This window comes from Streptomyces sp. NPDC059740 (assembly GCF_042733155.1).
In the GTDB taxonomy this organism is placed as follows: domain Bacteria; phylum Actinomycetota; class Actinomycetes; order Streptomycetales; family Streptomycetaceae; genus Streptomyces.
Genome location: NZ_JBHWGP010000032.1, coordinates 3,083 through 58,824 on the forward strand (window position 1 = coordinate 3,083; position 55,742 = coordinate 58,824).

Below are 55,742 nucleotides of genomic sequence, written 5' to 3' on the forward strand. Positions count from 1 at the left end.
TGGGGTGGGGGGGGGGGCCGGCCAGTGGTTGTTCGCCCCGGGGGCGGGGGGGGGGGGGGGGGGGGGGGGGGCCGGGGTGGAAGGGCATTCTCGCTCCCACCCCACCGTTCAGCGGCCGAGGAGAGGTGGCAGTTCCATGACGACGGGGAACGGGCGGTCCGTCTCCAGCTTGCCCGTGTGGCGGGGCCGCTCAGGCGCGGAGACGTACTCCCCGGTGTCGTGGTGCCGCCAGAACTCGTGGACCACCGGGAGGTCGTCCTCACCCCGCTCCACACGCCAGTAGTAGGGCACCCCGGCGGCGGCGAACAGCGCCGGCTTGCGGTGACGGTCGTCCTGCATCGAACCCGGCGAGACAACCTCGACCACCAAGGCGACCGCGCTTGCCGGAACGCAGTCGAGCTCCAGCACATCCAGTCCGCGTTCGTCGTAGACGATGACGTCAGGCTTGGCGACATTGTGCGAGTCGACGAGTACGCACTGTTCAGAGACCACCGAGTACGGAGACGCCCCTCCGCTCTCGGCGAGCGAACGCAGGACTCCGTCTCGCACCTTGTTGTGCCACAGCACCGCCATGCCCTTGACCACGACCACTCCGTCCACCAGTTCCCAATCGGTGGGCAGCTCCAGGCCGCGGACCTGGTCGACGGTCCACCCCGCCCCGGGGGGCGGGAACATCCACGTGTCGGCGGTCGGCTTCGCCGGGCGGTCGGTCGTCATGACTGCTCCCATGGGGCGATGGTGCACGCGGGGGCCGGTGCGGGCCCTCGTTTCGACGGTACCGCCACCCTTACGAGCGCAGGCGGAGATCCGGACTTGACCTCGCCGTTCCGGCGGGCGGCCCGGTCACCGCCGCCGGTGCACCAGCCGTCCGCCCAGCGCGGTGGCCAGGCAGGTGCCGTCCGCCGCGAGGACCGCGAAGTCGGCGCGGGCGCCCGCGGTCAGCGGGGCGGTGGGCGGGGCGGGCAGCTCGGGCAGCCCGGAGCGGTGCACCGCGGTGCGGACGGCGGGGCGGGCGAAGGGGCCGGTGAGGCTGGTGGTGCCGGTCACGAGGAGGCGTTGCAGGCCGCGGCGGGCACTGGCGCCCCAGCGCGTCTCGTCCAGGGCGAGGGCCGCGAGCGCGTCCCCGGTCAGCGGCGTGGTGTCGGGGACGCCGAGGTCGGCCAGCTCGCGCGGGTCGGGGTGGTAGGCGGCCTCCAGCAGGGCGGCGGCAGCCGGTTCGTGGCGGCCCGGGCTCAGGACGCCGTCCCACTCCCGGACCCGGGCCCGGTCGCCGTGGGCCGCGCGCAGCTCCTCGGCCGGTCCGAGGGCTGCGATGCGGGCACCGTCCACGAGGAGCGCCCAGCCGGGCCGGAGGCCGGGATCGGCCGGGTCCGCCGGACCGGACGTGCGGTCGGGGCGGACGGCGGTGGGGAGGTGGAGGGTCAGCATGGCGGGGCTCCGCGGGCCGGGGGGCGGCGGTGCGGGCCGGGGGGCGGCCCGCACCTTCAGCCTCAGTTGGCCTCGACGAGCTTCAGCTCGGTGCGCTCCGCGCCGTCCAGGGCGGTGGAGGACAGGTGGGAGACCACGCGGTCGTCGACCGGGTCCTCGGCCGGGTCGTCGTGGACCACGAGGTGCTCGTAGGTGGTGGCCCGCTGGGCGGGGACGCGGCCGGCCTTGCGGATGAGGTCGATCAGCTCCATGCGGTTGGAGCGGTGGCGGGCGCCCGCGGAGGAGACGACGTTCTCCTCCAGCATCACCGAGCCGAGGTCGTCGGCGCCGTAGTGCAGGGAGAGCTGGCCGACCTCCTTGCCGGTGGTCAGCCAGGAGCCCTGGATGTGGGCCACGTTGTCGAGGAAGATCCGCGCGATGGCGATCATGCGCAGGTACTCGAAGAGGGTGGCCTGCGTCTGCCCCTTCAGGTGGTTGTTGTGGGGCTGGTAGGTGTACGGGATGAAGGCGCGGAAGCCGCCGGTGCGGTCCTGCACGTCACGGATCATGCGCAGGTGCTCGATGCGCTCGGCGTTGGTCTCACCCGTGCCCATCAGCATGGTGGAGGTGGACTCCACGCCCAGCTTGTGGGCGGTCTCCATGATCTCCAGCCACCGCTCGCCGGACTCCTTGAGCGGGGCGATGACCTTGCGCGGGCGCTCCGGGAGCAGTTCCGCGCCGGCGCCGGCGAAGGAGTCCAGGCCCGCCGCGTGGATGCGGGTGATGGCCTCCTCGACGCTCACGCCGGAGATGCGGGCCATGTGCTCGACCTCGGAGGCGCCCAGGGAGTGGATGACCAGCTCGGGGAAGGCCTGCTTGATGGCCGAGAAGTGCTTCTCGTAGTACTCGACGCCGTAGTCCGGGTGATGGCCGCCCTGGAACATGATCTGGGTGCCGCCGAGCTCCACGGTCTCCGCGCAGCGGCGCAGGATGTCGTCGAGGTCGCGGGTCCAGCCCTTCTCGGTGTCCTTGGGGGCCGCGTAGAAGGCGCAGAACTTGCAGGCCGTCACGCAGACGTTGGTGTAGTTGATGTTGCGCTCGATGATGTACGTCGCGATGTGCTCGGTGCCGGCGTAGCGGCGGCGGCGTACGGCGTCCGCGGCGGCGCCCAGTGCGTGCAGCGGGGCCGAGCGGTACAGGACGACGGCTTCCTCGGGGGTGATCCGCCCACCCTGCGCGGCGCGGTCGAGTACGGACTGCATCTGCTGGCGGTCGGCGTTCTCGGTCACCGGGCGGTCCCTTCTGGTGCGGTTCTCGGACGGGCCTCACCGGCGTACCGGGCTGGGCCTGACCGGATGTGAGGACCGATCCAGCCTACGCCAGGGCCCTGCGGTGCCGGTCGGCGGTCGGGCGCAGGGCCCCGCCCCCTGACCGTCGGCCGCCGGGGAATACCGCCTGCGGGAAGCGCCGGGTGAAACGAACATGCAGCCGAAAGGAAGAAACGGCGGCAGAAAGGGGACGGGACGGCGCGGGGAAGGCTCGTGCGCGGGGAACGCGCGGGGAAGGGGCGGAATCGGTGCCGGAATCCAGCAGCGGAAGGCCGCCGCAAGAATGCCGCATTCTTCGCTTCCGCGCACCGGGCGCTTTCCCGTGGGGAGTACCCGGTTCCCTGAGGAGTGGCTCCGGTTCTCCGGGGAGTGGCTCCGGTTCTCCGCGGAGAGCGTCCGGTGGCCGGAAGACGGTTTCCGGCCGTTCCGGCCGTTCCGGCCCTTCCTTCCCGCCGGGTGCCGGGACGGGGACGCGCGGCAGCGGCCGGACCGGTGCGGGCGGGCGTGACGAGACCGCGCCCGCACCGGCCCGGCGGTGGGACGCGGTCTCGCGGCGGCGGGGTCAGGCCTCCAGCAGCTTCACTTCGACGTCCTGCGGGATGCCCGTGGTCCCACCGGTGCGGCGGGCGAACTCGGTCACCCCGCGCAGCTGGTCGGGGCCGAAGCGGAAGTCCAGCGTCGTGAAGTACTTCTGCAGCACCTCGTCGTCGAAGTTCTCCCAGCGCGCCGCCTGCTCGGCGACCTTGCCGACCTCCTCCAGCGAGAGGTCGCGGCTGGCCAGGAACGCCTCGTGCACCTTGGCCACGATCCGCGGTTCCCGCTCCAGGTAGTCCCGGCGCGCGGCCCAGACGGCGAAGACGAAGGGCAGGCCCGTCCAGTCCTTCCACATCTGTCCGAGGTCGTGCACCTGGAGGCCCAGGCGCGGGCCGTCGTGCAGGTTGGCGCGGAGCGCGGCGTCCCCGATGAGGACGGCGGCGTCGGCCTCCTGCATCATCTGGCCGAGGTCGGGCGGGCAGGTGAAGTACTCGGGGGTGACGCCCACCTGCTCGGCGAGGAGGAGCTGGGCGAGGCGGACGGAGGTCCGCGAGGTGGAGCCGAGGGCGACGCGGGCGCCGTCGAGCTGCTCCAGGGGCTTCTGCGAGACGATCACGCAGGACATGACGGGGCCGTCGCAGCCGACCGCGATGTCCGGGAAGGCCACGAGGTCGTCGGCGGCCTTCAGGAACTCCACGAGCGTGATCGGCCCGATGTCGAGGTCCCCCTGCACCAGGCGCTCGCTGAGCTTCTCCGGGGTGTCCTTGGTCAGCTCCAGGTCCAGCAGGGTGCCGGTCCGGGCGAGGCCCCAGTAGAGGGGCATGCAGTTCAGAAACTGGATGTGGCCCACCCGGGGCCTGCTCCGACGGTGGCCGGCGGCTTCTGCGGGTGCGTCTCCAACGGTTGCTTTGTCCACGACGCGAGGCTAGACCCGGCGCGGCGGGCCGGGCGGGCGGGGGCGCCCACGCCGGGCCGGGCGGTGCGGCCGGGGGCGAGGAGGGCCGCACGGGCCGGGGGCTCGGCCCGGACCGGCTCAGGTGCCGCGGCAGGGCCGTCACGGGGCTCCCGCCAGGCATACCGGTCGGTACGGGAACGGGCGCGGCGACGGCCTTCGCGGGGGCGCCGACAGAATCCGGGGCCTGGAAACGACACGCGAAATAAACGTGATCTTTGGCTCTTCCACCCTGGAGCCGGCCCGTGCTACGCTCGGCGCAAGTTGCAGTTTGGTTTCCCTTGCAGTACAGAGCCTGCGGAGCATGTGACGCCGCAGGCTTTTGTAGTTTTCAGACTTCTTGCAGGTTCTGGAGCAGGGCAACCCTTTGGCCCAAGGAGGGCTTATGGCTACCGGAACCGTCAAGTGGTTCAACGCCGAGAAGGGCTTCGGCTTCATCGCCCAGGACGGCGGCGGCCCCGATGTCTTCGTTCACTACTCCGCGATCAACGCGTCTGGTTTCCGCTCCCTGGAGGAGAACCAGACCGTGACCTTCGACGTCACGCAGGGTCCCAAGGGCCCGCAGGCCGAGAACGTCACCCCCTCCTAATCAAGGGGATCCGACCGATCGCGGCCGGATAACAGCAGTACCCCAAGGAGCCCCCGCCTCGTGCGGGGGCTCCTGCCTTTTCCCTTCCTCCCCGAAAGCCCCCGCCCCGGAGGCGTCCGCCGTGCGAGCGGCCCCCGAGAGCCTTCTTCCGGGGAGTTCCCGTCCGCGGAGCTCCCTCCCGGCAGGCGGGCGGTCAGGCCGGTTCGGGGCCGGCGGGGCGGGGCGCGGCGTACATCGCGTCGATCTCGGCGGCGAAGTCCCGCAGCACCACGGCCCGCCGCAGCTTCATCGACGGCGTGAGGTGCCCGGACTCCTCGGTGAACTCGCTCGCCAGCACCTGGAAGCGCCGGATGGACTCGGGCCGGGAGACCAGCTGGTTGGCGTCGTCCACCGCCTTCTGTACCTCGGCGAGCAGTTCGGGATCGGTGACGAGCGCTTCCGTCGGCACGTCCTGCTTGTGCCGCATGCGGCGCCAGTGGGCGAGGCCGTCGGGGTCCAGCGTCAGCAGGGCGGTGATGTGGGAGCGGTTGTCGCCGATCACCATGCACTGCCCGACCAGCGGGTGGGACCGCAGCCGGTCCTCCAGCGGGGCGGGGGCGACGTTCTTGCCGCCGGAGGTGACGATCAGCTCCTTCTTACGGCCGGTGATGGTGAGGTAGCCGTCCTCGTCCAGGGCGCCGATGTCCCCGGTCGGGAACCACTCGCCGGTGAGCTCGCCCGCCTTCTGCTCGGCGGCGTTCCAGTAGCCGGTGAAGACCTGTCCGCCGCGCAGCAGCACCTCGCCGTCCTCCGCGATGCGCACGGCGCTGCCCGGCAGGGGCCAGCCCACCGTGCCGATGCGGGGTTTGAGGGGCGGGGTGACGGTGGCGGCTGCGGTGGTCTCGGTCAGGCCGTACCCCTCGAAGACGCCGATGCCGGCGCCCTCGTAGAAGGCGGCGAGGCGGTGGCCGAGCGGCGAGCCGCCGCAGATGACGTAGCGGACCCGGCCGCCGAGCGCGGCGCGGATGCGGCGGTAGACCAGCGGGTCGTAGAGGGCGCGGGCGGCGCGCAGCCCGAGCCCGGGGCCGGAGCCGCCACCGTGCTCGCGGGCCTCGACCGCCTCCCCGTAGCGGCGGGCGATGCGGGCCGCCCGGTCGAAGGAGGCGGCCCGGCCCATCTTCTCGGCGGTGGCCCGGCCGGTGTTGTAGACCTTCTCCAGGACGTAGGGGATGGCCAGCAGGAAGGTCGGCCGGAACCCGGCCAGGTCGGCGAGGAGGTCCTCGGTCTGGATGCTGGGCGCGTGGCCGAGCCGGACCCGGGCCCGCAGGCAGCCCACGGCGACCATGCGGCCGAAGACGTGCGCGAGCGGCAGGAAGAGGAGGGTGGCGGCGGGGTCCTTGCTGACCGACCGGAAGACGGGGTGGAGCAGTTCCACCGCGTTGTCGACCTCGGCGAAGAAGTTGCCGTGGGTGAGCACGCAGCCCTTGGGGCGCCCGGTCGTCCCGGAGGTGTAGATGAGGGTGGCGGCGTCGCCGGGGCCGAGGGCGGCGCGGCGGGCGTCGAGTTCGGCGTCCGCGACCTCCACGCCGGCCGTCGAGATCCGGGCGAGCGCCCCGTTGTCGAGCTGCCACAGCTCGGCGAGGTCGGGGAGGTCGCCACGGATGCCGCTCACCAGCCTGGCCTGCGCCACGCTCTCCACGGCGCAGGCGCGGACCCCGGCGTCCTGGAGTATCCACCGGGCCTGGTGCGCGGAGGAGGTGGGGTAGACCGGGACGGTGACCAGGCCGGCGGCCCAGGCGGCGAAGTCCAGCAGCGTCCACTCGTAGGTGGTGCGGGACATGATGGCGAGCCGGTCGCCGGGGCGCAGGCCGTGGGCGACCAGGCCGCGGGCGAGTTCCCGCACCTGTGCGGCGAAGGCGGCTGCGCTCACGTCGCGCCAGGTGCCGTCCGGCTGCTTGCGGGCGAGGACGACCTCGGTGGGGGCCTCCCGGGCGTTGGTGAACGGGATGTCGCCGAGCGTCCCGGTGCTGACCGGGGCCACCAGCGGCGGGACGCTCGCCTCGCGCACCACGCCGTCGACGCGGGTGAGTTCCGGGGGGACCAGGCGGGGCCCGCCGGTTTCCGGGGCCGGCTCCGGGGCGCCGGACGGGGTGGCTGCTGGGGACTGTGCGCTGTGCTGGCTTGTCACGAGGCGGCTCCTCTTCTTCCGCGGGCCGCGCGGCCACCGCACGGGGCCGTTCACGCGGGCTCCGGGTCGTTCGGCGGTCAGTCCTCCGGCGCGCGTTCGAGGATCGCGGTCACCCCCTGGCCGCCGGCCGCGCAGATCGAGACCAGGCCCCGCACGGGGGTGCCGTCGGCGGCCGGGCGCTCGGCCAGGAGGGCGGCGAGGGTCGCGACGATGCGGGCGCCGGTGGCGGCGAAGGGGTGTCCGGTGGCGAGGGAGGAGCCCGCCACGTTGAGCCGGCCGGGGTCGACGGGCGGCAGGCCCTGCTTCTCCCAGGCGGCGAGGGTGGCCAGGACCTGCGAGGCGAACGCCTCGTGGATCTCGACCAGGGCGAAGTCGGCCAGGTCCAGGCCGGTGCGCTCCAGCATCCGCGGCACGGCGTGGGCGGGGGCCATCAGCAGGCCGTCCGCGCCGTCGACGAAGTCCACCGCGGCGCTCTGGTAGGCCGTGAGGTAGGCCAGCGGGCACAGTCCCCGGGCCCTGGCCCACTCCTCGTCGGCGAGCAGGACGGTGGCGGCGCCGTCGGTGAGCGGGGTGGAGTTGCCGGCCGTCATCGTCGCCCCGCCGAGGTCGGTGCCGAACACCGGGCGCAGCGCGGCGAGTTTCTCCGGGGTGGAGTCGGGGCGCAGGTTCTGGTCGCGGGTCAGGCCGCGGTAGGGGGTCACCAGGGTGTCCAGGAGGCCGCGGTCGTAGGCGGCGGCCAGCCTGCGGTGGCTGGTGGCGGCCAGTTCGTCCTGGGCCTCGCGGCTGATGCCCCACTCCTTGGCGGTGCGGGCGGCGTGCTCGCCCATGGACAGGCCGGTGCGCGGTTCGGCGTTGCGGGGGATGTCGGGGACGAGATGGCCGGGGCGGATCCGGGCGAGTTCCCGGAGGCGGGCCAGCGGCGTGCGGGCACGGCGGGCGGCGAGCAGGATGCGGCGCAGCCGGTCGTTGACGCCGAGCGGGGCGTCGCTGGCGGTGTCGGCGCCGCCCGCGACGGCGCTGTCGATCTGCCCGAGCGCGATCTTGTTGGCGGCGGCGATGACGGCCTGGAGGCCGGTGCCGCAGGCCTGCTGGACGTCGTAGGCGGGGGTGCGCGGGTCCAGGCGGGAGGCCATCAGGGTCTCGCGGGCGAGGTTGAAGTCCCGGCTGTGCTTGAGCACGGCGCCGGCGACGAACTCGCCCAGCCGCTCCCCCGCCAGCCCGTACCGTTCCACCAGCCCGTCCAGCGCCGCCCCCAGCATGTCCTGGTTGGAGGCGGTGGCGTAGGGGCCGTCCGACCGTGCGAAGGGGATCCGGCTGCCACCGACGACCGCGACGCGGCGGGGTGCGGCGGGCGTTGCCAGAGTGGGGGCGCTCATCCTCGACCAACTCCTGACCCGACAGTAACCTTACTGGGAAGTAAAGCTACGCCAGATGGCCACGGTCTTCCATAGGCCGGACACGCGCCGTTCGCAGGCCCGGACGCGCGCCGTCCGGTGCCGGTCGCCGTCGCCAGCCGGCCCGCCACCGTCCGCCGCCGTCCCGGGACCGGCCGCCCCCGGCCGCCCCCGACCCACCGGAGCCGCCACCGTGCCCGACCGCTACCTGCGCCTGTCCCGTTCCGCCCCCGGCCGCTTCGTCACCCGCCGCCTGGGCCTGCCGCAGCCCGTCCCGCTGGAGCGGTGGGCACCCGGGCGGACCGCCCTGGCCGGTCCCGTGCTGCACCTGGCGGCCGGTACGCCCGCCCTGGACCGCGGCCCCGTCCTGGAGCGCGCCGGGCTCACCGTGCACACCGCGCGCCGCGAGGAGACCCGCTACGCGGCGGTGGTCCTCGACGCGACGGGCGTCACCGACGTCGCGGGGCTCGCCGGCGTCCACGCCGCCCTGCACCCCGTGATGCGCTCCCTCACCGACCACGCCCGCCTGGTCGTCCTCGGCTCGGCACCCGACCCCGCCGACCACCACCAGGCCGCGGCGCAGCAGGCCCTGGAGGGGTTCGTCCGGTCGCTGGGCAAGGAGGCCGGCAAGGCCAGGACCGCGAACCTGCTGCGTCTGCCGGCCGCCGGCGCCGCGCAGCCGGGCGGGGCGGGGACGGACGTGGCCGAGTCGACGCTGCGGTTCCTGCTCTCCCCACGGTCGGCGTTCGTCAGCGGGCAGGTCGTCACCCTCGGCAGCCCGCCGGCGCCGGTCGCCCCCGAGGACTGGGACCGGCCGCTGACGGGCCGGACCGCCCTGGTCACCGGAGCCGCTCGCGGAATAGGCGCGGCCCTCGCGGAGACCCTGTCCCGGGACGGTGCCGAGGTGGTCTGCCTGGACGTGCCGGGCGCCGCGGCCGACCTCGAAGGTGTCGCCTCCCGCGTCGGCGGCCGGGCCCTCACCCTCGACATCACCGCGCCCGAGGCCGGCGAACGCCTCGTGGAGGAGGTCTCCGGCGGCCTCGACGTCCTCGTCCACAACGCGGGCATCACCCGGGACCGGCGGCTGGCCAACATGGCCGCCGACCGCTGGCAGTCGGTCCTGGACGTCAACCTGGCCGCGGTACTGCGCACCACCGACGCGCTGCTGGCCGCCGGGGTGCTGCGGCCGGACACCGGACGTGTCGTGGCGACCGCGTCCATCGCCGGGATAGCGGGGAACAACGGCCAGACCAACTACGCGGCGAGCAAGGCGGGCGTCATCGGCCTCGTCCGCTCGCTGGCGCCGCGCGCCGCGGCCGAGCACCGGGTGACGGTCAACGCGGTGGCGCCCGGCTTCATCGAGACGAAGATGACCGCGGCCGTGCCCCTGTTCGTGCGGGAGGCCGGCCGCCGGATGAGCTCGCTCGGCCAGGGCGGGCTGCCGGTGGACGTGGCGGAGACCGTGGCGTGGCTCGCCCACCCCGCATCCGGCGGCGTCAACGGCCAGGTCGTCCGCGTCTGCGGGCAGAGCCTGCTGGGAGCGTGAGCCCCGTGACGACCGCCCCCGCCACCCGGCACCTGCGCCGCACCCCGCGCCTGGCGCCGCTGCTGCTGCGCGGCGCCCTCACCGGGCTCGGCAAACGGCCCGGCCCCGAGGCCCCGCTGCCGCAGCGCCGCCTCACCGTGCCGGGGGTCCGACCGGAACCGGCGAAGGTGGCCGCGTACGCCCGGGTCTGCGGCTTCTCCGCCGGCGGGCCCGGGGACGCGGAGGGGCCGCCGGTGCTGCCCCTGACCTACCCGCACATCCTGGGCTTTCCGCTCGCCGCCCGCCTGATGGGCGACCGGGCCTTCCCGCTGCCGATGCTCGGGCTGGTCCACACCGGCATCGAGATCGACCAGCGCGAGGCCCTGCCGGTGGGCGGCGCCTTCGAGCTGACCGTGTACGCCGAGGAGTTGCGGGCGCACCGGCGCGGCACCGAGGTGGTGATGGTGACCGAGGCGCGACGCGGGGAGCGGCTGCTCTGGACCGACCGCAGCACCTACCTGGCACGCCACCGCACGCCCGCCCCCGGGGAGCACCCCGCCCCCGCCTTCGAGCGGGAGGCTCCGGCGCCCGGCGGGGAACTGCCCGAGCGGGCCCGGTGGCGGCTGCCCGCGAACCTGGGCCGCGCCCATGCCCGCGTCTCCGGCGACTACAACCCCATCCACCTGCACCCCCTCACCGCCCGCCCGCTCGGCTTCCCCCGGGCCATCGCCCACGGCATGTGGACGGTGGCCCGGTGCGCCGCGGCGGCGGTGCCCGCGGACTCCGGTGCGGTGCGGCTCTCGGCGGCGTTCCGGGCGCCGGTGCTGCTCCCGGGGACGGTGGTCTACGCGGCGGACGGCGGGAGGTTCACGGTGACGGGCCCGCCCCGGGACGCGGCCGAGCCGCCTCGGGTGCACCTCACGGGGTCGGTCCGGCTGCCCTGAACCGTCGGCGGGAGCGCGGCGGTCCGCCGGGGCCGCCGCGCCCGCGTCAGTTCTCCCCCGGCGTCCACCGGTCGCCGACCATCAGGCGGCCCAGGCCCGTCCAGGCGAAGTTCATGAGTGTCGCGGCGGTCTCCCGGGCCGAGGGCGGGGCGGTGGCCGGGCCCGCGGTGGCGGTGTTGGCCCACTCCGCGAGGGACTCGGCGGCGCCGACCAGGGCGTGGGCCAGGCCCGCCACCTCGCGTTCGGCCAGCTCCGTGTCGCAGCCGGCCTCGCGGGCCGCCGCTGCGATCAGCCCGGTGACGAAGTCGGTGAGGCCGGCCCGCATCGCGGCGACCTCCCGGACGAAGGGCTCCCCCTGGGTGCGGGCCTGCTGGTGCAGCACCGCCCAGCTGTCGGGGTGCTCGGCGGTGTAGGTGAAGAAGCCCTTCAGGCCACTCCACAGCTGGCGGTCGGCCGCCCCGCCGGGCTCCACCGCCGCCCGCACGGCCGCCACCAGCGCGGCCGACTCCCGCCGGATCACCGCGCTGAACAGCTCCTCCTTGGAGTTCAGGTAGAGGTAGACCAGCGGTTTGGAGACCCCGGCGACCTCCGCGATCTCGTCCATGGAGGCGGCCCGGTAACCGCGGCGGGCGAACGTGGCGACCGCCGCGTCGAGCATCTGCTGCTCCCGGACCGCCCGCGGGACCCGCTTGCTCTTCACCGCTGCCACGCCATGCCTCCTCGACCCCCACCCCGCAACCGCTTACTGCTGGGTAAGTCTACGGATCCGCCACCTCGTTCCCGGCGGCCGGAGGCGTACGCCGCTCCCGGGCCCGGACGCGGACGACCGGCCGCCCCGAAGCCTGCGGGCTTCCGGACGGCCGGTCGGAGCCGGGCCGGTGTGCGGGTGTCGCGGGCTCAGCCGGCGACGGCCACCGGGGCGTCCTGGCGCTGCGGGGCGCGGCCCTCGTCGAGCGCCTCGGAGTCCAGGCTGATGCTGGTGGCGTTGTCGAACATCTCGCGGTCCAGCAGCTTCTCGCGGGCGGCGACCAGGATCGGGATGACCGACTGGCCGGCGACGTTGGTGGCGGTGCGCATCATGTCCAGGATCGGGTCGATGGCCATGAGCAGGCCCACACCCTCCAGCGGCAGGCCCAGCGTCGACAGGGTCAGCGTGAGCATGACGGTGGCGCCCGTCAGGCCCGCGGTGGCGGCGGAGCCGATGACGGAGACGAAGACGATCAGGACGTAGTCGCCGAAGTTCAGCGGCACGTTGAAGATCTGGGCGATGAAGATCGCGGCGATCGCCGGGTAGATCGAGGCGCAACCGTCCATCTTCGTGGTCGAGCCGAAGGGCACCGCGAAGGAGGCGTAGTCGCGGGGCACGCCGAGGCGCTCGGTGACCTTCTGGGTGACCGGCATGGTGCCGACCGAGGACCGCGAGACGAAGGCGAGCTGGATGGCGGGCCAGGCGCCGCGGAAGAACTGGATCGGGCTGACCTTGGCGACGGTGGCCAGCAGGATCGGGTAGACGCCGAACAGCACCAGGAGGCAGCCGACGTAGATGTCGACGGTGAAGGTCGCGTACTTGCCGATCAGGTTCCAGCCGTAGGTGGCGATGGCGTTGCCGATGAGGCCGACGGTGCCGATCGGGGCGAGGCGGATGACCCACCACAGCGCCTTCTGCAGCAGCTCCAGGACGGACCGACTGACGTTCAGCACCGGCTCGGCCTTCTCCCCCAGGGCGAGGGCCGCGGCGCCGGCGACGGCGCCGAGGAAGACGATCTGGAGGACCTGGAGCTGGCTGAACGGCGTCACGATGTCGGTGGGGATGATGCCGGTGAGGAAGTCCAGCCAGGAGCCGGCATGGTCGGGTGCCTTGCCGTCCTGCGCCGTCAGGCCCGTGCCCGCGCCCGGGTGGGTGACCGAGCCGATGACCAGGCCGATGGCGACGGCGATCAGCGAGGTCGCCATGAACCACAGCAGGGTGCGGGTCGCCAGCCGGGCGGCGTTGTTGACCTGCCGGAGGTTGGTGATCGACACCAGGATGGCGAAGAAGACCAGCGGCGCGACGGCCAGCTTCAGCAGCTGGACGAAGATCGAGCCGACCTTGTCGAGGGTGGTCCCGAGCCAGGCCACGTCACCGCTCTTGGCGATCCAGCCGAAGAGCACGCCCAGCACCAGGCCGAGCAGGATCTGGGCCCAGAAGGGGACCTTGGGTATCCGGGAGCGCTTGGCTTCTCTTGCGGTGTCGGGGGTCTCGGCCTGGGGGGCGGAGGAAGGGGACGAGGACAAGGGGAACTCCGGGGCAGAGGTGATGCGGTGGGGAGGGACTGCGGGGCAGTCGGCGTGACCTGGGCGGTCAGGCGGGGGAGGCCTCGGGCACCAGGGGTCCGCCGCGGGGCGGAGCTCCGGCCGCTGCCGAGATGTCTTCCGCCTCAGCGGCGACGACAGGCTGCGGAGAGGCAGCGGCAGAGATCGACGTGCAGGCGCGCGACGAGCATCACCCCCAAGGGGGACGCGGGCACGGCTGACATCTTCATGATGGTCAGACTAACAGAGTCTTTGAGAGGCCCAAAGGAAACCTTGGATGCGCTCTCCGGCCGGCGGTTTCCGCGCATGCGAGAACACCGGGCCGGGACGGACCGGACCGGTGTCAGGACGGGCACAGAGGGGCGGCGAGGGGCGGCAGCCGGACGCCGCAGAACCGGGGCGGAGCGCCGCGGAGAGCCGAGCCCGGCAGGCCCGCGGGGAGCCCCGGCCCCAGGCCTGCGGGGCGGGGGTCGCGGGCGGCTCCGGCCGGGAGGGCTCAGGCGTGGCGGCCACGCCCACCGCGAGGCGGGCGCGCCCTCAGGCGACGCTGTCCTCCTGGCTGCGGTTCTCCGCGAGGCGCATCTTCTGGCGGTCGACCTGCGCGGAGATCTGCGCCGACATCACGTCCCGCTGGCGGCGCAGCAGCACGAAGCTGAGCGGGGCGGAGAGGACGATCGCCAGGAGCAGCAACCAGATGGTGTTGGAGTTGCCCACGCCGAGCGGGATGATCTTGAAGTAGGCGAGCACCCACACGACGCCGAAGCAGACGAGGAAGAGCCCGAAGCGGTAGAGGGAGTAGCGGAGGGCGGCGAACCGGGGGCTGCTCACGGCAGGACCTTCTTCACAACGGCGTCCGAATGGGGCACCCACCAGTGAAACACAACGCTGCCCGCGATCCACCGGCCCCCTCACCGCGCCTCTCTCCCCGCGAGGACACCGCAGGTCACCGCTGCGTGCGCGGGCCCGGCGGGGTGCCGGGGCCGGGAGGTCCGGGCAGCGCCCCGGAGCGGGACGCGGGGGCCGTACGGCGCGGGATGCGGGGCCGCGTGGTCGGCGGGCCTCAGCCGGTCGGGCCGAGCTCCAGCCACAGGGTGATGTCGTCCTCGTAGGTGTCCTCGCCGGTGCGGATGGCGCCCGGGACCCGCCCGACCTCCTTGTAGCCGCAGGCGGCGTAGAAGTTCTCCACGCCCCGCCCGCCCCGGCAGGTCAGCCGGATGCCGGTGAGGCCGGGCAGGCCGCGTGCCGCCTCGGCCGCAGCGGCCATCAGGTCCCGCCCGTAGCCCTTGCCCTGGTGCCGGGGGTGGACCATCACCGTGTAGAGCCAGCACCAGTGGGTCATGAGGCGGTGCGTGTTGAGGGTGAGGTAGGCGGTGGCCGCGACCGTGCCGTCGGCCTCCCGGCCCACCAGCAGGCGGGTGCGCCCCTCGGCCATCGCCGTCAGGTGGCGCAGCTGCTCGGCCCGGATCGCCGCACGGTCGGCGGGCGGCACGAATCCGACGGCCCCGTCGGCGTCGGTCACGTCGGCCCACAGGTCGACGAGGTTCTCCCGCAGCTGCGGGGTGACCGGCGGGTCGAGTTCGAAGCTCAGTGACATGCAGCCGACGGTAACGCGGTACGGGCGCCGATCGCCTTCGGGTTCCGGTCGGCGGACGGCAGGGGCGCTCGGCTGCTCAGCGGGCCAGCGCCTCGGCCGCCACGGTGAGGTCGCGGACCAGCCCGTCGAAGGCGGCGTCCCGGTCGTCGGCGCGCAGCACCGCGGAGGGGTGGACGGTGGCGAGGACCGGCACCGCGCGGGAGTGGACCTGCCGTTCCGTCAGTGCGCCGCGTTCCTCCCCGACCCGGAAGGACGAGCCGAACAGCGCCCGCCCGGCGGTGGCGCCGAGCACCACGAGGACCTCCGGGGCGACCAGGGCCGTCTCGCGGGCGAGCCACGGGCCGCAGGCCGTCATCTCCCGCAGGGTGGGGGCCTTGTGGATGCGGCGCTTGCCCCGCCCGGCGACGTGCTCGAACTTGAAGTGCTTGACGGCGTTGGTGCGGTAGGTCTCGCCGGGGTCGATCCCCGCCACGGCCAGCGCCCGGTCCAGCACGTGACCGGCCGGTCCGACGAAGGGCCTGCCCTGCCGGTCCTCCTGGTCGCCCGGCTGCTCCCCGACGAGCATGACCCGCGCCGTCGCCGTCCCCTCCCCGAACACCGTCTGCGTGGCGTCCCGGTGCAGCGGGCAGCCCCGGCAGTCGGCCGCCGCGCGGCGCAGGGCGGGGAGCCCGCCGCGCTCGGGCAGGAACGGTTCAGCGGTGTAGTCGTCCTCGGGCGTGTGCCCCGCCTTGCTCGCCATACCGCAGCGGGTACCCGGTGCCGGCCGGACGAGACGACCCGTCACCCGGGCACCGGCCGCCGGACGGGTGGGCCGCACACGGCCAGGGGGAGGGCGCCCGCACGGACGTCCTCCCCCTGGCTCCGCCGGCCGGACCCGGTCCGGCCGCCTCTCCTCAGACCCGCATGGGCTGCGGCGACTCGCGGCGCTCGGTGTCGGGGCCCGGGTACTCGTTGATGATCTCGTACCGGGTGTTGCGCTCGACCGGCCGGAAGCCCGCGTCGCGGATGAGCTCCAGCAGGTCGTCGCGGGTCAGCTTGTTGGGCGTGCCGTAGTTGTCCGCGTCGTGCGTGATCTTGTACTCGACGACCGAGCCGTCCATGTCGTCGGCGCCGTGCTGGAGGGCGAGCTGGGTGGTCTGCAGACCGTGCATGACCCAGAAGCACTTCACGTGCGGCACGTTGTCGAACAGCAGCCGGGAGACGGCGAAGGTCTTCAGCGCCTCGGCGCCGGAGGCCATGGTGGTCCGCGCCTGGAGGCGGTTGCGGATCTTGCCGTCCTTCATGTCCACGAAGTCGTGCTGGTAGCGCAGCGGGATGAAGACCTGGAAGCCGCCGGTCTCGTCCTGGAGCTCCCGCAGCCGCAGCACGTGGTCGACGCGGTGGCGGGGCTCCTCGATGTGCCCGTACAGCATCGTCGAGGGGGTCTTGAGACCCTTCTGGTGCGCCAGGCGGTGGATGCGCGACCAGTCCTCCCAGTGGGTGTCGTGGTCGACGATGTGCTGGCGGATCTCCCAGTCGAAGATCTCCGCGCCGCCGCCGGTCAGCGACTCCAGGCCGGCGTCGATCAGCTCGTCGAGGATCTCGGAGGCGGGCAGACCGGAGATCTTCTCGAAGTGGTGGATCTCGGTGGCGGTGAACGCCTTGAGGGCCACCGTGTCCGGCAGGGCTTCCTTGAGCGCCTTCAGCGAGCGGGGGTAGTACCGCCACGGCAGCGTCGGGTGGAGGCCGTTGACGATGTGCAGCTCGGTGAGCTTGTCGCCCTCCATCGCCTTGGCGAGCTTGACGGCCTCCTCGATGCGCATGGTGTACGCGTCCTTCTCCCCCGGCTTGCGCTGGAAGGAGCAGTACGCGCACGAGGCCGTGCACACGTTGGTCATGTTGAGGTGGCGGTTGACGTTGAAGTGGACGACGTCACCGTTCTTACGGGTGCGCACCTCGTGGGCGAGGCCACCGAGCCAGGCCAGGTCGTCCGACGCGTAGAGGGCGATGCCGTCCTCGCGGGACAGCCGCTCCCCGGCGTGGACCTTCTCCTCCAGCTCGCGTTTGAGCCCCGCGTCCATCGGGCGCCTCCCAGTCGTCTTCCTGCGTCAATCGGACCGCACCACCGTACTCCCCCACATTCCGCGGCCGACGCGCGAGGCGGCGCGGGCACGGCGGTGCGGGCGGGCCGCCGGCCCCGGGCCGGGGCCGGGCCGGGGCCGGCGCGCTCACTCCTCGTCGGGCAGGTCCCCGACGCGGTTCTCCCACTTGGTGGAGAGCACGACCGTGGTGCGGGTGCTGGAGACGCCCTTGGTGCCGGAGAGGCGCCGGATGGTGCGCTCCAGGCCGTCGACGTCGGGGACGCGGACCTTGAGCATGTAGGAGTCCTCGCCCGCGATGAACCAGCAGTCCTCGATCTCGGCGAGGTCCCGCAGCCGCTCGGCGACGTCGTGATGGTCGGTGGCGCCGGTCAGCGAGATGCCGACCAGTGCGGTGACGCCCAGCCCGAGGGAGCGGGCGTCGACCGTGGCCCGGTAGCCGGTGATGACCCCGGCGGCCTCCAGGCGGTTGATGCGGTCGGTCACCGAGGGACCGGAGAGGCCGACGAGCCGCCCCAGTTCGGCGTACGAGGCCCGCCCGTTCTCCCGAAGCGCCTGAATCAACTGCCGATCCACCGCATCCATCGCTGCCGACCTTCCAATCCGTCTTCGTTTTCCGGTTCTGGGTGTAGAATCTAAGGCATACAGGGTCCGATGCCCTGTCATTCTTTCGTAACGATCAACGAAGATCTTTCACAGGAGACGTCACCGTGTACTCGATCGAGATGGCCTACGCCCGCATGCGTGAGCTGCAGGACCAGGCCAATCGTTCCCGTGCCGTCCGGCCGGCGCCCGCGCAGCGGAGCCGCCGTCCCCTCTTCCGCGCCCTGACCCGCAAGCACTGACCCGAGCGCCCGCCCTGCGGGACGCAGCGCACCGCCCCGCTCCGGCCGGACGGTGCGGGACGGCGTCGTCCGTCATCCACCCCCCTCTCGGTCCGCCCCCCACCGGCCGCCGACTTCCCCGGCACCCGCCTGCGGGGGGCGTTCCCGTTGCGCGCGGGCCCCGCCCAGCTCCCCCTCCCACCGCCGGTACAGCGTGTGCCTCACGCCTGCCGCGTCCAGCACCCGACCGGCGACGAAGTCCACCAGGTCCTGGATGTGCCGCGCCCCCGCGTAGAACGCCGGAGAGGCCGGCAGCACCACCGCCCCCGCCTCGTCCAGTTCCACCAGGTGGCGCAGCACCGGCCCGGACAGCGGCGTCTCCCGGACGGTGACGACCAGCGGCCGGCGCTCCTTCAGCGTCACGCTCGCCGCGCGCTGCAGCAGGTCCTTGGAGAGTCCCAGCGCCATCCCGGCCACGCTCGCCGTGCTCGCCGGGACGACCAGCATCCCCTTGGCCGGGTACGAGCCGGAGGACGGCCCGGCCGCCAGGTCACCGGCCGCCCAGTGGCGCACCCCGGCCAGGTCGGCCCCGGCCACCTCGAAGGTCCCGGGCTCGCCGTCCGCACCGAGGTTGAGCCACTGCCGCAGGTCCGCCCGCCAGTGCGCGTCGCGGAACGGCGCCCCCGTCTCGTCCAGCAGGGTCAGCCTCGCCGAGCGCGAGACGACGAGGTCCACCGCCTCCCCGGCCGCCAGCAGCCCGCGCAGGACAGCGGCGGCGAAGGGGGTGCCGGACGCGCCGGAGACCCCCACGACCCAGGGCCGGCGGGGTCCTTCGGGTTGCGATTCGGAGGCGGGAGGCGGTGCGGGGGTCACAGGCCGAGACTATCCGGCACAGCGGACAGGGACTGAGGTCAGGGCTCGGGGACCACCTGCCTCGCTTTCAGGAGTCCCTAAGGGGACCTAACTCTCGCGGCGCCCGGGGTCGTCCACGGGGAGTCGTGACGTGTCCAGCGTGATCCTGCCCAGTGAGGTCTCCAACACGACGGGCTCGCCGTACTTGAGAACGTCCCGCCCCCGGTAGCCGTCGGGGCCGGGATTCCACATGGTCGTGCACTGCACCCGGTAGGGGTCGAAGATGAGGTAGTGGGCGATACCCCGTGCCGCGTACTTGCGGTCCTTGGTCTCGTAGTCGTTGCGCACACTTCCCGGCGAGACGACCTCGGCCACCAGCTCGATCAGCTCGGGCGGGTAGGAACTGCGGTTCTCGTCGACGGCCTCCTGCGGAATCACCGCCAGATCAGGACAGAACTCGTTACCGTCGTCGAAGGGGAAGGCCACGTCACTGGTGAACCCCCAGCCTTCCGGCACCTGGTCTTCCAGCGCGTTCCACAGCAGTCGGATAGTGGCGGCGTGGTGGGGACGGACCGGACTCATCATGATGCTGCCCTCGACGATCTCCAGCCGGTAGCCGGGGAACATCCCCTCCAACCGGCTCAGCTGCGAGTGCAGGCGGTCGAGCTCCGAAACGGTCACGGCAGCCTCCCTTGTCCTGCCTCGATGGTAGGCCGCAACCTACCTAGACCGTCAGCCCCCGCACCGCGAGATCCAGTACCGCACACACGAACAGGGCGATCCCGATGAACCCGTTGACGGAGAAGAACGCCCGGTTCAGCCGGGACAGGTCGTGCGGCCGGACGATGGTGTGCTCGTAGACGAAGGCACCGGCGACGATCACCAGGCCGACCCAGAAGAACACGCCCGCGTCGGTGGCCAGGGCGTACCAGACCAGCAGGGCCGTGGTCACCACGTGGCACCAGCGGGCTCCCCACAGCGCGGCCGGGATGCCGAAGCGGGCGGGGACGGACTTCACGCCGTGCGCCCGGTCGGCGCGCACGTCCTGGCAGCCGAAGATCAGGTCGAAGCCGCCGATCCAGATGCCGACCGCGAGGCCGAGGATCACCGCGTCCCAGTTCCAGCTGCCGCTGATCGCGATCCAGGCACCGATCGGGCCGATGGCCTGCGCCAGGCCCAGGATGGCGTGCGGGAAGTCGGTGAACCGCTTGCCGTAGGGGTAGACCACCATCGGCACCACGGCGATCGGCGCGAGGATCAGGCAGAGCGTGTTCAGCAGCGCCGCCGCGCCCAGGAAGAAGACGACGGCGACCAGCGCCCCCACCCACGCGGTGCGCACCGAGACCGCGCCGGTCACCAGCTCCCGCCCTGCGGTGCGCGGGTTCCGGGCGTCGATCTCGCGGTCGATGATGCGGTTGGCCGCCATCGCGAAGGTGCGCAGCCCCACCATGGCGACGGTCACCAGGACCAGCCGCCCCCAGTGCACGTTGCGGTCCCACTGGAACATCGCCGTCAGCGACGCGATGTAGGCGAAGGGCAGGGCGAACACGGAGTGCTCGATCATCACCAGGCGCAGGAACGCCCGGACCCTGCCGGTGGACTGCGCGGGGCCGGGCCCACCGATGATCTCCTCGGCCGTCGACATCACAGCCCGTACCCCGATACGCCCCCGCGAACGCGGGGAGACCCCGACTCCGCGCAGCCCTCGACCAACACCACAGAAACCGACATCACAGACCGTATTCCTTCCACCGCTTGTTCACCCGTTCGTGCGTCGCCGGATCGGAACGCACCATGTGCGGCCACCCACCGTCTCGCGTGTAGCCCTCCTCGGGCCACTTGGCGGTGGCGTCGATACCCGCCTTGCCGCCCCAGAACTGCTGGTACGAGGCGTGGTCGAGGTGGTCGACCGGGCCCTCCACGACGGTCAGGTCCCGGGCGTAGTCGGTGTTGCCAAAGGCCCGCCAGGCCACCTCGTGCAGGTCGTGGACGTCACAGTCGGCGTCCACCACCACGATGAGTTTGGTGAGCGACATCATGTGCGCACCCCAGATCGCGTGCATCACCTTCTGGGCGTGCTTGGGGTAGCGCTTGTCGATCGAGACGATGGCGCAGTTGTGGAAACCGCCGGCCTCGGGCAGGTGGTAGTCCACGATGTCCGGCACGATGATCTTCAGCAGCGGCAGGAAGAACCGCTCGGTGGCGCGGCCCAGCGGCCCGTCCTCCGTCGGCGGCCGGCCGACCACGATCGACTGCAGCAGCGGCTTGCGGCGCATCGTCACGCAGTCGATGGTCAGCGCCGGGAAGTCCTCCTGCGGGGTGTAGAAGCCGGTGTGGTCGCCGAAGGGCCCCTCCGGCAGCGTCTTCCCCGGCTCCAGCCAGCCCTCCAGTACCACCTCGGCGCCTGCGGGGACCTGGAGCGGGACCGTCTCGCAGTCGACCATCTCGACCCGGCGGCCCTGCACGAACCCGGCGAAGAGGTACTCGTCGATGTCGCCGGGCAGCGGGGCGGTGGAGGCGTACGTGACCGCGGGCGGGCAGCCGAAGGCGATCGCGACCGGCAGGCGCTCCCCGCGACGGGCGGCGACCTGGTAGTGGTTGCGGCTGTCCTTGTGGATCTGCCAGTGCATGCCGATGGTGCGGCGGTCGTGGCGCTGGAGGCGGTACAGGCCCAGGTTGCGCACGCCGGTCTCGGGGTGCCGGGTGTGGGTCAGGCCGAGGTTGAAGAAGGAGCCGCCGTCCTCGGGCCAGGTGAAGAGCGCGGGCAGCCGGTCGAGGTCGACGTCCTCGCCCTTGAGCACGACCTCGCGCACCGGCCCGTCCTTGACCTTCTTCGGCGGGACGTGCGTCATGCCCGCGAGCTTCCCGAAGGCCTCACGCGCCCCGACGAAGCCCTGCGGCAGCTCCGGCCTGAGCAGCCCGCCGATGCGCTCGCCGATGGCGTCGAAGGACGGCAGCCCCAGTGCCTTGAGCAGGCGCCGGTCGGTGCCGTAGACGTTCATCGCCAGCGGCATCGAGGAGCCCTTGACGTTCTCGAAGAGCAGGGCGGGGCCGCCGGCCTTCTGCACCCGGTCGACGATCTCCCCGACTTCGAGGTAGGGGTCCACCTCGACCTTGACGCGCCGGAGGTCGCCTTCGCGGTCGAGCGCCCGGAGGAACGAGCGAAGATCGTCGTAAGCCATACGTCCCAGTATCCGGTACGCACTACGCTGGGCCCGTCACCGGGGGCCCACCCGCACCCGGCACCATCCACCGACCGCCGCCCGCCGCTGGTGAGGCCCGGCCGGCCGCACCGTGACGACGTCGGGGGTCGCTCGCCATGCTCCGGTACCTGCCCTTCCTCCTCGTCCTCGCGCTGTGGATCTACGCCTTCGTCGACTGCCTCCAGACGCCCGAGGAGGAGGTGCGGGGCCTGCCGAAGACGGTGTGGGCACTGGTGATCCTGCTCTTCGGTGAGGTGCTGGTCGGCCCGGTCGCCTGGCTGATCGCGGGCCGGCCGCGCGGGCGTTCCCCGCTCGGTGCCGCCCGCGACAGCCGGCGCTCCCGGCAGGACCGGGTGGCGCCGGACGACGATCCCGAGTTCCTCCGGTCCCTGGACACCGGGGCGGCCCGGCGGGCGGAGCAGGCCCGGCAGGACGAGCAGCGGCTGAGCGACTGGGAGGCCGACCTGCGGCGCCGGGAGGAGGAACTGCGGCGGCGGGAGTCGGACGGCCGCGGCTCGGGAGCCGAGGAGACCCCGGGGGCCTGAACGCGCCGCGCCTGAACACGCAGGACCCACAGGAGTGCCGCCCTGAGAACGTGCCGCTCTGAGGACATGCGGCCCCGAGAACGTGCCGCCCTGAGGACGTGCGGGCCTGACGGCTCGCGGTCGTGAGCGCGCGGACCTGACGGCCCGTGGCACGGACCCCGGCACATCAGCTCGCCGCCTCGCCACCGCCACGCGTCAACCCACCACATCTGCCGTCACACGAAGGTGTCGGCCTGTCGGGATGCGGACCTCACGCCCCGTCACCTCGGGTATTCATGACTGCGTCCAGGGGCGCGGCCGGCCGCCACGCCTACCGCTCCCCCACCGTTCACGACCAGTTGGCGCACGCTTCACGCGCTCCCTCCTGCCTGCCCACCCGGGCTCCGGAGAGAGTCGTCGATGCCCACCCCACCCCCCTCCTCGCGACCCCAAGGGAGAAGGCATCCCATGCCCGACATCAGCCGTCGCCGGCTCCTCGGCTCCGCCGCAGGCGCCACCGCGGGCGCCGCCGCGCTCTCGCTCCTCCCGCCCAGCGTGCAGCGCGCGGTCGCCGCCGGTCCGCCGCGCGGCGGGTCGCTGCGGGACGTCGAACACGTCGTCATGCTGATGCAGGAGAACCGTTCCTTCGACCACTACTTCGGGACCCTGCGCGGAGTCCGGGGCTTCGACGACCCGGGTGCCGCGAAGCTCTCCACCGGCAAGTCGGTCTTCTACCAGCCCGACACGGAGAACCCGGACGGCTACACCCTCCCCTTCCACCTGGACACCAAGAACTCCAGCGCCCAGGCGATCCCCTCCACCAGCCACGCCTGGTCCGTCCAGCACCAGGCCTGGAACAACGGCCGCATGGACCAGTGGCTGCCCGCCCACCGCAAGGCCGACGGCAAGAACGGCCCGTACGTCATGGGCTACTACGACCGCCGCGACATCCCCTTCCAGTACGCCCTCGCCGACGCCTTCACCATCTGCGACAACTACTTCTGCTCGGTCATGGGACCGACCTGGCCCAACCGGCTCTACTGGATGACGGGCACCATCGACCCCGGCGGCACGCTGGGCGGCCCGGTCCTCAACAACACGGCGCCCTCGCCCTACCGCTGGAAGACCTACGCCGAGCGGCTGGAGGAGGCCGGCATCAGCTGGAAGGTCTACCAGCAGGAGGACGACTACGGCTGCAACATGCTGGAGAACTTCCAGGCCTTCAAGGACGCAGCTCCCGGCAGCCCCCTGTACGAGAAGGGCGTCCGGCCGCAGCCCGAGGGCACCTTCGAGGACGACGCACGGCACGACCGGCTCCCCGCGGTCTCCTGGATCATCCCGACCGCCACGGAGTCGGAGCACCCCGACTACCTGCCGGCCGCCGGCGCCGACTTCGTCGCCCGCAAGATCGAGGCCATCGCGTCCAACCCCAAGGTCTGGGCGAAGACCGCCTTCATCCTCAACTACGACGAGAACGACGGCCTCTTCGACCACGTCGTGCAGCCGACGGCACCGGCCGGCACGAAGGACGAGTACGTGCAGGGTCTGCCCATCGGCGCCGGCTTCCGGGTGCCCTGCCTGATCGTCTCGCCGTGGACGGTGGGCGGCTGGGTGGCCCGGGACCGCTTCGACCACACCTCCGTCCTGCGGTTCCTGGAGGAGTTCACCGGGGTCCGGGAGCCCAACATCTCCGCCTGGCGCCGCTCCACCTTCGGCGACCTCACCTCCGCCTTCGGCTTCCGGGGTGCGGCCCACCCGGCGCCCAGGCTGCCCGAGGACACCGAGGAGCAGCTGGCCACAGCCCAGTGGGAGGTCGCCAACCTGCCGGCCCCGACCCTGCCGGGCGACGCCCAGAAGGTGCCGCACCAGGAGTCGGGCCGGCGCGGCCGTCGCGGTCACAGCTGACCGGCCGGTCGCAGCTGACCGGTCGGCGGGCCGGCTGCGCAGGTGAGGCGGGATGTTCCGGGGCGGAGGGGGAGCCTCCTCCTCCGCCCCGTCTCCCCGCCCGGGGCCGGACGGGTCGGGCTGTGGCGGCTTCCGGCCAGTGAACAGAGGTGGTTGCGCCATTCACGTAACCGCCATTGTTCCTCCACCTTCTCTCCCGGGACAGTCGTGGGCGCTCCGCGCCCATCACACGACTTGAGGGGAAGGCACCGCCATGCCCGACATCACCCGTCGTCGGCTTCTGGGTACCGCTGCCGGTGTCACCGCCGGCGCCACCACGCTCTCGCTCCTGCCGCCCAGCGTGCAGCGCGCGGTCGCCGCCGGTCCGCCGCGCGGCGGGTCGCTGCGGGACATCGAGCACGTGGTCCTGCTGATGCAGGAGAACCGTTCCTTCGACCACTACTTCGGCACTCTGCGCGGGGTCCGGGGCTTCGACGACCCCGACGCGCTCAGACTCCCGAACGGCAGACCCGTCTTCTACCAGCCCGACGCGGAGAACCCGGACGGCTACACCCTCCCCTTCCACCTGGACACCAGGCGGTCCAGCGCCCAGGCGATCCCCTCCACCAGCCACGCCTGGTCCGTCCAGCACCAGGCCTGGAACAACGGCCGCATGGACCAGTGGCTCCCGGCGCACCGCAAGGCCGACGGGGCGAACGGCCCCTACGTCATGGGCTACTACACCCGCCATGACATCCCGTTCCAGTTCGCCCTCGCCGACGCCTTCACCATCTGCGACGACTACTTCTGCTCGCTGATGGGCCCGACCTGGCCCAACCGGCTCTACTGGATGACGGGGACGGTGGACCCGGGCGGGACGATGGGCGGGCCGATCACGAACAACACCGCCCCGACGCCGTACCGCTGGAGGACCTACGCCGAGCGGCTGGAGGAGGCCGGCATCAGCTGGAAGGTCTACCAGCAGGAGGACGACTACGGCTGCAACCTCCTGGAGCCCTTCCAGACCTTCCGGGACGCAGCTCCCGGCAGCCCCCTGTACGAGAAGGGCGTCCGGCCGCAGCCCGAGGGCACCTTCGAGGACGACGCACGGCACGACCGGCTCCCCGCGGTTTCCTGGATCATCCCGACCGCGGCCGAGTCGGAGCACCCCGACTACCTGCCGGCCGCCGGCGCCGACTTCGTCGCCCGCAAGATCGAGGCCATCGCGTCCAACCCCAGGGTCTGGGCGAAGACCGCCTTCATCCTCAACTACGACGAGAACGACGGCCTCTTCGACCACGTCGTACCGCCCACCCCGCCTGCGGGAACGCCGGACGAGTTCATCGGCGGACTGCCGATCGGGGCGGGGTTCCGGGTGCCGTGTCTGGTGATCTCGCCGTGGACGGTGGGCGGCTGGGTGGCGCGCGAGCGCTTCGACCACACCTCCGTCCTGCAGTTCCTGGAGAAGTGGACGGGGGTGGCGGAGCCCAACATCTCCGCCTGGCGCCGGGAGACCTTCGGCGACCTCACCTCCGCCTTCGGTTTCCACTCACCCGCGCACCACGCGCCGCGCCTGCCGCGGGACACGGCGTTGCGGCTGGCGGCGGCGCAGTGGCAGGTCTCGCACCTGCCGGCACCCGACCTGCCGGGGAGCGACCAGTCGATGCCGCACCAGGAGCACGGCCACCGCGGCAGCCGCTGACGCCGCCCCGCCCGTCCGGCCGCGGCCTGCTCCTCCGCCGCGGGACGTCCCGCCCGGGTCTGCACACACCGCGGGCCGGCCCCCCGCTGGAGGGGGCCGGCCCGCGGCCGGTGGTGCGTCCTGCGTCAGGAGGCGTAGGAGTGCAGCCCCGGCATGAGGTAGTTCACGCCGTAGTAGTTCCAGATGTAGCAGGCGAAGGCGATGAGCCCCAGCCACGCGGCGCGGCGGCCCTTCCAGCCGGCGGTGGCCCGGGCGTGGAGGTAGCAGGCGTAACCGACCCAGGTGATGAACGCCCAGGTCTCCTTGGGGTCCCAGCCCCAGTAGCGGCCCCAGGCGGCCTCGGCCCAGATCGCGCCCGCGATGATCGTGAAGGTCCACAGCGGGAAGACGGTGGCGTTGACGCGGTAGGCGAACTTGTCCAGCGAGGCCGCTGCGGGCAGCCGGGAGAGGACGTCGTTGCCGAGCACCCGGGCCTTCAGCCAGAACGTGCTGTCCTCGGCCTTCGCGGGGTTGCTCTGCGCCGTGGTCAGGCGGCGCACCAGGGCCTCGACGCGCCCGTCGGCCAGCCGGTTCTCGTAGTGGTCGCGCAGGATGTACAGCAGGCTGGCGACGGCGCCCATGTACAGCACGGCGCCGGAGATGATGGCGCAGCTGACGTGGATCCACAGCCAGTAGGAGTGCAGGGCCGGCACGAGCTGGTCGCTGGCCTGGTAGAGCACTGTGACGGCGAGGCCGAGGTCGAGCAGGACGGTGACCACCAGCGGCAGGCCGATCCACCGGACCCGCTTGCCCGTCAGGAGGAGCACCAGGTAGGCGGCGACGGCGACGGCACCGATGGTGCAGGAGAACTCGTAGAGGTTGCCCCAGGGGGCGCGCTGCACCGACATGGCGCGGGTGACCACGCCACCGACGTGGATGGCGAAGGCCAGCACGGTCAGCGAGATCGCCATCCGGCCGTACAGGTCGCCCTTCTCGGTGCCGCCCGCGGCGCCCGGCCCGTCGGGGACGTCGCGGCTGCCGGCGGCGCTGCGGGTGACGACCTTCGGGCGTTCCAGCACCGCCGTGCCGCCGCGGGTGGCGACGTTCACCGACGGAGCAGCGCTCGTGGCCGCCGGCTGCGCGGACGCGGTCAGGGCGGCGGCGGTGCGGCCCACCCGGCTGCGGCTGCCGAGGACCCACTCGGCCATGTGCGCGAGGAAGGCCAGGGTGTAGACGGCCATGGCCGAGTAGATCAGGTAGTTGCTGAGGTGCGCCAGGTTCTCGTTGGCGCCGGCGGCGATGCTCACGCGCGCGCTCCTTCGGAGGGGTCTGCGGGGCCGGTGGAGGCCGTGGGCTCCGCGGCGGTACCGGATGCGGGGGCGTCGTTCTGTGCGGGTCCCGGGGCGTCGGCGGTCCCGGGCCCGCCGTCGGTGGGAGAGTCTGCGCCGGTCCCGTCGGCGGTCCGGGAGGGGGTGGCGGGCGCCTCGTCGTGGAGGGTGAGGGCCAGGTCGCCCAGCTCCTCGGGGAGGCGGGCGGACTCGCTGCGGCCGAGGCCGGCCATCTCCACCACGGTGACGGTCCGGCCGTCGACCGTGACGGGACGGCTGCGCACCCACACCCGGCGCCGCTGGATGAACAGCGAGCCGGCCAGGCCGAGCAGCGCGGCCACCGCGCCGCCGAGGGCGAGGCCGTTGGCGGGCTGGTGCGAGATCTTGAAGCTGGCCCACTGCTTGACGCCGTCGAAGGTGATCGAGCCGTCGCCGCCGGGGAGGGTCATCTTCTCGCCGGGCAGCATCATCTTCGCCAGCGGCTGCCCCTTGGACGTGTACTGCTTGAGGCCCTTCTTGTCGAGCTGGTAGACGCTCTGCGGCAGCCCGGAGTCGACGCCGAGGTCACCGTGGTAGGCGGTGAGCGTCAGCACCGGGTAGTCCAGTGCGGGGAACTGGGAGAACATCGAGCCCGAGCCCTTGCCGCCGAAGGTGGGGACGAAGAAGCCCTGGAAGCCGAGCTGGTTGGCCTTGCCGCTCGGGGTCTGCGCACCGGGCACCTTGATGACGCCGGTGGAGGTGTAGTTCTGCGTCTCCTGCGGCAGGAACGGCGTGGCGCCGCGGTAGACGACCTTGCCGCGGCCGTCGCGGACGGTGACGACCGGCGAGTAGCCGTGGCTGAGCAGGTAGACCCGGTCGCCGCCGATGTCCAGCGGCTGGTTGACCTTGATGGTGCCCTTGTGCTCGGCCCCGTCCGCACCCGAGTAGTAGGTGATGTCGGCCTGGAACTTGCGCGGGGTGCCCTTGTTGGGGCCGGAGCGCTCGTAGGTGGCCTCGAACTTCTTGAGGTTGAAGCCGAAGGGCTCCATGGAGCCGGTGTCGTAGAACGAGCCGGAGTGGAAGTCGTCGTACTGCGGGATGCTGTTGGCGAAGCCGCCGCCCTCGGTGATCAGCTTGCCGCCCTCGGCCTTCCACAGCTGCCCGGAGGCGAAGGCGACCAGCATCACGATGAGGGCGACGTGGAAGACCAGGTTCCCGGCCTCCCGCAGGTAGCCCTTCTCGGCGGCGACCGAGTCGCCGGTGGTCTGGATGCGGAACCGGCGGCGGCGCAGCAGCCGGGCGGCGGCCTGCGTGACCTCTTCCGGGGCGGCCTCGCTGTGCCAGGTGGTGTAGGCGGGCATCCGGTCCAGCCGGCTGGGGGCGCGCGGCGGGCGACCGCGGAGCTGCCCCACGAACTGCCAGCTCCGCGGGACGATGCAGCCGATCAGCGAGATGAAGAGCAGCAGGTAGATCGCGGAGAACCACACCGAGCTGTAGACGTGGAACATCCCGATCTTGTCGTACAGCGGGCCCAGCTTCGTGTGGTCGGCCTGGAACTGCTCGACCCGGCTGGGGTCGGTGGAGGTCTGCGGCACCAGCGAGCCGGGGATCGCTGCGAGCGAGAGCAGGAAGAGCAGGATCAGCGCCACCCGCATCGAGGTGAGCTGGCGCCAGAACCAGCGCAGCCAGCCGATCGGTCCCAGGGCGGCGACGGTGACGTCCTCGCGCGGCGCCGTCGACAGGCCCGCGGTGGCGGGCGCCTCGCCGGCGTTCCCGCCCCGGGCGCCGTCCGCGTCGGCGGCTGTCTCGTGCGGGGTGTCGGTCTTGGAGGACATCAGTTCAGATCCCAACGGTGAAGCTCGACGACCAGCTCTGGATCGTGGAGACCATGCTGTCCCACACACCTGTGAGCAGCAGCAGGCCGAGCACGACCATCATGCCGCCGCCCAGCCGCATCACCCACAGGTAGTGGCGCTTGACCCACCCGAAGGCACCCAGGGCCTTGCGGAAGGCCAGCGCCACGAAGATGAACGGCAGGCCGAGCCCGAGGCAGTAGGCGACGGTCAGCAGGGCGCCCCGGCCCGCGCTGGCCTGGTTGAAGGACAGGCTGTTGACGGCGGTCAGGGTCGGCCCGAGGCAGGGCGTCCACCCGACGCCGAACAGGACGCCGAGCACCGGCGCGCCCGCCAGGCCCATGGCGGGCTTCTTGTGGAAGCGCAGCTCCCGCTGGCCGACGCCCCGCAGCACACCGGCGAAGGCCAGCCCCAGCACGATCATGAGTGCGCCGAGGACCTTGGAGATGACGCCCTCGTAGCTGCGCAGCGTGTAGCCGAAGTAGCCGAAGAGAGCGCCGCTGGAGACGAACACGGCGGTGAAGCCGAGCACGAAGAGGGCCGCGCCGGCGAACATCCGGCCCCGCCGCGCCTCGGCGAGGTCGGTCCCGGTGACGCCGGTGACGTAGCTCATGTAGCCGGGCACCAGCGGCAGGACGCAGGGCGAGAAGAAGGAGACCAGGCCGCCTGCGAGGGCGACCGGGAGGGCGACCAGCAGGGCGCCGCTCAGCACGGTCTGGTTCTGTCCGAAGGCGAGCGAGATCATCGGCTCACTTCTCGGCGATCAGCGGGTCGACCATCTTGCGCAGGTCCTCCTCGGTCAGCGGCCCCATGTAGCGCGCGGCGAGGCGGCCCTTGCGGTCGATGACGAGGGTGGAGGGGATGCCGTCGGGGTTGAGTTCGCCCTTGCTGAAGCGGAGCAGCAGCTTGCCGGTGGGGTCGAAGAGGCTGGGGTAGCCCACCTTGTGGCGCTGCTCGAAGCTGACCGCCTGCGCCTTGTCGTCGTCGCGGGTGTTGATGCCGACGAACTGGACGCCCTTGGCCTTGGTGTCGCGGGCGACCTTGTCGAGGTTGGCCGCCTCGGCGTTGCAGGGGCTGCACCAGGAGCCCCAGACATTGAGGACGATGACCTTGCCCCGGTAGGCGGAGACGTCCAGGTGCTTGCCGCGGGTGGTGGGCCCGGACAGTTCGGGGGCCGGCTTGCGGTCGGCCGCGGGGACGGTGGCGATGCCGTCCTTGCCCTGCACGAAGTTGGTCTGCGAGCCCCCGCCGGAGGTGCCGCTGCCGCAGGCACTGAGCAGCAGCAGGGACGCCAGGGCCGCGCCGGCGGCGGGCAGGGCGGTACGGCTACGGCCGGACAGACGGCGGGAGCTGCGGCAGGCACTCATGTGAAAAGTTTCGCATGGGTGCACAACGGATCTTCCGCACCCCCCTGACGCCCTCGTCACACCGCCGCGACCTGCGAAGCCCCGCCCTCCCGGCGACGGCGGGCGGACCCGTCGGCACACCGGGACCCATGCCGCCCGCCCGCGCCGGGCGAGGCGACGACGGCCGCCCGAGGGGTGCGGGAAGATCGCACACAAGGTGACGGACCGTCAGTTCTCTCCTGGACCGTTGGGGTGGTCGCGTCCCCGGGTCGCCGAGTCGTCGACCGGCACGTGACCCCGCACAGTACAGATCCTTCCTGTGACTGCTCTGACAAATAGCATCAAAGGTGCAGAAACGGTTGAGGCGGTGACCACCTCCGCCCCACGTCCGACGTGGGACGCCGACGTGCCGACCGCCACCCGCAGCGCCCCCTGCGGCTGTCCCCCGCCGTCCGCCGTGCTCCCCGCCCAACCCACCGCGGCGGCGCGGGCGGCCACGGTCGCGGTCATGGGCCTCGGTTACGTGGGGCTGCCCACCGCGCTGGCGCTGCGGGCGGCCGGCGCGCACGTCCTCGGGGTGGACGTGCGCGAGGAGCGGTTGCGGGAGGTCCGTGCGGGACGGGTCGACCTTCCTGCCGACGGGCGCGCCGCGCTCGCCGCCGCGCTGCGGGACGGGGAGCTCGCACTCTCCACGGAGGCGGCCGTCCTGACCCGTGCCGACGCCGTCCTGATCTGCGTCCCGACGCCGGTGGACGCCCACCGCGTCCCCGACCTCGGTGCGCTGCGGGCGGCGTGCGCCACGGCGGTGGCCCGTGCCCGTCCCGGCCAGCTCCTGGTCCTGACCTCCACCGTCCACGTCGGGGCCACCCGCGAGCTGCTGGTGGAGCCGCTCGCTCGGCGGGGGCTGCGCGTCGAGGAGGACGTGTACGTGGCGTTCGCGCCCGAGCGCATCGACCCCGGCAACCCCGACCACACCCCCGAGCGCACCCCGCGCGTCGTCGGCGGGGCCGGGCCGCGCAGCACGGACCTGGCCTGCGCCCTGCTGGCCGGTACGGCTCCCACCGTGCACCGCGTCGCGGACCCGGAGACCGCCGAGATGGCCAAGCTCTGGGAGAACACCTTCCGCGCGGTGAACATCGCCCTGGCCAACGAGCTCTCGGACGCCTGCGAGGAGCTGGGGCTCGCCCCGATGCCGGTGATCGAGGCCGCCGCCACCAAGCCGTACGGGTTCATGCCGTTCTACCCGGGGCCGGGCGTGGGCGGCCACTGCATCCCCTGCGACCCGCACTACCTGCTCTGGCAACTGCGCTCCCGGCGGGCTTTCGCCCCCGTGGTGGAGAGCACCATGGCGGCCATCGCGGCCCGCCCGGGGCAGGTGGTGCGCCGGGCCCGCGAACTCCTCGCCGCCCGCGGCACCCCGCCCGCCGGTGCCCGGGTGCTGGTGGTCGGACTCAGCTACAAGCCAGGGGTCGCGGACGTGCGCGAGAGCCCCGCCCTGGAGATCGTGGACCGCCTGGCCGACCTGGGCGCGGACGTCGGCTACCTCGACCCGCTGCTGCCGTCGGTGCGCCACCGGGGGCGGGAGCTGCGGCGGGTGACCGACCCCGCGGCGGCGGACTGGGACCTCGTCCTCATCCACACCGTGCAGCCCGGCACCGACCTCTCCGCCCTGCCCGCCTCGGTGCCCGTCCTGGACACCACGCACCGGTCGGACCGCCGCCTCGCGGAGGTGCCCGCGTGACGGAGACGACCACCGCCCCCCACTCCCCGGCGACCACCGCCCCGGGCGCGCCCCCGGTCCCCGAGGTCCCGCTGCCGGCGCCCCGGCGGGTGTGGTGGCGGACCGCCGCCCCGGACCCGGGGGTGCGGCACGGCCTGCGGCGGTTGCTCGTCGTGGTCTGCCTGCTGCCGCTGCTGCTGCTCCTGGCGCGGCAGGCGGTGCGGCTGCCGCACGAGGGCGATCCCGCCCTCGCCTACGGCTGCGCGGTCCTGGCCGGCACTCTCCTCGCCCTCCACCTCGCCTACGGCCGCTACGAGGACCCCGCCGAGGTGACACTGCGCGGCCGCCCCCGCCGCCCGGCCGGCTTCCCGGCGCTGCCGGACGTCCCGAAGGTCGCTGCGCTGCTCGCGGTCAAGGACGAGGTGGACCACATCGAGCGCTGCGTGCGGTCCATGGCGGCCTCCGACCTTCCCGGGCTGGAGATCGTCGTGGTGGACGACCACTCCACCGACGGCACCGGGGCCGTGCTGGAGCGGTTGCGCCGGGAGCTCGGCATCACGGTGATCAGCCTGGAGCGCAACCTCGGCAAGAAGCAGGCGCTGGTCCGCGCCTGCGCCGTGACCGACGCGGACGTCCTGGCCTTCACCGACTCCGACTGCGTGCTGGCGCCCGACGCCGTGCGGCGCTGCGTGCGGGCGCTGGTGCGCCACCCCGAACTGGGTGCCGTCAGCGGCCACTGCCGGGCGCTGAACGCCGCGTCCGGTCCGCTCGCCCGCGCGCAGGACGTCTGGTACGAGGGGCAGTTCCGCGTCGCGAAGGCCGCCGAGTCCGTCTTCGGAGCGGTCAGCTGCGTCTCCGGGCCGCTCGCCGTCTTCCGCCGCGACGCCGTCTACAACTACCTGCCCGCCTGGGCCGGTGACCGCTTCCTCGGCGCCCCCTTCCGTTTCGCCACCGACCGCCAGCTGACCGGTTACGTACTGGGCCAGGCCTGGATCGGGCGCCGGTTGAAGCAGCGGTACGCCACGTCGCCGTTCGTCACGCGGGAGGACCACCCCGAGCGCCGCTGGCAGGTGGGGTACGTGCGCTCGGCGCGGGTGTGGACCATCGTCCCGGCGCGGCTCGGTCCGTTCCTGCGGCAGCAGATCCGCTGGAAGAAGAGCTTTGTGCGGAACCTGTTCTTCACCGGCACCTTCATGTGGCGCCGCGGCGCGGGTGCCGCCGTCCTCTACTACAGCCACGCGCTGTGGGTCCTGCTCGGCCCGTTGATGGTCGCCCGCCACCTGCTGTGGGCACCGCTGCACACCGCCGGCTGGCTGACGCTCCTCTACCTGGCCGGGGTCGCCCTCAAGGGCTGCGTCTGGGGCGTGGCGTACCGCCTGGACCACCCCGGCGACACCCGGTGGCGCTACCGGCCGCTGATGAGCCTGCTGTCCTGCGTGCTGCTGTCGTGGCTGCTGCCGTACGCCCTGCTGACCGTCCGCCGAGGAGTCTGGAGGAGGAGCCCCGCGTGAACACGTTCCTACGAGCGGTGCGTCGTTGGACGGTCGGCCTGCTCAGCGGCGCTGCCGTCACCGCCCTGTACGTCCTGGTCCTCACCCGGGGGCATGCCCTGTGAGGCCCCGGACCCACCGCGCGGAGCCGCCGCCCCCACCTGCGGGACGCACCCCGGCGCGGGCCCGGAACCTGCTCGTGCGCTCCCTCCTGGCCGCCCTCGCCGCCCTGGTGCTGTGCGCCCCCTTCGTCGCCGCCGCGAAGTACCTGGCCTTCCGGTCGGCGGTCTCCCGGCAGGAGTCCGCCCCGCCCGCGACGGCCGACGGCAGGCGCGCGGCCCTCCCGCCGGTGCGCTCGCCCGCCGGCTCGGCACCGCCGGTCGTCCTGGCCTACCACGACGTGGGCCCGGCCCGCGGGCCCTACACCGTCACACCCCGGCTGCTGGACCGCCAGCTCGCGGCCTTGCGGAAGGCCGGCTACCACTCCCTGACCAGCGAGGAGTTCCTCGGCGCCCTGCACGGCGACCGGGTGCCGGACCGCTCGGTCTACCTCACCTTCGACGACGGCACCCACGGCCTGTGGGTGCACGCCGACGCCGTCCTGGCCCGCCACCGCATGCACGGCGCGGTGTTCGTCATCACCGGCTCGGTCGGCACCCACCGCCCCTACTACCTGTCGTGGCAGGAGATCGGCCGGATGGCCCGCTCCGGGCGCTGGGACTTCCAGGACCACACCCGGGCCACCCACCGCCGCGCCCGGATCGACGCCGCCGGGCACCGCGGCTCCGCGCTCACCGACCGGATCTGGCTGCCCGCGGCCGGCCGCACCGAGACGCCGGCCGAGTACCGGCGCCGGGTCGCGGCGGACCTCGACGCCTCCGTCGCGGATCTCACCGGCCACGGCCTGCCGCGCCCCCGCCTGTTCGCCTACCCCTTCTCCGAGTCCGGCGAGCGCACCAACCTGCCCGGCGGCGGCATGCTGCCGGGCCTGCTGCGCGAGCGGTTCGCCGCCGCCCTGACCAACTCCCACCCGCTGCCGCTGCCGGCCGGCCCGCGGGCGGCGGCGGCGGGGCTCGTGCGCCGGATCGAGGTGCGGCGCACCACCACTGCCGGGGAGCTGCTGCGGCAGGTGGCGGAGCAGCGGGAGGTGCCCGCGGGCGCGGTCCGCCACCCGCTGCGCGACGCGGCCGGCTGGCGCTCGGCCACCGATGCCGGGCCGGTCACCGCCGCGATGTTCACCGGCGCCGCCCCCGTCCCGGCCGGGCGCAGCCGGATCAGCGCGCCCTACCGGCCGCACGCCACGGCCGACTGGACGGACTACACCGCGACCGCCACCGCCGACCGGCTCCGCAGCCCCTCGGACACCGCGGCCCTCACCGTCCGCAGCGGCGGCCTGCATCCGCTCACCGTCACGCTGAGCGCGATGGCGGCCGTGCTGGACGAGGGCCCGGGAGGCGGGCACCGCAGCCAGCGGCTGCTGCGTACCGGCGGGCGCCACACGGTGCGGGTCACGGTCACCGGGGACCGGACCGTCGTGGCCGTCGACGGGCGGCGGTTGTGGGAGCGGCGTCACCGCTGGAGGCCGGCGGCGCAGGGCAACGGCGGCATCGCCCTCACCGTGCGCGAGGGGCGCGGCGACGGCAGGTGGCCCCGCCTCACCCACCTCACCGTGACCCCGGCCGCCCGGCCGCCGCACACCGGGCACCCACCGCACCGCACGGCACCGCCCGCCGGTCCTGCGCTGCTCCCGGCCCGCCCGGCACCGGGCGTCACCTGAAAGCGGAGGTGGCCGGGACGGTGGCTGGAACCACCGCCCCGGCCCGCCCGCTACGCCCCGACGCCCTGGGACTGGCCCTTGCGCCGCTTGGCGCCCGCCAGCAGGTGCGGCGGGACCAGGTCGCGCGCCGGCTCGGAGTAGCCCACCGAGACCAGTACGTCGCCGCGGTAGGTGAAGGAGGTCAGCGAGGCCAGCGTGCACTGCCGGCGCCGCGGGTCGTGCCAGAGCCGGCGGCGCTCGGCGAAGCTGCGCACCACCCAGATCGGCAGCTGGTGGCTGACGGCCACCGCCTCGTGGCCGCGGGCCGCGTCCCGGGCCGCCCCGATCGCCCCCATCATGCGGACGACCTGCTCCAGGTACGGCTCGCCCCAGGACGGCCGGAAGGGGTTGGTGAGGTGCTTCCAGTTGGCCGGCTTGCGCAGCGCGCCGTCGCCCACGCCGAAGGCCTTGCCCTCGAAGACGTTGGCCGCCTCGATGAGCCGCCCGTCGGTGGCGACCTGGAGCCCGTGGGCGCGGGCGACCGGTTCGGCGGTCTCCTGGGCCCGCTCCAGGGGGGAGGCGACGACGTGGCGCACGTCGCGGTCGGCGAGGTGCTCGGCGACCCGGTCGGCCATCTTCCGGCCCAGTTCCGAGAGGTGGTAGCCGGACCTGCGCCCGTACAGCACCCCGTCGGGGTTGTGCACCTCACCGTGGCGCATCAGGTGCACGACGGTGGTCTCTTCGTTGCTCATCCGTCCAGTCTCCTTCTCTCGGGTCTCTTCGGTCCCCACCGGCCACGTCGCCGGCCGGCCCCGGCGCGGGCCGGCCGGCGAGGTGCTGCCGCGGCGGGGCTCAGCCCTCGGTGGCCTGCGCGGCGGCGCGGGCGGCGGCGGGCAGGGCGGCGGCGATCCGCTCGACCGCCGCGTCGTCGTGGGCGGTGGAGAGGAACCACGCCTCGAACGCGGACGGGGGCAGGTAGACGCCCTGGGAGAGCATCGAGTGGAAGAAGGGCGTGTAGCGCCAGGTCTGCTGCGCCCGGGCCGCGGCGTAGTCGGTGACCTCCTCGTCGGTGAAGAAGACGGAGAACATCGTCCCGGCCCGCTGGATGCGGTGCGGCACGCCCTCCTTGCTCAGCGCCTGGCCGGCCAGCTCCCGCACCTGCGCGGAGACGGCGTCGAGCCGGGCGTAGGCCGCCTCGTCCAGCAGCCGCAGCTGGGCGACGCCCGCCGCGGTGGCCACCGGGTTCCCGGAGAGGGTGCCGGCCTGGTAGACGGGCCCGGCCGGCGCGAGCTGCGCCATGACCTCCCGCCGGCCGCCGAACGCCGCCGCGGGGAAGCCGCCGCCCATGACCTTGCCGAAGATCATCAGGTCCGGGCGGACGCCCTCGATGCCGTACCAGCCGGTGCGACTGGAGCGGAAACCGGTCATGACCTCGTCGGAGATGAACAGGGCGCCGTTGCTCGCGCACAGGTCGGCCAGGCCCTGGTTGAAGCCGGGCTTCGGCGGAACCACGCCCATGTTGCCGGCCGCGGCCTCGGTGATCACGCAGGCGATCTGGCCGGGGTTGGCGGCGAACGCCTCACGGACGGCGTCGAGGTCGTTGTACGGCAGGACGAGGGTGTCGCCGGCCTGGGCGCCGGTGACGCCGGGGGTGTCGGGCAGGCCGAAGGTGGCGACGCCGGAGCCGGCGGCGGCCAGCAGCGCGTCGACGTGACCGTGGTAGCAGCCGGCGAACTTGACCACCTTGGGACGGCCGGTGAAGCCGCGCGCCAGCCGGACCGCCGACATGGTGGCCTCGGTGCCGGAGGAGACCAGGCGGACCTCCTCGACGGGGTCGATGCGCTCGACGATCGCCTCGGCCAGCTCCACCTCGCCCGCGCCCGGCGTGCCGAAGGAGAAGCCGCGCTCGACGGCCTCCCGCACGGCGGCCAGCACCTCGGGGTGGGAGTGGCCGAGGATCATCGGGCCCCAGGAGCAGACCAGGTCGACGTACTCCCGGCCGTCGGCGTCCGTGAGGTACGGGCCGGAGCCGGAGACCATGAACCGCGGGGTGCCGCCCACCGCGCCGAAGGCGCGCACGGGGGAGTTGACGCCGCCGGGCGTGACGGCGGACGCACGGTCGAAGAGCTGCTGCGAGCTGGGGGCTTCGAAGGGATAAGACACTGTCATCCTGACCTGTGGGGACGGACAAAAAGGTGGAGGCGGGCCCGGCGGGGCGTCGGGCGGGACGGCTGCGCTCCGAGGTGAAGTGCCCGGACGGGGGGCCGCCGGTCTGCGAGACTGGCCGGGTCGTACGAGTACGTCACGCGGACCATCGTCTCAAAGGCGCGTGCACCAGCGGCGTCGGCGTTTCACGCGCCGGGGACTGGGGAGGTCTCTGAGACGATGATCGGGTTGCGTGGCCGGGGCTGCGAGTGGTCGGGTGGAGATATGTATCGCGGTGGCGAACTGGGTGAGGGGACCGGCGACCGGGGACCTGACCGCGCCCAGCGGGGCCGTCACCGGCGCCAGGACACCGCGGGCCCCCAGGAGGTGCCGGCGCTGCCGGACGCCGTGGGCCATCGGCAGACCACAGGTGGGGAAAGGGGCAGGGGCGCTCGTATGGGGGTGACCTACAAGTACTTCGGCGCTCCGAACGGCGCGACGGCGGCCCGGGTCCCCGTCTCCATGCGCCCCGAGGAGCTCGGCGGCGACGAGCTGGGCATGGGCGGCATGTTCACCCGCATCAAGCCCGAGACCATGGCCGCCATGGTCCTCACCGGCATCGAGGGCATACCCCTGCACAAGGTCCCGCCGCTGGAGCTGGTGGTCCTCCACCCCGACTACGCGGTGGTCAAGCTGCCCATGACCGTCATCGACCCGCTGCGCGGCGTCGGCGAGGAGTCGGTCGGCGCGGCGGCGTTCATCTGGTCGACGGTCCCCGAGCGCGGCGGCCCCCGTGACGCGTTCAGCGTCTACCGGCTGCTGCACGAGTGGCAGGACTTCTCCCACCGGCTGCACGAGGCCGGTCACCAGGCCTACTGCCTGGTCTGGCCCTGAGGCCGGAGCCCGTGCGCCCCTGACGCCCGCCTCACCCGCCGGCCCGCGAAGGTCGCCGGTTCACTCCTGCGGGTGCTGTGCTTCCCGGCGCCGTGCGCGCTCCCGCCGCCCCCTTCGCCCGCCTTGTCCCCGTTCCTTCCGTGTTCCTTCCGTCGCCTCGGCGTGCGCCGTCCGCCGACCGCCGCCTCCCCGCACCGCCGACGGCGTCCCCGCCCGGCCCGGACCGCCCCCGGACCCTCAGATTCCGCCCGCCTCCTCGCCGCCCTGGTCGGAGCGTGTCAGCCGGGCGATGAGCTGTGCCTCGTGGGGGTAGCGGGTGGCGAGGTCGTCGCGGTGCGCGGCCTGGTAGTCCTCGAAGGAGAACCCGGGGGCGGCGGTGCGGCCGAAGAGCGTCCAGGCCCCGCCGTCGGCGACGAGCGCACCGCGCCACGTCCCGGCCGGGACGGTGAGCTGGACCTGCTGGCCGCCCAGCACGTCGGGCCCCAGGACGGGGGTGGTGACGCCGCCCTCGGCGTGCAGCAGCAGCAGCGCGAGCGGGTCGCCCAGGTAGTGGTGCCAGACCTCGTCCTGCGGGAGGCGGTGGAGGGCGACGACGTCCTCGGGGGCGGCGGTCAGCAGGTCGATGAGGGCCGACCCCTCGGGCCTGCCGTCGGGGCGGGCGGGCCCTTCCCAGGTCCGGCGGAACCGACCGCCGTGGCGGGAGAGCGGCTGGAGCCCGTAGTGGGCGGCGATCGCCTCGGGGTCGAGGGTGCGGATGCCTGCGGCCGCACCGGCACCGGCGGGACGGGCCGCGCGGGCCGCCGCGGTCGACGGGTCCGCCGCCGGGGCGCGCTCCATGCTCTCCGCCCACTGCTCGGGTGGGGCCTGGGGGGTCGCCCGGGCCGTGCCGTCCGGCGCCGGCGGCCCGGCGGGGCCGGGTGTGGTGTCGCGGGCCATGGAGTCCTCGTCCTTCCCCTGGGAGACGGGCGTGGCGTCGCGGGGCTGCGAGACGCCTTCCTCCCGTCCTTCCCGGGCAGGCCGCCGGGACACCGCCCGTCCGGCGAACTCACCCGTTTCCGACGGGGATACCGATGGCGGGCCCGGGCCCCGCGGCCACGTCCCCGGCCTCTACGCTGAACGTCCGAGCCGACCGGAGGGGGCCGCCGGGTCGGTGCTCGCCGTGGCCCGGCAGGAGGCGCACATGTCCCGCACCCCACCGCCCGTGACCGCCGAGCCCGACACCGAGACCGAGACCGACGTCCTCGTGGTGGGCGCGGGCCCCGCGGGTCTGCTGCTCGCCGGCGACCTCGCCGAGGCCGGGGCCCGGGTGACGCTGGTGGAGCGCCGCGCGCCGGGCCGCTCCAACCTCACGCGCGCCTTCGTCGTCCACGCCCGGACGCTGGAGCAGCTCGACGCCCGCGGCCTCGCCGACGACCTGCTGGCCACCGGACGGCGGCTGGACCGGCTCGACTTCTTCGGCCGGCTCACCGTCGACCCCAGCCGGCTGCGCAGCCGTTTCCCCTACGTCCTGGTCACCCCGCAGTACGAGGTGGAACGGCTGCTGGAGCGGCGGGCCGTGGCGGCGGGCGTGACCTTCCACCACGAGACGCTGGTGACCGGCGTGGTGCAGGACGCCGCGGGTGTGCTGGTGCGGACCCGGCCCGCCGACGGGGCCGCGCGCGGGGCGGACCCGGCGGCGGGGGCGGAGCGGGGGTTCCGGGCGGCGTACGCGGTGGGCGCCGACGGCCACCGCTCCACCGTCCGCGAGGCGATCGGTCTGCCCTTCCCCGGCCGGTCGGTGGTCAGGTCGATGGTCCTGGCCGACGTACGGCTGCGGCAGGAGCCGTCGAAGCCGTTCACCGCGAACGCCTCCGCGGGCGCCCTGGCCGTCGTCGCGTCCTTCGGCGACGGCTGGTACCGCACGATGAGCTGGAACCGCGAACGCCAACTGCCGGACTCCGAGCCCGCCGGGCTCGACGAGGTCGGCGCGACGCTCCGGCAGGTCCTGGGCACCGACCTGGGGCTGCACGACCCCCGCTGGATCTCCCGCTTCCACTCCGACGAGCGCCAGGTGCCGCGCTACCGGGTGGGCCGGGTCTTCCTGGCCGGCGACGCCGCCCACGTCCACTCCCCCGCCGGCGGCATGGGCATGAACACCGGGCTCCAGGACGCCGCCAACCTCGGGTGGAAACTGGCAGCCGCCCTCCGCGGGCAGGGCGGCGAGGAACTGCTCGACTCCTACCACCTCGAACGCCACCCGGTGGGCCGTACCGTGCTGCGCATGAGCGGCGCCCTGGTGGGGGCCGCGACGGTGCAGGGGCCCGTACAGCGGTCCGTCCGCGGCCTGGCCGTGGCGGCGGCGAGCCGGCTCCGGACCGTCCGTGACCGCGGCTTCCGCATGGTCTCCGGTATCGGCATCTCCTACCCGGCGCCCCGCGGCGCCCACCCCCTGACCGGGCGCCGCGCCCCGGACGTACGGCTCGCCGACGGCGGCCGGCTCTACGAGCGCCTGCGGGGCGGCTCCTTCGTCCTGCTCACCCCCGAGGCCGCCCGCCCCGCCCTCCCCCACGACACCGGCCACCTGCGGTGCGTGGCCTGGCGCGGGGACCGGCGCACCGCCGTGCTGGTCCGGCCGGACGGTTACGTGGCGTGGGCCGCCTCCGACGCCACGGCCGCCCTGCACGACGGGGGGACGGCCCGGGCCCTGTTTCGCTGGACGGGCGTGGTGAGCGGGGGGTGACCGGAAGGGGCGGGAGCTCGGGCGCGGCGGCCGGGTCCCGTCCCCGCCCGCTACCGTGGCGGCCATGCTCTCCGCCCGTTCCGTCCTGCTCTTCCTCGCCGCCGCCGCCCTGGAGATCGGCGGCGCCTGGCTGGTGTGGCAGGGGGTGCGCGAACACCGCGGTGTGCTGTGGGTGGCGGCCGGCGTACTGGCGCTCGGCGGCTACGGGTTCGTCGCCACCCTCCAGCCCAGCGCCGAGTTCGGCCGGGTGCTGGCCGCCTACGGCGGGGTGTTCGTCGCGGCCTCGCTGGTGTGGGGCGTGGTGGTGGACGGCTTCCGTCCGGACCGGTTCGACGTCGTGGGCGCACTGGTCTGCCTGGTGGGCGTCGGCGTGATCATGTACGCCCCGCGGGGCGGCTGAGCGCGGGCGTCGCGGCTGGTGGGGGCGGTGTGTGCGGGTGTCGCCGGGTGCCCGACCGCGGCGTCGGCGGCCCGTCCTATGCTGCCGGGGACAAGCCGTCGCCGCGCACTCAGGAGCACCTCATGCCCGATCGCCGTACCGCCGTCGTCACCGGAGCGAGCAGTGGCATCGGGGCCGCCACGGCCCGGCGGCTCGCGGCGGAGGGCTTCGCGGTGGTGCTCACCGCCCGGCGCGCCGAGCGGATCGAGAAGCTCGCCGCCGAACTGCCCGACGCCGAGGCCTACCCCCTGGACGTCACCGACCGGGCCGCCGTCAACGCCTTCGCCGACCACCTGCGCTCCACCCGCCCCTCGGTGGAGGTACTGGTCAACAACGCCGGAGGCGCTCTGGGCACCGACCCGGTGGCGCACGCCGACCCCTCGGACTGGCGCGCCATGTACGAGGTCAACGTCCTCGGCGTGCTCAACATGACCCAGGCCCTGCTGCCGGCGCTCACCGCCTCGGGCGACGGCACGGTCGTGGTGCTGTCCTCCACCGCCGGTCACGGCACCTACGAGGGCGGCGGCGGCTACGTCGCGGCCAAGCACGGCGCCCACGTGATCGCCGAGACGCTGCGGCTGGAACTGTGCGGGGAGCCCGTCCGGGTCCTGGAGATCGCGCCGGGCATGGTGCAGACCGAGGAGTTCGCCCTCACCCGCTTCCGCGGTGACCAGGAGCGGGCCGCCAAGGTCTACCAGGGCGTCGCGCAGCCCCTGACCGCCGAGGACGTGGCGGACACGGTGGGCTGGGCCGTCACCCGGCCCTCCCACGTCAACATCGACCTCCTGGTCGTCAGGCCGCGTGCGCAGGCCTCGAACACGAAGGTGCACCGGGAGGGCTGAGCCGCCACCGGGCATGACGTGGCGCCCCTCCCCCGCAGGTGACGGACGACCGGTGGCGGACGCGTGGACCCGGGCCCGGGCCGTACGGCCCGTCCGCACCCGGCTCCGCCCGCACCCGGCTCCGTCCGGCGCCCGGCCGCCAGGCGCCGGACCGGGCCCAGGGCGTCAGCCCTTCACGCAGATGACCTGCTTGAGCTTCGCGACCACCTGGACCAGGTCCTGCTGGTTCTCCATCACCTGGCCGATCGGCTTGTACGCGCTGGGGATCTCGTCCACCACGCCGGAGTCCTTGCGGCACTCCACGCCCCGCGTCTGGTCCTCCAGGTCGCGGGTGGAGAACCGCCGCTTGGCGGCGTTCCGGCTCATCCTGCGGCCGGCGCCGTGCGAGGCCGAGTTGAAGGAGTCCTCGTTGCCCAGGCCGCGGACGATGTACGACTCCGTCCCCATCGAGCCGGGGATGATCCCGTAGTCGCCTGCCCCGGCCCGGATGGCGCCCTTCCGCGTCACCAGGAGGTCCAGGCCGTCGTAGCGCTCCTCGGCGACGTAGTTGTGGTGGCAGGAGATGACCGGCTCGAAGGTGGGGCGGGCCTTGCGGAACTCGCGGCGCACCACGTCCTGGAAGAGCGCCATCATGATCGCGCGGTTGTGCCGGGCGTACTCCTGGGCCCAGAACAAGTCGTTGCGGTAGGCGGCCATCTGCGGGGTGTCGGCGACGAAGACGGCGAGGTCCCGGTCGACGAGTCCCTGGTTGTGCGGCAGGTCGCGCGCCACCGAGATGTGGTGGTCGGCCAGTTCCTTGCCGATGTTGCGCGAGCCGGAGTGCAGCATCAGCCACACGGCGTCCGACTCGTCCAGGCAGAACTCCACGAAGTGGTTGCCGGAGCCGAGGGTGCCCATCTGCTGCGCCGCCCGTTCCCGCCGGAACCGCACGGCCTCGGCCACCCCGTCGAAGCGCGCCCAGAAGTCCTCCCAGCCGGCGGTCGGCAGGCCGTGGACGTCGCCCGGCTCCACCGGGTCCTTGTGCATGCCGCGGCCCACCGGAATGGCCTGCTCAATCTTCGAGCGCAGCCGCGAGAGGTCGCCCGGCAGGTCGTTGGCGGTCAGCGAGGTGCGCACCGCGCTCATCCCGCAGCCGATGTCGACGCCGACCGCGGCCGGGCAGACCGCACCGTGCATGGCGATCACCGATCCCACGGTGGCGCCCTTGCCGTAGTGGACGTCCGGCATGACGGCGAGCCCCTTGATCCACGGCAGCGTCGCCACGTTCTTCAGCTGCTGCATCGCCACGTCCTCGACGGTGGCGGGGTCCGTCCACATGCGGATGGGCACCTTCGCGCCCGCTACTTCCGTGTACGTCATCGCTTCAGCTCTCCCCCGTCGACTGTGTCCCGTAACGCACGCCACGACAGCCCACGGCCGTGCCGGGGGGCCGCGCGACGTGACGAAGCCCTCGGCCCCGGCCGGCGGACCGGCTTGCGCGGCAGTGCGTGCAGTGGCCATTGTGTCCACCGACCGACTTGACGCGGCAAGCGCATTTCGTTGACGAGAGGAGCCGGCACAGGTGCGGCGAAAGGTACGTGTACCAGGCACCGCTCTGGCGACGACGGCGATGGTGGCCGTCGCGGTCAGCGGCGCGCTCTCGGCCTGCACCGGCGGCCCGTCCGACGACGCCCCCGGCGACTCCTCGGGCGGCGGGGACTCCACGACCACGCAGGCCGCGGCGCCGGGCAAGTACCAGAGCCTCCCCGCCGCGTGCGGCCTCCCCAGCCAGGACACGCTGCGCTCGCTGCTGCCGGGGGACGACAAGCAGGGCAGCCGGGCGGAGAGCGAGGCACTGGCCGGGAAGGCCGGCGTCACCTACGACACCGACCGCCGCACCAGCTGCACCTGGAAGCGCGACACCGGCACCGCTTCGCGCCACCTGTCGCTGGACATGGAGCGGGTGGCGTCCTACTCGCCGGCCACCAGCGACGACGGCAAGGCGGCCGAGCTCTTCGAGCAGCAGGAGAAGGCAGCGGGCATCACCCTCCCCGGCTCCGCCGACGACGCCTCGCCCGGCGACTCCGCCTCCGGCAAGAGCGACAAGAGCGACAAGGACAGCAAGAGCAACAAGGCCGGCAAGGGCACCGGGAGCGCGAAGGACCCCGGCGGTTCCGCGCAGACCCAGGAGACCGGGGCGTCACAGGGGGCGAAGGACGACGGGGGTGCCGCCGCCTCGGCCTCGCCCTCCAGCAAGGCGACAAATGTCACAGGGGGCACCGGCGGCACGGACTCCTCGGACAAGGGGGGTGGCTCGCAGGCGGACTCCACCGGTGGTTCCGGCGCGTCCACCGCACCCCGCGTCCTGGACGGCCTGGGCGACGGCGCCTACCTCAACGACAAGCTGGTCACGACCGACTCGGGGGTGCACCGCGACGTCACGATCGTCGTCCGGTTCTCCAACGTGATCATGACGATCACCTACGCGGAGTGGCCGACCGACTCCGGCCCCGTCCCCGACAGCAAGGCCCTCCAGAGCAAGGCCCAGTCGCTCGCCGGCGAACTGGCCGACCGGTTCAGCGAGTAGTCTGCTGGACTGGTTACGTCCGGACTTGTCGGCACTGTCCGGGAGTGACCGGCGGTGTCCGAAGCCGCTCGGCGCGTCTCGGCCGTGGGACGGTTTCGGACTCCGCCGGTAGCCCGGTCCGGTGCCCGACGTGCCCGGCAGCGCCCGTGTCCACCGGGCCGGAGCGGCGGACGCCTGCCCCGCCCCGGGGCCGCACCCGCGAGGTGCGGCGAGGACCGACCCGTCCCCTCCGCGCGACTTTGGACTCCGAAGCGCCGACGAACACAAGCGAAGGAACCATGCACCGTCCAGCGATACGACTTGCCGGCCTCCTTGCCTGCGCGGCCGTCCCGGTGGCGCTCGTCGCCGGTTGCTCCAGCTCCGGCTCCGACGACGCGAAGTCCTCCGCCGCCCCCAGCTCCAGCAGCTCCGGCGCGGCCGAGCCCAGCGTGGCGCCGGCCAGGTACCACCACCTGCCGGACCCGTGCGACGGCGTCTCGCAGGACACCGTCAAGGACCTGCTGCCGAAGGTGAAGTCGGCGTCCGGTGACCGCGGCAAGTCCTCCGACACCGACGCGCGCGGCTACTGCTCCTGGAGCAGCGCCGACGAGAACGGCGTCAAGGGCACCCAGTACCGCTGGCTGGACGTGAGCTACCAGCGCTACGACTCCGAGCAGGCCATCGGCTCCGGCGCCCAGCGGGCCGGTGAGGCGTACACCAAGCAGGTGCAGAGCGAGAAGAGCGTCGACGGCGCCAAGAAGCTCTCGACCACCCCGGTCAAGGACCTCGGCGACGACGCCACCGCGATCACCTACGAGTCCTCCAAGGACGGCAGCGACTTCCGGAACACCACGGTCGTGGCGCGCACCGCCAACGTCGTGGTCACCGTCCACTACGACGGTGCCGGCCTGGCCGGCGCGAAGGACCCCGACTCCGCCGACCTCCTCAAGGACGTCCAGACCGCCGCGAAGGACGCCGTGGCCGCGGTCGCCAAGGCCCAGAAGTAGTCCCGCGGGCCCACGCCCCGGGCCCCGGGCACCCAGCCCCCCGGGCACGGCGAAAGGCCGGGACCGCCACCCCCTCAAGGGGGAACGGCGGTCCCGGCCTTCGTCGTGCAGGACGGTCGGTGCACCGGGCGGTCGGCCCCGGCGGGCGGGCGACCGGACGACCGGCCCTCCGCCCGGAGCCAACGGCCCCGGGCGGGTGGGACGGCCCCTCAGCCGCCCAGCAGCGCGCGCACCCGGTCCGCGCCGACGGCCAGCAGCAGCGTGGGCAGCCGCGGCCCGGTCTCCCGCGAGACCAGCAGCCGGTACAGGAGCGCGAAGAAGGACCGCTGCGCGACCTTCAGCTCCGGCGTCGGCTTGGCCTCGGGGGTCAGCCCGGCCTGCACCTTGGGGACGCCGTAGACCAGCGTCGTCAGGCCCTCCAGCGACCAGTGGTCCGCCAGCCCCGCCAGCAGCAACCGCAGGGACTCGGCGGCGCGCTCGTCGAGCGAGTCCAGCAGCTCGGTGTCCGGCTCCTCGCGGACCACCGTGCGCTGCTCGGCCGGGACCTGGGTGGAGATCCAGCACTCGGCGCGGTCCAGGCGCGGCCGGGTCTCGTCCAGCGAGGTGACCGGGCGCTCCGGGTCCAGCTCGCGGAGGATGCGCAGGGTCTGCTCCTCGTTGCCGCCGGTGATGTCGGCGACGGAGGCCAGCGTCCGGTACGGCAGCGGCCTGGGGGTGGCCGGCAGCGGGCCGGAGGCGGTGCGCACGGCGCGGCTGTGGGCGGCGGCGTCGGCGGGCTGGGCACTGCCCTCGGCCACCTTGCGCTCCAGCGCGTCCCACTCGTCGTACATGCGCTGGATCTCCTGATCGAACGCGATCTTGAACGACTGGTTGGGGCGGCGCCGGGCGTACAGCCAGCGCAGCAGCGGGGCCTCCATGATCTGCAGGGCGTCGCCCGGCGTGGGCACGCCGCCCTTGGAGGAGGACATCTTGGCCATGCCGCTGATGCCGACGAAGGCGTACATCGGCCCGATCGGCTGCTCGCCGCCGAACACCTCGCGCACGATCTGGCCGCCGACGACGTAGGACGAGCCGGGCGAGGAGTGGTCGACGCCGCTGGGCTCGAAGACCACGCCCTCGTACTTCCAGCGCATCGGCCAGTCGACCTTCCACACCAGCTTGCCGTGATCGAACTCACGCAGCGTCACCGTCTCGGTGTGGCCGCAGGCCGTGCAGGCGTAGGACAGCTCGGTGGACTCGTCGTCGTAGGAGGTGACGGAGGTGAAGTCCTTGTTGCAGACCGTGCAGTACGGCTTGTACGGGAAGTAGCCGGCGCCGCCCGCGCTGCCGTCGTCCTCGCCGGCCGCACCCGAACCCTCGGCGGCCTCCAGCTCGGCCTCGTCGACCGGCTTCTGCTGCTTGGCCGACGCCTTCTTCGCGGCGTCCTTCGGCTTGTCCTTGGTGCGGTAGCGGTCCAGGACGGCGTCGATGTCCGCGCGGTGGCGCATGGCGTGCAGGATCTGCTCGCGGTAGGCGCCGGAGGTGTACTGCTCGGTCTGGCTGATGCCCCGGTACTCCACGCCCAGCTCGGCCAGCGCCTCCTCCATGGCGGCCTTGAAGTGCGCGGCCCAGCTGTCGTGCGGGCTGCCGGGCGGGGCGGGCACGGCGGTCAGGGGCTTGCCGATGTGCTCGGCCCAGCCCTGGTCCACCCCGGGGATGCCGGCCGGCACCTTGCGGTACCGGTCGTAGTCGTCCCAGGAGATGATGTGCTCGCACTCGTAGCCGCGGCGGCGGATCTCGTCGGCGACCAGGTGCGGGGTCATGACCTCGCGGAGGTTGCCCAGGTGGATCGGCCCGGACGGGCTCAGGCCGGAGGCGCAGACGATCGGTTTGCCCGGGGCGCGACGCTCCGCCTCGGCGACGACCTCGTCCGCGAACCTGGAGACCCAGTCGGCCTCGGTGCTCTGAGCCACGATCGGCCCTTCCTCTTGTAGCAAGCGTCCAGTTGCGTGGTGGTGCGGGGCGGGCGGACTGCGGCCGTGACGGGCCGCGCGGAGCAGCCGCCGGCGTACAGCGGCCGGGCGGGGCACCGCCCCGTGCGGGGGTCGCGGCAGGCAGTGCACCGCGACTGTCCGCGGCCCCTGCCGGGACCCTCGGCGCCCATGGCACCCCCGCCATTCTCCCAGACGGAAAACCGGTGGAGTGGCCGTGGGATACTCAAGAGCAAACCCGTCTTCCGGGCGCTCGTCCGGCCCGAGGGCGGTCCGCCGCACTGGACGGCGCCCCGGCGCGGTCCACGGCTCCCGACCGCGCGGCCCACGCGCACGCCGGGAGCGGTCGCTGTGGCGGCGCACACCCGGGCGGCCACCTGGCGGCCGCCCGGCCCGAGCCACGCCACCCTCTTCCTAAGGAACGGCCTCTCCCCCATGACTTCGGTCTCTTCGCTCGCAGCCACGGTCAACCAGTGCCTCGCGGACGCCCTGGCGGCGGCCCTGCCCGAGGCCGCCGGTGGGGACCCGCTGCTGCGACGAAGCGACCGGGCCGACTTCCAGGCCAACGGCATGCTGGCGCTGGCCAAGAAGCTGGGCGGCAACCCGCGGGAGCTGGCCGCCAAGGTCGTCGACGCGCTGCCGGCGGGCGACGTGATCGCGCAGGTCGAGGTCTCCGGCCCCGGCTTCCTCAACATCACGCTGACCGACGAGGCCGTCACCCGCACCCTCGCCGCCCGCGCCGCCGACGACCGCCTGGGCGTGCCCCACGCCGAGGCGCCGGGCACCACGGTCATCGACTACTCGCAGCCCAACGTGGCCAAGGAGATGCACGTCGGCCACCTGCGCTCCACCGTCATCGGTGACGCGGTCCGCCGCATCCTGGAGCACCGCGGCGAGACCGTGATCCGGCGCCACCACATCGGCGACTGGGGCACCCAGTTCGGCATGCTCATCCAGTTCCTCATCGAGCACCCGCACGAGCTGGACCACGAGTCCGACGCGGCCGGCCGCGAGGGTGAGGGCGAGGCCGCCATGGCGCGCCTGAACCGGCTCTACAAGGCCTCCCGCGCCAAGTTCGACTCCGACGAGGAGTTCAAGGCGCGGGCGCGTGACCGCGTGGTGCAGCTCCAGTCCGGTGACGAGGAGACCCTGGCGCTCTGGCACAAGATCGTCGACGAGTCGAAGGTCTACTTCCAGGGCGTCTACCAGAAGCTGGACGTCGAGATCCTCGACCGCGACGTCGTCGGCGAGTCCGCGTACAACGACGACCTGCACAACGTCGTGCGCGAGCTGGAGGAGTCCGGCGTCGCCGTCCGCTCCGACGGCGCCCTCTGCGTCTTCTTCGACGACGTCAAGGGCCCCGACGGCAACCCGACCCCGCTGATCGTCCAGAAGTCCAACGGCGGCTTCGGCTACGCGGCCACCGACCTCGCCGCCATCCGCGACCGGGTCGGCAACCTCAAGGCCGACACGCTGCTGTACGTCGTCGACGCCCGCCAGGCGCTGCACTTCAAGATGGTCTTCGAGACGGCCCGCCGGGCCGGCTGGCTGCCCGAGGCGGACGCGGCGAAGCAGCTCGCCTTCGGCACGGTGCTGGGCGCCGACGGCAAGCCCTTCAAGACCCGTGAGGGCGAGAGCGTCCGCCTGGTGGACCTCCTGGACGAGGCGATCGACCGCGCCGCCGCCGTGGTGCGCGAGAAGGCCCGCGACCTGAGCGAGGAGGAGATCGCCGAGCGGTCCGCCCAGGTCGGCATCGGCGCCGTGAAGTACGCGGACCTCTCCAACTCGATGACCCGCGACTACATCTTCGACCTGAACCGCATGGTCTCCCTCAACGGCGACACCAGCGTCTACCTCCAGTACGCCCACGCCCGCATCCGCTCCATCCTGCGGCGGGCCGGGGAGGGCCAGCACCCCGTCGCCCACCCGGAGCTGCCGCTGGCCCCGGCCGAGCGCGCCCTCGGCCTGCACCTGGACGCCTTCGCCGAGACCCTGGCGGACGTGGCCCGGGAGTACGCCCCGCACAAGCTGGCCGCCTACCTGTACCAGCTCGCCTCCCTCTACACGACCTTCTACGACCAGTGCCCGGTCCTGAAGGCCGAGGGCGGCCCGGCGCAGGTCGAGAACCGCCTGTTCCTGAGCGAGGTCACCGGCCGCACCCTGGCCCAGGGCATGGACCTGCTGGGCCTGCGGGCACCCGAGCGCCTGTGAGCCCTGCCCCGGCGATCGGGGCACTCACGACGCGGCCCGCACGGGGCCTCCTGATACGGCCGGGCGGTCCGGTGGACCACTTCCACCGGGCCGCCCGGCCGTTCCCGTCCGTCGACGTGACCGTCTCCCGGCAGGAGACCGCGCGGGGACGCTCCCGCTCACCGGGCCCGGTGAGCGGAGCGCGGCCGGTCGGGGCTGGTCGGCTCGATGCAGCGGGGCTGCACGTGCTCGTAGACCATGGTGGTCTGGACGTCGGCGACCTCGCGGCGTTCGGTGAGGCGGTCGATGACGAAGGCGTAGACGCTGTCCACATCGGGGACGGCGATGTGGATGAGGAAGTCGTGCGCGCCCGAGGTGACGAACAGGCCGATCACCTCGGGCAGGCGCGCAGCCCACTCGCGGAACCCCTCGATGACGGGGCGGGCCGGAGGGCGGATCCGCACCGAGATCAGTGCCTGGACGGACCGGCCTGCCGCGTCGAGGTCCAGGGCCGCGTGGTAGCCGGTGATCACGCCGCGCTCGCGGAGCAGCCTGACGCGTTCCAGTGAGGTCGAGGGGGAGACCCCGGTCTTGGCCGCCAGGTCGCGGTTGGTCTGCCGTGCATCGTTCTGCAGTTCCCGCAGTAGGGCCCGGTCCAGCGCATCCATCTCCATGAGTTCCACCGTACGCCGAACGAAGTTCGGCAAGTGTTAGCGCCTGTCGGATTCCTGACTGGCCTCCCGGCCATGGATGCACGAGAGAACGGCACGGCCTTGGGCACCGGCCTGGTGGTGGCGGCCGCGGTGCTGTGGGGCACGGTCGGCCCTGCTCAGGTCCTGGCGGGCGGCACCGTGGGGCCGGCGGCCCTCGGCGGGTGGCGGCTGGTCGTGGGCGGGCTGGTCCTCGGCGCGCTCACCCTGCGCCGGCCGAAGGGGCTCCGGGCCCTCGTCACGGGCGCGGTCCTGCGCCCGCTGCTGGTCTGCACGGTCTCGACCGGTGCCTACCAGGCTGCTTTCCTCTCCTCGGTGTCGCGGCCCTGATCGGCGTGGGGCTTCTCCACGAGCACCTCTCGCCCCTGGCATGGACCGGCTGCGCCCTGGTCCTCACCGGAATGATCCTCACGTGCCTGCCCGCGGCGACCCGCCGTCGCCCTCCCGCACGAGCGACGGCGTTCCGGCCGGGCCGCCGCACCACGTGCGACGAAAACCCTGCAAACCCCCTACTCAGCGCACGACATACGGACGCCGCGCCAGAACTCAGCACGTCTACCTAACATTGCGCAATCTGGCCGTACGAGTAGAGAGGACTGTCATGTCTGTGGTGAACGCGCCGAGCTCGGCAACGGTGGGTTTCGCGCCGGAGGAGGTGGACTACACCCTGTCCACCCGCCAGGCCCGGTTGAAGTGGGTCGTGGTCGTCAACGCCGACCTGCCCCCCGGCCGGGCCGCCAACGCCGCCGTCTGCGCCGCCGCCCCCACGGTGACCGCGGTCCCCGGCCTGCTGGGTGCCGAGGCCGCCGACGCCGAAGGCACCGTGCACCCGGGCCTTCCCTGGGCGGGCTGCTCGGTGCTCGTCGCGGACTCCGCCACGCTGCGCACCCTGCACGCCAAGGCGACCGCCCGGGCCGACGTCTTCGTGGCGGACGTACCTGCTGCCGCCCAGAGCACCCGCGTCTACAGCGACTTCCTCGCGGCCGTGGGCAAGACCCAGACCGGGGACATCGAGTACTGCGCGGTCAGCATCGTCGGCCCCCGCAACCCGGTCGACAAGATGGTCGGCAAGCTGCCGCTGATGCCCTGAAGCCGTGGCCGTCCTCGGCGTTCACGGTTCCGGGCGCCGTTGGCCGGATGTCAGGAGGTCGCACGGCGGGCGGGACCACACGGGCCGGCCATCCCGCCGCTTCCGCGCGAGACGCACCGAGCGACTCGCATTCCGCCACACAGCCGCGGACCTGCCTGCGCATGCGGCCCTCCCGCAGCCCTTCCAGGCCAGGCGTGGAAGCGCCGAGCGTGGCGACCAGGCCGGTGGCGGAGCGAACACGGCACCATCGTGAAGTGCGGGAGCGTGCACAACTCCGTGGTTCACAGGTGCCGTGCCCGTCTACTTCCGGGACCCGCCGCCCTCGGTCGGGACGAACCTGGGCGGGCCTGACGGACGCCGAGGCTCCGGGGTCAGAAGTCCTGTTCCGTCACCTTGAAGAAGTGCGTCAGGTACGGCTGGTAGGGCAGCAGGTACAGGTACCGGTTCGAGTCGGTGAGAGGCGCGATGGCCCGGGTGGGGTCGTCGACCGGGTGCAGACTGAAGCTGCCGAACAGTCCCGACGGCCGCAGGCGCCACCTCTGGCCGCTGGGGGTACGCCTCCCGGAGAGGACGACCTTCTTGTAGTGCAAGCCGGAGGGGGCGACAGCCAGCTGGTGACCGGACTCGGCGTTGGCGATGGTGTAGGTGCCGTCGTCCCAGTGCTGCGTGAAACGCCACTTCTCGCCGAGCGTGTTGATGTTGTTCCGGTCGTGGAAGAGAAGCGTGTGACCGTCCGCCGCACCACGGAAACCCGCGCTGTTGAGGTGCAGCGAGGTGACCATGTGATCGATCCACACGTCTCGGTCCGTGGGAATGTTCACCGATGATGCCGGTGGCGCCTGAGGGGACGGCGGCGTCGGCTCCTCGTCAGCGGGCGATGCCGGGACTTCCTCGACGTTCTCGACGTCACTCATGACAGGTCTTCTCCTTTGCCGTGTTGGTTCCGCGACGTGGAGTACCGGTCCTCGTCTGTCGCGCACAACTGGCATGCCCTCGTGGGAGACGGGTGACCCTCGCTGACCCAGACGAGGGACAAAAGTGATACATGCGAATAAGCTGGGTGAAGCCCAGTGGGACAGGTGCGGGGAGCGAGAAAAGCAGCACCCGGGTGCGTGTCGCCCCCGGTTCACGTGCGCTTCGGGAGCGGTCGATCGCTGCATCAACCCCCAAGCCCTGGGCGTGTCCTGGCCACGCACACCGGCACCCTCGCAGACGCCTCCCAGGGCCGCGCTCCCACCCACGGACAACCACACACCGTCCCAACGCGCACAGAAGGGACAGAACCCGGACCCGGACGCTCCGCGGACCGCACTGCACAAGCACGACGGGCCCGGCAGCGCGAGGCTGCCGGGCCCGTCGTCGTACCGCGACGCCCTGCCAGGAGGGGGAGAGCCGGGCTGGGGCGTCGGGTGGTCTCAGTGACCGCGCATCCGGCTCCTGGACTTCTCCTCGGCGTCGAGAGCCTTGCCCGCCGCCTTCTCGGCACGCCCCTCCGCCTGCATGCGGTGGTTGCCCGTCATACGGCCGGCCGTCTCCTTCATCGCGCCCTGTACCTGGGCGCCCTTCGCCTGAGCCTTGCGCTTCGCAGTCATGATCGCCCTCTCCTTGACAGCGGTTCGGGGTTCTCCTTGACGACAGGTCGCGTGCCCGGGCGATCGGGAGCCAAACACCGGAGTTTGCCGAGTGGTTTTCCAGTGACTTCCGTGGGCGCTGAGGGGGCGCGCGCCGAGTGTTACGCACGGGGGCGCATGCGCGGTATGCACATCAGTGGCTTGTATGTCCGTGTTGTGTAACGAGGGAGGGAAGAACAACCGTTTCGCCTCCTGATGGCACGAAAGTATTCCTGCCCGGGAGAGGTCCCGGGCCGAGCACGTTGGCGCGGTCGCAGGACCGTGCCGGGAAAGGGGCAAGAATGTCCCGTCTTCTGACCCGTCTCTCCACCGCCGCAGCCGTCGGCTGCGCCGTCCTCGCGACGGCGTTCCCCGCAGCCGCCGCCCCGGGCGCCTCGCACGCCCCGTCGGCGCGGTCGTCGGTGGTCTTCGGTGCCGTCCAGTACGACGCGCCGGGGCCCGACACCCGCTCCGACCGCAGCCTGAACGGCGAGTGGGTCACCGTCACCAACCGCGGCAACCGCAGCGTGGAGCTGAGCGGCTGGACGATCGGCAACCGTTCCGAGCGCCTCTACCGCTTCGGCCACCTCCGCCTCGCCCCGCACGCCTCGGTGAAGGTGCACACCGGCCACGGCCGCAACACCAGCCGCGACGTCTACCAGGACCGCAACCGCCACGTCTGGGGCAACCGCGACACCGCGACCCTGCGTGACACCCGCGGCCACGTCGTCGACAGCCGCTCCTGGGGCCGCCCGGCAGGCGGCCACCACGGCGGCGGGCACCACGGTGGCGGGCACGGCGGCCACCACTAGGTGTATTGATCACGAGCGTTGTTAACGGCGCAGGGTCTTGATCATGGCGAAGACCTCCGGTGTGGTGGAGGTGTCTAGGCTCACCGCACGACGGAGGTCTTCGTGTCCCACCGTAATGCCCGGCTGACCGTTCACGGCAGGCGGATCCTGATCGAACGTGTCCTCGCGGGCCGGCCGGTCGCGCATGTCGCGGCCGAGATGGGGATATCCCGCCCCACCGCCCACAAGTGGGTTCGCCGCTGGCGGGTCGAGGGTGCCGGCCGATGGCCAGTTCGGCCTCGTCCACGCCATGCGCGCGCTCAGCCGCCGTCCGGCCTCGCCCTCGCGAGATGACCGGGCAACAAGGCTGGCCAGCCGGCCCGCCGCAGGTCGTTGACGGGACAGCCCTCAGAGGAGTTCCACCGCTTTCCGCATCATGGCGGCGAAATCGTCGTAGGGCTCGGGGTCGCCACCGTCGCCGGGCCACCACTCGTAGGCGGTCCACTCGCCCCCCTCCCCGACACCGTCCGCGTGCAGCAGGAAGTAGCCGCCGCTGCCGCCCTCCTCGTCACCGATCAGCAGACACCGTTGGAGCACGGCGAGCTGGTCTTCGAAGTGCTCCAGTTCCGCCCACACTCCGAGGAGGTCGGCGAAGAGGTCGTCGAACCAGCCGACCTGATCGACCCGGCGCAGGTCCAGCTGCCCTATGCACTCCCAGCCGTCGCTGGCACGGAGGAAGTTGCGGTACGAGGGCGGAAACCGCACCCCGAGCCGCTCTTCGGCCGCGACGACCGCCTCCTCACTCGCCGGTTCCGCGCCGGCCCACCCGGCCGCCAACCGCTCCTTGCTGATGACCTGCCGGTCCTCCTCGACAGCCGTACGGACCATGTCCGAGTCGATCAGCCGGGTGTTGTAGTCGCTGAGGAACGCGCGCCATTCCGCGACCGTCAGGGGGGAGGGCATGGACATAGCTGAACTCCGGTGACTTGTAAGGCTGGTTGCGGGACAGCCTCACACGGCCCACTGACAGTCGAACGTCGAGTTGTCGGTGATCCCAGGCGTGCGGCGCCGTCGGGGGACGCGGATCGCCGTAGCCCGGTACGGGTAGCTCGATCACAGTGATCGGTACTACCGGCGGTGCCGGCGATGTGGCCTACCAGGCACCTCGCTCCCGACGAGCCGCTGTCAAAGGCCACCGGCCGCCGGATCGGTGTTCTCGGCCCGGCCCGCGCTCTGCCCCCACCAGTCGCGTCACCGACCTCGCTGAACCACACACCTATCCCCCAGCGCCCCCGGGACCGGCCCGTCCGCCGCGTCCGCTCCCCGCGCCAGGTGTGCCGAGTGAGCACTCTCCAGCGCGCCCAGCACCACGTCCGCGTTCCGCCGGCCCACGGCCACCAGGACGGGCGTCTCCCCGTCGCGACACTCCACCACCACGAACTCGTGCGACAGCCCCGGCCACGGGTCGGTCCGGTAGAACGGTCGCACCCGCACCGGCACCAGCGTGCCGGGCACCTCCCGGCAGGCGAAGACCCCCGTCGGGTCG

51 protein-coding genes and 1 pseudogene (1 of these 52 cut by a window edge) are annotated in these 55,742 nt (G+C 73.1%); 21 read left to right on the forward strand and 31 right to left on the reverse strand.

The features are described 5' to 3' along the window. Positions 1-108: 108 nt before the first annotated feature. From ACFV3R_RS27250 to ACFV3R_RS27265, 4 genes are all read right to left on the reverse strand, one after another. The gene (locus ACFV3R_RS27250) at positions 109-717 is read right to left on the reverse strand and encodes a Uma2 family endonuclease (protein ID WP_385588598.1); all 609 of its coding nucleotides are present in this window, start codon (positions 715-717) and stop codon (positions 109-111) included. Between the two features lie 126 nt (positions 718-843). Beyond that, positions 844-1,428 carry a hypothetical protein gene (locus ACFV3R_RS27255; RefSeq protein WP_385588601.1) on the reverse strand — a complete coding sequence of 195 codons (585 nt, stop codon included), beginning with the start codon at positions 1,426-1,428 and terminating at the stop codon, positions 844-846. 62 nt (positions 1,429-1,490) lie between these two features. Then, on the reverse strand, positions 1,491-2,669 hold the full coding sequence (gene mqnC, locus ACFV3R_RS27260) for a cyclic dehypoxanthinyl futalosine synthase (RefSeq protein ID WP_385588750.1): 1,179 nt from the start codon (positions 2,667-2,669) through the stop codon (positions 1,491-1,493). 628 nt (positions 2,670-3,297) lie between these two features. Beyond that, entirely contained in the window at positions 3,298-4,092 is a 795-nt protein-coding gene (locus ACFV3R_RS27265; protein WP_385588604.1) for a menaquinone biosynthetic enzyme MqnA/MqnD family protein, read from the reverse strand. Between the two features lie 514 nt (positions 4,093-4,606). Between ACFV3R_RS27265 and ACFV3R_RS27270 the strand changes: the two genes are divergently transcribed. Beyond that, on the forward strand, positions 4,607-4,810 hold the full coding sequence (locus tag ACFV3R_RS27270) for a cold-shock protein (RefSeq protein WP_385588607.1): 204 nt from the start codon (positions 4,607-4,609) through the stop codon (positions 4,808-4,810). Positions 4,811-5,003: 193 nt separating this feature from the next. Here the strand turns inward: ACFV3R_RS27270 and ACFV3R_RS27275 are convergent, their stop codons facing one another. Beyond that, positions 5,004-6,977, reverse strand: coding sequence for an AMP-dependent synthetase/ligase (locus ACFV3R_RS27275; protein ID WP_385588610.1), 1,974 nt, complete (start codon positions 6,975-6,977; stop codon positions 5,004-5,006). Positions 6,978-7,054: 77 nt separating this feature from the next. Continuing rightward, the gene (locus ACFV3R_RS27280) at positions 7,055-8,353 is read right to left on the reverse strand and encodes an acetyl-CoA C-acetyltransferase (RefSeq protein WP_385588613.1); all 1,299 of its coding nucleotides are present in this window, start codon (positions 8,351-8,353) and stop codon (positions 7,055-7,057) included. A gap of 211 nt (positions 8,354-8,564) precedes the next feature. Between ACFV3R_RS27280 and ACFV3R_RS27285 the strand changes: the two genes are divergently transcribed. Next, positions 8,565-9,917: a 3-oxoacyl-ACP reductase gene (locus ACFV3R_RS27285; protein WP_385588616.1), complete on the forward strand. Its 1,353-nt coding sequence runs from the start codon at positions 8,565-8,567 to the stop codon at positions 9,915-9,917. A gap of 5 nt (positions 9,918-9,922) precedes the next feature. After that, a complete protein-coding gene (locus ACFV3R_RS27290) occupies positions 9,923-10,840 on the forward strand; it encodes a MaoC/PaaZ C-terminal domain-containing protein (protein WP_385588619.1) in 918 nt (305 codons plus the stop codon). A 46-nt stretch (positions 10,841-10,886) separates the two neighbouring features. Here the strand turns inward: ACFV3R_RS27290 and ACFV3R_RS27295 are convergent, their stop codons facing one another. From ACFV3R_RS27295 to ACFV3R_RS27325, 7 genes are all read right to left on the reverse strand, one after another. Continuing rightward, the gene (locus ACFV3R_RS27295; protein ID WP_385588752.1) at positions 10,887-11,498 is read right to left on the reverse strand and encodes a TetR/AcrR family transcriptional regulator; all 612 of its coding nucleotides are present in this window, start codon (positions 11,496-11,498) and stop codon (positions 10,887-10,889) included. 239 nt (positions 11,499-11,737) lie between these two features. Further along, a complete protein-coding gene (locus ACFV3R_RS27300; protein ID WP_385588622.1) occupies positions 11,738-13,114 on the reverse strand; it encodes a dicarboxylate/amino acid:cation symporter in 1,377 nt (458 codons plus the stop codon). Between the two features lie 555 nt (positions 13,115-13,669). Continuing rightward, on the reverse strand, positions 13,670-13,960 hold the full coding sequence (locus ACFV3R_RS27305) for a DUF4229 domain-containing protein (protein WP_385588625.1): 291 nt from the start codon (positions 13,958-13,960) through the stop codon (positions 13,670-13,672). A gap of 232 nt (positions 13,961-14,192) precedes the next feature. Continuing rightward, positions 14,193-14,726, reverse strand: coding sequence for a GNAT family N-acetyltransferase (locus tag ACFV3R_RS27310; RefSeq protein WP_385588628.1), 534 nt, complete (start codon positions 14,724-14,726; stop codon positions 14,193-14,195). A 76-nt stretch (positions 14,727-14,802) separates the two neighbouring features. Further along, entirely contained in the window at positions 14,803-15,465 is a 663-nt protein-coding gene (locus ACFV3R_RS27315; RefSeq protein WP_385588631.1) for a UdgX family uracil-DNA binding protein, read from the reverse strand. A 154-nt stretch (positions 15,466-15,619) separates the two neighbouring features. After that, positions 15,620-16,786: an aminofutalosine synthase MqnE gene (gene mqnE, locus ACFV3R_RS27320; RefSeq protein ID WP_385588634.1), complete on the reverse strand. Its 1,167-nt coding sequence runs from the start codon at positions 16,784-16,786 to the stop codon at positions 15,620-15,622. A 147-nt stretch (positions 16,787-16,933) separates the two neighbouring features. Beyond that, complete coding sequence (locus ACFV3R_RS27325; RefSeq protein WP_385588637.1) at positions 16,934-17,389, reverse strand: Lrp/AsnC family transcriptional regulator; 456 nt, start codon at positions 17,387-17,389, stop codon at positions 16,934-16,936. 125 nt (positions 17,390-17,514) lie between these two features. Here ACFV3R_RS27325 and ACFV3R_RS27330 point away from each other — a divergent pair, with 125 nt between their 5' ends. Then, positions 17,515-17,649: a hypothetical protein gene (locus tag ACFV3R_RS27330; protein ID WP_385588640.1), complete on the forward strand. Its 135-nt coding sequence runs from the start codon at positions 17,515-17,517 to the stop codon at positions 17,647-17,649. Positions 17,650-17,721: 72 nt separating this feature from the next. On the opposite strand, the gene ACFV3R_RS27335 is transcribed toward ACFV3R_RS27330, so the two are convergent. From ACFV3R_RS27335 to ACFV3R_RS27350, 4 genes are all read right to left on the reverse strand, one after another. Next, complete coding sequence (locus ACFV3R_RS27335) at positions 17,722-18,501, reverse strand: UbiX family flavin prenyltransferase (protein ID WP_385588643.1); 780 nt, start codon at positions 18,499-18,501, stop codon at positions 17,722-17,724. A gap of 87 nt (positions 18,502-18,588) precedes the next feature. Beyond that, positions 18,589-19,161 carry a Uma2 family endonuclease gene (locus tag ACFV3R_RS27340; protein ID WP_385588646.1) on the reverse strand — a complete coding sequence of 191 codons (573 nt, stop codon included), beginning with the start codon at positions 19,159-19,161 and terminating at the stop codon, positions 18,589-18,591. Positions 19,162-19,204: 43 nt separating this feature from the next. Continuing rightward, positions 19,205-20,125, reverse strand: coding sequence for a menaquinone biosynthesis prenyltransferase MqnP (gene mqnP, locus ACFV3R_RS27345; RefSeq protein WP_385588648.1), 921 nt, complete (start codon positions 20,123-20,125; stop codon positions 19,205-19,207). An 85-nt stretch (positions 20,126-20,210) separates the two neighbouring features. Then, a complete protein-coding gene (locus tag ACFV3R_RS27350) occupies positions 20,211-21,662 on the reverse strand; it encodes a menaquinone biosynthesis decarboxylase (protein WP_385588651.1) in 1,452 nt (483 codons plus the stop codon). A 137-nt stretch (positions 21,663-21,799) separates the two neighbouring features. Here ACFV3R_RS27350 and ACFV3R_RS27355 point away from each other — a divergent pair, with 137 nt between their 5' ends. The 3 genes from ACFV3R_RS27355 to ACFV3R_RS27365 all read left to right on the forward strand — a co-directional run bounded on the left by ACFV3R_RS27355 (position 21,800) and on the right by ACFV3R_RS27365 (position 25,793). Next, the gene (locus tag ACFV3R_RS27355; RefSeq protein WP_385588654.1) at positions 21,800-22,228 is read left to right on the forward strand and encodes a PLD nuclease N-terminal domain-containing protein; all 429 of its coding nucleotides are present in this window, start codon (positions 21,800-21,802) and stop codon (positions 22,226-22,228) included. A gap of 447 nt (positions 22,229-22,675) precedes the next feature. Then, positions 22,676-24,112, forward strand: a complete 1,437-nt coding sequence (locus tag ACFV3R_RS27360) for an alkaline phosphatase family protein (RefSeq protein ID WP_385588657.1) — start codon at positions 22,676-22,678, stop codon at positions 24,110-24,112. 253 nt (positions 24,113-24,365) lie between these two features. Then, positions 24,366-25,793: an alkaline phosphatase family protein gene (locus ACFV3R_RS27365; RefSeq protein WP_385588660.1), complete on the forward strand. Its 1,428-nt coding sequence runs from the start codon at positions 24,366-24,368 to the stop codon at positions 25,791-25,793. Positions 25,794-25,918: 125 nt separating this feature from the next. Here ACFV3R_RS27365 and ccsB read toward each other — a convergent pair whose 3' ends face one another. Genes ccsB through ACFV3R_RS27385 form a run of 4 tightly spaced genes read right to left on the reverse strand, consistent with a single transcriptional unit; the run spans position 25,919 to position 30,299 of the window. Next, positions 25,919-27,079: a c-type cytochrome biogenesis protein CcsB gene (gene ccsB, locus ACFV3R_RS27370; protein WP_385588663.1), complete on the reverse strand. Its 1,161-nt coding sequence runs from the start codon at positions 27,077-27,079 to the stop codon at positions 25,919-25,921. After that, entirely contained in the window at positions 27,076-28,914 is a 1,839-nt protein-coding gene (locus ACFV3R_RS27375) for a cytochrome c biogenesis protein ResB (protein ID WP_385588666.1), read from the reverse strand. Before ACFV3R_RS27375 ends, ccsB begins: the two co-directional genes overlap by 4 nt. Positions 28,915-28,918: 4 nt before the next feature. Beyond that, positions 28,919-29,677, reverse strand: a complete 759-nt coding sequence (locus tag ACFV3R_RS27380) for a cytochrome c biogenesis CcdA family protein (protein WP_385588668.1) — start codon at positions 29,675-29,677, stop codon at positions 28,919-28,921. Positions 29,678-29,681: 4 nt separating this feature from the next. Next, positions 29,682-30,299, reverse strand: coding sequence for a TlpA family protein disulfide reductase (locus ACFV3R_RS27385; protein ID WP_385588671.1), 618 nt, complete (start codon positions 30,297-30,299; stop codon positions 29,682-29,684). Positions 30,300-30,645: 346 nt separating this feature from the next. Here ACFV3R_RS27385 and ACFV3R_RS27390 point away from each other — a divergent pair, with 346 nt between their 5' ends. From ACFV3R_RS27390 to ACFV3R_RS27400, 3 genes are all read left to right on the forward strand, one after another. Next, positions 30,646-32,019 (forward strand): nucleotide sugar dehydrogenase, encoded by a 1,374-nt coding sequence (locus ACFV3R_RS27390; RefSeq protein ID WP_385588673.1) that lies wholly within the window; start codon positions 30,646-30,648, stop codon positions 32,017-32,019. 71 nt (positions 32,020-32,090) lie between these two features. Further along, complete coding sequence (locus tag ACFV3R_RS27395; protein ID WP_385588754.1) at positions 32,091-33,509, forward strand: glycosyltransferase; 1,419 nt, start codon at positions 32,091-32,093, stop codon at positions 33,507-33,509. A 178-nt stretch (positions 33,510-33,687) separates the two neighbouring features. Then, positions 33,688-35,265, forward strand: a complete 1,578-nt coding sequence (locus ACFV3R_RS27400; RefSeq protein ID WP_385588676.1) for a polysaccharide deacetylase family protein — start codon at positions 33,688-33,690, stop codon at positions 35,263-35,265. 50 nt (positions 35,266-35,315) lie between these two features. Here the strand turns inward: ACFV3R_RS27400 and ACFV3R_RS27405 are convergent, their stop codons facing one another. Together ACFV3R_RS27405 and hemL are read right to left on the reverse strand one after the other, a co-directional pair. Beyond that, the gene (locus ACFV3R_RS27405; protein ID WP_385588679.1) at positions 35,316-35,996 is read right to left on the reverse strand and encodes a histidine phosphatase family protein; all 681 of its coding nucleotides are present in this window, start codon (positions 35,994-35,996) and stop codon (positions 35,316-35,318) included. 100 nt (positions 35,997-36,096) lie between these two features. After that, on the reverse strand, positions 36,097-37,413 hold the full coding sequence (gene hemL / locus ACFV3R_RS27410; RefSeq protein ID WP_385588682.1) for a glutamate-1-semialdehyde 2,1-aminomutase: 1,317 nt from the start codon (positions 37,411-37,413) through the stop codon (positions 36,097-36,099). A 261-nt stretch (positions 37,414-37,674) separates the two neighbouring features. Here hemL and ACFV3R_RS27415 point away from each other — a divergent pair, with 261 nt between their 5' ends. After that, positions 37,675-38,283, forward strand: a complete 609-nt coding sequence (locus ACFV3R_RS27415; protein WP_385588684.1) for a hypothetical protein — start codon at positions 37,675-37,677, stop codon at positions 38,281-38,283. A gap of 237 nt (positions 38,284-38,520) precedes the next feature. Here ACFV3R_RS27415 and ACFV3R_RS27420 read toward each other — a convergent pair whose 3' ends face one another. Next, entirely contained in the window at positions 38,521-39,039 is a 519-nt protein-coding gene (locus tag ACFV3R_RS27420) for a cupin domain-containing protein (protein WP_385588756.1), read from the reverse strand. A gap of 424 nt (positions 39,040-39,463) precedes the next feature. Here ACFV3R_RS27420 and ACFV3R_RS27425 point away from each other — a divergent pair, with 424 nt between their 5' ends. The 3 genes from ACFV3R_RS27425 (at position 39,464) to ACFV3R_RS27435 (ending at position 42,283) form a co-directional block, all read left to right on the forward strand. Then, positions 39,464-41,002 (forward strand): FAD-dependent monooxygenase, encoded by a 1,539-nt coding sequence (locus tag ACFV3R_RS27425; RefSeq protein WP_385588686.1) that lies wholly within the window; start codon positions 39,464-39,466, stop codon positions 41,000-41,002. A 64-nt stretch (positions 41,003-41,066) separates the two neighbouring features. Continuing rightward, a complete protein-coding gene (locus tag ACFV3R_RS27430; RefSeq protein ID WP_385588688.1) occupies positions 41,067-41,402 on the forward strand; it encodes a YnfA family protein in 336 nt (111 codons plus the stop codon). Between the two features lie 122 nt (positions 41,403-41,524). Then, positions 41,525-42,283: an SDR family NAD(P)-dependent oxidoreductase gene (locus ACFV3R_RS27435; protein ID WP_385588690.1), complete on the forward strand. Its 759-nt coding sequence runs from the start codon at positions 41,525-41,527 to the stop codon at positions 42,281-42,283. 165 nt (positions 42,284-42,448) lie between these two features. Here the strand turns inward: ACFV3R_RS27435 and ACFV3R_RS27440 are convergent, their stop codons facing one another. Further along, complete coding sequence (locus ACFV3R_RS27440) at positions 42,449-43,642, reverse strand: RtcB family protein (protein ID WP_385588692.1); 1,194 nt, start codon at positions 43,640-43,642, stop codon at positions 42,449-42,451. Between the two features lie 202 nt (positions 43,643-43,844). Between ACFV3R_RS27440 and ACFV3R_RS27445 the strand changes: the two genes are divergently transcribed. Beyond that, on the forward strand, positions 43,845-44,849 hold the full coding sequence (locus ACFV3R_RS27445) for a hypothetical protein (RefSeq protein ID WP_385588694.1): 1,005 nt from the start codon (positions 43,845-43,847) through the stop codon (positions 44,847-44,849). A 278-nt stretch (positions 44,850-45,127) separates the two neighbouring features. Then, positions 45,128-45,835, forward strand: a complete 708-nt coding sequence (locus tag ACFV3R_RS27450) for a DUF3558 family protein (RefSeq protein ID WP_385588696.1) — start codon at positions 45,128-45,130, stop codon at positions 45,833-45,835. 209 nt (positions 45,836-46,044) lie between these two features. Here ACFV3R_RS27450 and lysS read toward each other — a convergent pair whose 3' ends face one another. Next, complete coding sequence (lysS, locus tag ACFV3R_RS27455) at positions 46,045-47,790, reverse strand: lysine--tRNA ligase (protein WP_385588758.1); 1,746 nt, start codon at positions 47,788-47,790, stop codon at positions 46,045-46,047. Between the two features lie 450 nt (positions 47,791-48,240). Here lysS and argS point away from each other — a divergent pair, with 450 nt between their 5' ends. Further along, positions 48,241-50,016: an arginine--tRNA ligase gene (gene argS / locus ACFV3R_RS27460; protein WP_385588698.1), complete on the forward strand. Its 1,776-nt coding sequence runs from the start codon at positions 48,241-48,243 to the stop codon at positions 50,014-50,016. Between the two features lie 158 nt (positions 50,017-50,174). On the opposite strand, the gene ACFV3R_RS27465 is transcribed toward argS, so the two are convergent. After that, on the reverse strand, positions 50,175-50,663 hold the full coding sequence (locus tag ACFV3R_RS27465) for an Lrp/AsnC family transcriptional regulator (protein WP_385588760.1): 489 nt from the start codon (positions 50,661-50,663) through the stop codon (positions 50,175-50,177). Positions 50,664-50,741: 78 nt separating this feature from the next. Here ACFV3R_RS27465 and ACFV3R_RS27470 point away from each other — a divergent pair, with 78 nt between their 5' ends. Beyond that, the gene (locus tag ACFV3R_RS27470; protein ID WP_385588700.1) at positions 50,742-51,035 is read left to right on the forward strand and encodes an EamA family transporter; all 294 of its coding nucleotides are present in this window, start codon (positions 50,742-50,744) and stop codon (positions 51,033-51,035) included. Positions 51,036-51,306: 271 nt separating this feature from the next. Beyond that, positions 51,307-51,795 carry a DUF2000 domain-containing protein gene (locus tag ACFV3R_RS27475; RefSeq protein ID WP_385588702.1) on the forward strand — a complete coding sequence of 163 codons (489 nt, stop codon included), beginning with the start codon at positions 51,307-51,309 and terminating at the stop codon, positions 51,793-51,795. 371 nt (positions 51,796-52,166) lie between these two features. On the opposite strand, the gene ACFV3R_RS27480 is transcribed toward ACFV3R_RS27475, so the two are convergent. Together ACFV3R_RS27480 and ACFV3R_RS27485 are read right to left on the reverse strand one after the other, a co-directional pair. Continuing rightward, a complete protein-coding gene (locus ACFV3R_RS27480; protein ID WP_385588704.1) occupies positions 52,167-52,592 on the reverse strand; it encodes an RICIN domain-containing protein in 426 nt (141 codons plus the stop codon). A 618-nt stretch (positions 52,593-53,210) separates the two neighbouring features. After that, positions 53,211-53,387, reverse strand: a complete 177-nt coding sequence (locus ACFV3R_RS27485) for a CsbD family protein (RefSeq protein WP_385588706.1) — start codon at positions 53,385-53,387, stop codon at positions 53,211-53,213. Positions 53,388-53,707: 320 nt separating this feature from the next. On the opposite strand from ACFV3R_RS27485, the gene ACFV3R_RS27490 reads away from it, so the two are divergent. Together ACFV3R_RS27490 and ACFV3R_RS27495 are read left to right on the forward strand one after the other, a co-directional pair. After that, positions 53,708-54,217 carry a lamin tail domain-containing protein gene (locus tag ACFV3R_RS27490; RefSeq protein ID WP_385588708.1) on the forward strand — a complete coding sequence of 170 codons (510 nt, stop codon included), beginning with the start codon at positions 53,708-53,710 and terminating at the stop codon, positions 54,215-54,217. 102 nt (positions 54,218-54,319) lie between these two features. Then, positions 54,320-54,505, forward strand: a pseudogene (locus ACFV3R_RS27495) (helix-turn-helix domain-containing protein); the annotation flags it as partial. A gap of 99 nt (positions 54,506-54,604) precedes the next feature. Here ACFV3R_RS27495 and ACFV3R_RS27500 read toward each other — a convergent pair. Together ACFV3R_RS27500 and ACFV3R_RS27505 are read right to left on the reverse strand one after the other, a co-directional pair. Continuing rightward, positions 54,605-55,159 (reverse strand): SMI1/KNR4 family protein, encoded by a 555-nt coding sequence (locus ACFV3R_RS27500; protein WP_385588710.1) that lies wholly within the window; start codon positions 55,157-55,159, stop codon positions 54,605-54,607. Between the two features lie 288 nt (positions 55,160-55,447). Beyond that, a protein-coding gene (locus ACFV3R_RS27505) for a hypothetical protein (RefSeq protein WP_385588712.1) crosses the window boundary here: on the reverse strand, positions 55,448-55,742 show its end. 917 nt of this gene lie beyond the right edge of the window; the window shows 295 of its 1,212 coding nt (coding positions 918-1,212); its start codon lies off the right edge, out of view; it ends in the stop codon at positions 55,448-55,450.

What these genes read in the sequence shown, in the direction of transcription:
- ACFV3R_RS27250 (WP_385588598.1), bottom strand. Translation starts at nt 717, where the DNA reads ATGACGACCGACCGCCCGGCGAAGCCGACCGCCGACACGTGGATGTTC.
- ACFV3R_RS27255 (WP_385588601.1), bottom strand. Translation starts at nt 1,428, where the DNA reads ATGCTGACCCTCCACCTCCCCACCGCCGTCCGCCCCGACCGCACGTCC.
- mqnC (WP_385588750.1), bottom strand. Translation starts at nt 2,669, where the DNA reads ATGCAGTCCGTACTCGACCGCGCCGCGCAGGGTGGGCGGATCACCCCC.
- ACFV3R_RS27265 (WP_385588604.1), bottom strand. Translation starts at nt 4,092, where the DNA reads ATGCCCCTCTACTGGGGCCTCGCCCGGACCGGCACCCTGCTGGACCTG.
- ACFV3R_RS27270 (WP_385588607.1), top strand. Translation starts at nt 4,607, where the DNA reads ATGGCTACCGGAACCGTCAAGTGGTTCAACGCCGAGAAGGGCTTCGGC.
- ACFV3R_RS27280 (WP_385588613.1), bottom strand. Translation starts at nt 8,353, where the DNA reads ATGAGCGCCCCCACTCTGGCAACGCCCGCCGCACCCCGCCGCGTCGCG.
- ACFV3R_RS27295 (WP_385588752.1), bottom strand. Translation starts at nt 11,498, where the DNA reads ATGCTCGACGCGGCGGTCGCCACGTTCGCCCGCCGCGGTTACCGGGCC.
- ACFV3R_RS27310 (WP_385588628.1), bottom strand. Translation starts at nt 14,726, where the DNA reads ATGTCACTGAGCTTCGAACTCGACCCGCCGGTCACCCCGCAGCTGCGG.
- ACFV3R_RS27315 (WP_385588631.1), bottom strand. Translation starts at nt 15,465, where the DNA reads ATGGCGAGCAAGGCGGGGCACACGCCCGAGGACGACTACACCGCTGAA.
- mqnE (WP_385588634.1), bottom strand. Translation starts at nt 16,786, where the DNA reads ATGGACGCGGGGCTCAAACGCGAGCTGGAGGAGAAGGTCCACGCCGGG.
- ACFV3R_RS27325 (WP_385588637.1), bottom strand. Translation starts at nt 17,389, where the DNA reads ATGGATGCGGTGGATCGGCAGTTGATTCAGGCGCTTCGGGAGAACGGG.
- mqnP (WP_385588648.1), bottom strand. Translation starts at nt 20,125, where the DNA reads ATGTCGACGGCCGAGGAGATCATCGGTGGGCCCGGCCCCGCGCAGTCC.
- ACFV3R_RS27350 (WP_385588651.1), bottom strand. Translation starts at nt 21,662, where the DNA reads ATGGCTTACGACGATCTTCGCTCGTTCCTCCGGGCGCTCGACCGCGAA.
- ACFV3R_RS27355 (WP_385588654.1), top strand. Translation starts at nt 21,800, where the DNA reads ATGCTCCGGTACCTGCCCTTCCTCCTCGTCCTCGCGCTGTGGATCTAC.
- ACFV3R_RS27360 (WP_385588657.1), top strand. Translation starts at nt 22,676, where the DNA reads ATGCCCGACATCAGCCGTCGCCGGCTCCTCGGCTCCGCCGCAGGCGCC.
- ACFV3R_RS27365 (WP_385588660.1), top strand. Translation starts at nt 24,366, where the DNA reads ATGCCCGACATCACCCGTCGTCGGCTTCTGGGTACCGCTGCCGGTGTC.
- ACFV3R_RS27375 (WP_385588666.1), bottom strand. Translation starts at nt 28,914, where the DNA reads ATGTCCTCCAAGACCGACACCCCGCACGAGACAGCCGCCGACGCGGAC.
- ACFV3R_RS27380 (WP_385588668.1), bottom strand. Translation starts at nt 29,677, where the DNA reads ATGATCTCGCTCGCCTTCGGACAGAACCAGACCGTGCTGAGCGGCGCC.
- ACFV3R_RS27385 (WP_385588671.1), bottom strand. Translation starts at nt 30,299, where the DNA reads ATGAGTGCCTGCCGCAGCTCCCGCCGTCTGTCCGGCCGTAGCCGTACC.
- ACFV3R_RS27405 (WP_385588679.1), bottom strand. Translation starts at nt 35,996, where the DNA reads ATGAGCAACGAAGAGACCACCGTCGTGCACCTGATGCGCCACGGTGAG.
- hemL (WP_385588682.1), bottom strand. Translation starts at nt 37,413, where the DNA reads ATGACAGTGTCTTATCCCTTCGAAGCCCCCAGCTCGCAGCAGCTCTTC.
- ACFV3R_RS27415 (WP_385588684.1), top strand. Translation starts at nt 37,675, where the DNA reads ATGTATCGCGGTGGCGAACTGGGTGAGGGGACCGGCGACCGGGGACCT.
- ACFV3R_RS27425 (WP_385588686.1), top strand. Translation starts at nt 39,464, where the DNA reads ATGTCCCGCACCCCACCGCCCGTGACCGCCGAGCCCGACACCGAGACC.
- ACFV3R_RS27430 (WP_385588688.1), top strand. Translation starts at nt 41,067, where the DNA reads ATGCTCTCCGCCCGTTCCGTCCTGCTCTTCCTCGCCGCCGCCGCCCTG.
- ACFV3R_RS27435 (WP_385588690.1), top strand. Translation starts at nt 41,525, where the DNA reads ATGCCCGATCGCCGTACCGCCGTCGTCACCGGAGCGAGCAGTGGCATC.
- ACFV3R_RS27440 (WP_385588692.1), bottom strand. Translation starts at nt 43,642, where the DNA reads ATGACGTACACGGAAGTAGCGGGCGCGAAGGTGCCCATCCGCATGTGG.
- ACFV3R_RS27450 (WP_385588696.1), top strand. Translation starts at nt 45,128, where the DNA reads ATGCACCGTCCAGCGATACGACTTGCCGGCCTCCTTGCCTGCGCGGCC.
- argS (WP_385588698.1), top strand. Translation starts at nt 48,241, where the DNA reads ATGACTTCGGTCTCTTCGCTCGCAGCCACGGTCAACCAGTGCCTCGCG.
- ACFV3R_RS27465 (WP_385588760.1), bottom strand. Translation starts at nt 50,663, where the DNA reads ATGGATGCGCTGGACCGGGCCCTACTGCGGGAACTGCAGAACGATGCA.
- ACFV3R_RS27470 (WP_385588700.1), top strand. Translation starts at nt 50,742, where the DNA reads ATGGATGCACGAGAGAACGGCACGGCCTTGGGCACCGGCCTGGTGGTG.
- ACFV3R_RS27475 (WP_385588702.1), top strand. Translation starts at nt 51,307, where the DNA reads ATGTCTGTGGTGAACGCGCCGAGCTCGGCAACGGTGGGTTTCGCGCCG.
- ACFV3R_RS27485 (WP_385588706.1), bottom strand. Translation starts at nt 53,387, where the DNA reads ATGACTGCGAAGCGCAAGGCTCAGGCGAAGGGCGCCCAGGTACAGGGC.
- ACFV3R_RS27490 (WP_385588708.1), top strand. Translation starts at nt 53,708, where the DNA reads ATGTCCCGTCTTCTGACCCGTCTCTCCACCGCCGCAGCCGTCGGCTGC.
- ACFV3R_RS27500 (WP_385588710.1), bottom strand. Translation starts at nt 55,159, where the DNA reads ATGCCCTCCCCCCTGACGGTCGCGGAATGGCGCGCGTTCCTCAGCGAC.